49 protein-coding genes and 4 tRNA genes are annotated in these 55025 nt (G+C 49.7%); 12 read left to right on the forward strand and 41 right to left on the reverse strand.

The window, feature by feature from the left end; all coding sequences use genetic code 11:
* Position 1: 1 nt before the first annotated feature.
* The 19 genes from AC07OI_RS24350 to leuC form a co-directional block, all read right to left on the reverse strand.
* Positions 2-77: transfer RNA gene (locus tag AC07OI_RS24350), tRNA-Gly, on the reverse strand.
* A gap of 51 nt (positions 78-128) precedes the next feature.
* Positions 129-204 (reverse strand) — tRNA-Gly (locus AC07OI_RS24355).
* Positions 205-284: 80 nt separating this feature from the next.
* Positions 285-869, reverse strand: coding sequence for a CDP-diacylglycerol--glycerol-3-phosphate 3-phosphatidyltransferase (gene pgsA / locus AC07OI_RS24360; RefSeq protein ID WP_492709033.1), 585 nt, complete (start codon positions 867-869; stop codon positions 285-287).
* A 76-nt stretch (positions 870-945) separates the two neighbouring features.
* Positions 946-2826 (reverse strand): excinuclease ABC subunit UvrC, encoded by a 1881-nt coding sequence (gene uvrC, locus AC07OI_RS24365; protein WP_495259021.1) that lies wholly within the window; start codon positions 2824-2826, stop codon positions 946-948.
* A 38-nt stretch (positions 2827-2864) separates the two neighbouring features.
* Positions 2865-3266 (reverse strand): holo-ACP synthase, encoded by a 402-nt coding sequence (gene acpS, locus AC07OI_RS24370; RefSeq protein ID WP_495259022.1) that lies wholly within the window; start codon positions 3264-3266, stop codon positions 2865-2867.
* A 1-nt stretch (position 3267) separates the two neighbouring features.
* Positions 3268-4038, reverse strand: a complete 771-nt coding sequence (gene pdxJ / locus AC07OI_RS24375) for a pyridoxine 5'-phosphate synthase (protein ID WP_495259023.1) — start codon at positions 4036-4038, stop codon at positions 3268-3270.
* On the reverse strand, positions 4035-4904 hold the full coding sequence (gene recO, locus AC07OI_RS24380) for a DNA repair protein RecO (protein WP_495259024.1): 870 nt from the start codon (positions 4902-4904) through the stop codon (positions 4035-4037). The genes pdxJ and recO overlap by 4 nt, the downstream gene beginning before the upstream one ends.
* An 8-nt stretch (positions 4905-4912) precedes the next feature.
* Positions 4913-5815: a GTPase Era gene (gene era, locus AC07OI_RS24385; protein ID WP_492708938.1), complete on the reverse strand. Its 903-nt coding sequence runs from the start codon at positions 5813-5815 to the stop codon at positions 4913-4915.
* A gap of 7 nt (positions 5816-5822) precedes the next feature.
* A complete protein-coding gene (gene rnc / locus AC07OI_RS24390; RefSeq protein ID WP_492708940.1) occupies positions 5823-6746 on the reverse strand; it encodes a ribonuclease III in 924 nt (307 codons plus the stop codon).
* 9 nt (positions 6747-6755) lie between these two features.
* Positions 6756-7163, reverse strand: coding sequence for a DUF4845 domain-containing protein (locus AC07OI_RS24395; protein ID WP_492708942.1), 408 nt, complete (start codon positions 7161-7163; stop codon positions 6756-6758).
* A gap of 27 nt (positions 7164-7190) precedes the next feature.
* Complete coding sequence (gene lepB / locus AC07OI_RS24400) at positions 7191-8096, reverse strand: signal peptidase I (protein WP_492708944.1); 906 nt, start codon at positions 8094-8096, stop codon at positions 7191-7193.
* Positions 8093-9886: a translation elongation factor 4 gene (lepA, locus tag AC07OI_RS24405; RefSeq protein ID WP_492708946.1), complete on the reverse strand. Its 1794-nt coding sequence runs from the start codon at positions 9884-9886 to the stop codon at positions 8093-8095. Before lepA ends, lepB begins: the two co-directional genes overlap by 4 nt.
* Positions 9887-10056: 170 nt before the next feature.
* The gene (gene truA / locus AC07OI_RS24410; RefSeq protein WP_492709034.1) at positions 10057-10872 is read right to left on the reverse strand and encodes a tRNA pseudouridine(38-40) synthase TruA; all 816 of its coding nucleotides are present in this window, start codon (positions 10870-10872) and stop codon (positions 10057-10059) included.
* Positions 10873-10944: 72 nt separating this feature from the next.
* A complete protein-coding gene (locus tag AC07OI_RS24415; protein ID WP_495259025.1) occupies positions 10945-13800 on the reverse strand; it encodes a motility hub landmark protein FimV in 2856 nt (951 codons plus the stop codon).
* A 378-nt stretch (positions 13801-14178) separates the two neighbouring features.
* Positions 14179-15306 (reverse strand): aspartate-semialdehyde dehydrogenase, encoded by a 1128-nt coding sequence (asd, locus tag AC07OI_RS24420; RefSeq protein WP_492708949.1) that lies wholly within the window; start codon positions 15304-15306, stop codon positions 14179-14181.
* A 230-nt stretch (positions 15307-15536) separates the two neighbouring features.
* Positions 15537-16607: a 3-isopropylmalate dehydrogenase gene (leuB, locus tag AC07OI_RS24425; protein WP_495259026.1), complete on the reverse strand. Its 1071-nt coding sequence runs from the start codon at positions 16605-16607 to the stop codon at positions 15537-15539.
* Positions 16608-16659: 52 nt separating this feature from the next.
* Entirely contained in the window at positions 16660-17307 is a 648-nt protein-coding gene (gene leuD / locus AC07OI_RS24430) for a 3-isopropylmalate dehydratase small subunit (RefSeq protein ID WP_495259027.1), read from the reverse strand.
* Between the two features lie 8 nt (positions 17308-17315).
* Entirely contained in the window at positions 17316-17438 is a 123-nt protein-coding gene (locus tag AC07OI_RS24435) for an entericidin A/B family lipoprotein (RefSeq protein ID WP_110252970.1), read from the reverse strand.
* Between the two features lie 18 nt (positions 17439-17456).
* Positions 17457-18860 carry a 3-isopropylmalate dehydratase large subunit gene (gene leuC / locus AC07OI_RS24440; RefSeq protein WP_110252969.1) on the reverse strand — a complete coding sequence of 468 codons (1404 nt, stop codon included), beginning with the start codon at positions 18858-18860 and terminating at the stop codon, positions 17457-17459.
* A 137-nt stretch (positions 18861-18997) separates the two neighbouring features.
* Between leuC and AC07OI_RS24445 the strand changes: the two genes are divergently transcribed.
* On the forward strand, positions 18998-19180 hold the full coding sequence (locus AC07OI_RS24445; protein ID WP_495259028.1) for a hypothetical protein: 183 nt from the start codon (positions 18998-19000) through the stop codon (positions 19178-19180).
* Between the two features lie 62 nt (positions 19181-19242).
* Here the strand turns inward: AC07OI_RS24445 and aroC are convergent, their stop codons facing one another.
* Complete coding sequence (gene aroC, locus AC07OI_RS24450) at positions 19243-20325, reverse strand: chorismate synthase (RefSeq protein WP_495259029.1); 1083 nt, start codon at positions 20323-20325, stop codon at positions 19243-19245.
* A 288-nt stretch (positions 20326-20613) separates the two neighbouring features.
* Here aroC and AC07OI_RS24455 point away from each other — a divergent pair, with 288 nt between their 5' ends.
* The 3 genes from AC07OI_RS24455 to AC07OI_RS24465 all read left to right on the forward strand — a co-directional run bounded on the left by AC07OI_RS24455 (position 20614) and on the right by AC07OI_RS24465 (position 25219).
* Entirely contained in the window at positions 20614-22854 is a 2241-nt protein-coding gene (locus AC07OI_RS24455) for a GGDEF/EAL domain-containing response regulator (RefSeq protein WP_492708957.1), read from the forward strand.
* 259 nt (positions 22855-23113) lie between these two features.
* A complete protein-coding gene (locus AC07OI_RS24460) occupies positions 23114-24442 on the forward strand; it encodes a sensor histidine kinase (RefSeq protein WP_495259030.1) in 1329 nt (442 codons plus the stop codon).
* An 18-nt stretch (positions 24443-24460) separates the two neighbouring features.
* Positions 24461-25219 (forward strand): LytR/AlgR family response regulator transcription factor, encoded by a 759-nt coding sequence (locus AC07OI_RS24465; protein ID WP_495259031.1) that lies wholly within the window; start codon positions 24461-24463, stop codon positions 25217-25219.
* An 87-nt stretch (positions 25220-25306) separates the two neighbouring features.
* Here the strand turns inward: AC07OI_RS24465 and AC07OI_RS24470 are convergent, their stop codons facing one another.
* The 7 genes from AC07OI_RS24470 to rpsF all read right to left on the reverse strand — a co-directional run bounded on the left by AC07OI_RS24470 (position 25307) and on the right by rpsF (position 30186).
* Positions 25307-26317, reverse strand: a complete 1011-nt coding sequence (locus tag AC07OI_RS24470; protein WP_492708963.1) for an inorganic phosphate transporter — start codon at positions 26315-26317, stop codon at positions 25307-25309.
* A gap of 73 nt (positions 26318-26390) precedes the next feature.
* The gene (locus AC07OI_RS24475) at positions 26391-27017 is read right to left on the reverse strand and encodes a DUF47 domain-containing protein (RefSeq protein WP_110252962.1); all 627 of its coding nucleotides are present in this window, start codon (positions 27015-27017) and stop codon (positions 26391-26393) included.
* A gap of 144 nt (positions 27018-27161) precedes the next feature.
* Positions 27162-28550 (reverse strand): replicative DNA helicase, encoded by a 1389-nt coding sequence (locus AC07OI_RS24480; RefSeq protein ID WP_110254160.1) that lies wholly within the window; start codon positions 28548-28550, stop codon positions 27162-27164.
* A 166-nt stretch (positions 28551-28716) separates the two neighbouring features.
* A complete protein-coding gene (gene rplI, locus AC07OI_RS24485) occupies positions 28717-29169 on the reverse strand; it encodes a 50S ribosomal protein L9 (protein ID WP_492708965.1) in 453 nt (150 codons plus the stop codon).
* A gap of 26 nt (positions 29170-29195) precedes the next feature.
* A complete protein-coding gene (gene rpsR, locus AC07OI_RS24490) occupies positions 29196-29480 on the reverse strand; it encodes a 30S ribosomal protein S18 (RefSeq protein WP_110252960.1) in 285 nt (94 codons plus the stop codon).
* Between the two features lie 9 nt (positions 29481-29489).
* A complete protein-coding gene (gene priB, locus AC07OI_RS24495) occupies positions 29490-29789 on the reverse strand; it encodes a primosomal replication protein N (protein WP_495259032.1) in 300 nt (99 codons plus the stop codon).
* Positions 29790-29817: 28 nt separating this feature from the next.
* The gene (rpsF, locus tag AC07OI_RS24500) at positions 29818-30186 is read right to left on the reverse strand and encodes a 30S ribosomal protein S6 (protein WP_110252958.1); all 369 of its coding nucleotides are present in this window, start codon (positions 30184-30186) and stop codon (positions 29818-29820) included.
* A 265-nt stretch (positions 30187-30451) separates the two neighbouring features.
* Between rpsF and lexA the strand changes: the two genes are divergently transcribed.
* Positions 30452-31108 (forward strand): transcriptional repressor LexA, encoded by a 657-nt coding sequence (gene lexA / locus AC07OI_RS24505; RefSeq protein ID WP_492708970.1) that lies wholly within the window; start codon positions 30452-30454, stop codon positions 31106-31108.
* Positions 31109-31292: 184 nt separating this feature from the next.
* On the opposite strand, the gene lon is transcribed toward lexA, so the two are convergent.
* The 7 genes from lon to AC07OI_RS24540 form a co-directional block, all read right to left on the reverse strand.
* Positions 31293-33713: an endopeptidase La gene (gene lon / locus AC07OI_RS24510; protein ID WP_492708972.1), complete on the reverse strand. Its 2421-nt coding sequence runs from the start codon at positions 33711-33713 to the stop codon at positions 31293-31295.
* A gap of 238 nt (positions 33714-33951) precedes the next feature.
* On the reverse strand, positions 33952-35217 hold the full coding sequence (gene clpX / locus AC07OI_RS24515; RefSeq protein WP_422952148.1) for an ATP-dependent Clp protease ATP-binding subunit ClpX: 1266 nt from the start codon (positions 35215-35217) through the stop codon (positions 33952-33954).
* A gap of 267 nt (positions 35218-35484) precedes the next feature.
* Positions 35485-36111, reverse strand: coding sequence for an ATP-dependent Clp endopeptidase proteolytic subunit ClpP (gene clpP, locus AC07OI_RS24520; protein ID WP_423008492.1), 627 nt, complete (start codon positions 36109-36111; stop codon positions 35485-35487).
* 17 nt (positions 36112-36128) lie between these two features.
* Complete coding sequence (tig, locus tag AC07OI_RS24525; protein WP_492708975.1) at positions 36129-37478, reverse strand: trigger factor; 1350 nt, start codon at positions 37476-37478, stop codon at positions 36129-36131.
* A gap of 28 nt (positions 37479-37506) precedes the next feature.
* Positions 37507-37593, reverse strand: a tRNA-Leu gene (locus AC07OI_RS24530).
* A 288-nt stretch (positions 37594-37881) separates the two neighbouring features.
* Entirely contained in the window at positions 37882-40980 is a 3099-nt protein-coding gene (locus tag AC07OI_RS24535) for an efflux RND transporter permease subunit (protein WP_495259033.1), read from the reverse strand.
* The gene (locus AC07OI_RS24540) at positions 40977-42185 is read right to left on the reverse strand and encodes an efflux RND transporter periplasmic adaptor subunit (protein ID WP_495259034.1); all 1209 of its coding nucleotides are present in this window, start codon (positions 42183-42185) and stop codon (positions 40977-40979) included. The genes AC07OI_RS24535 and AC07OI_RS24540 overlap by 4 nt, the downstream gene beginning before the upstream one ends.
* A 200-nt stretch (positions 42186-42385) precedes the next feature.
* Here AC07OI_RS24540 and hpnC point away from each other — a divergent pair, with 200 nt between their 5' ends.
* The 3 genes from hpnC to AC07OI_RS24555 all read left to right on the forward strand — a co-directional run bounded on the left by hpnC (position 42386) and on the right by AC07OI_RS24555 (position 44457).
* Entirely contained in the window at positions 42386-43195 is an 810-nt protein-coding gene (gene hpnC / locus AC07OI_RS24545) for a squalene synthase HpnC (protein ID WP_495259035.1), read from the forward strand.
* A 305-nt stretch (positions 43196-43500) separates the two neighbouring features.
* Positions 43501-43719, forward strand: coding sequence for a hypothetical protein (locus AC07OI_RS24550; RefSeq protein WP_495259036.1), 219 nt, complete (start codon positions 43501-43503; stop codon positions 43717-43719).
* A 33-nt stretch (positions 43720-43752) separates the two neighbouring features.
* On the forward strand, positions 43753-44457 hold the full coding sequence (locus AC07OI_RS24555; RefSeq protein ID WP_492708984.1) for a M24 family metallopeptidase: 705 nt from the start codon (positions 43753-43755) through the stop codon (positions 44455-44457).
* Between the two features lie 100 nt (positions 44458-44557).
* On the opposite strand, the gene AC07OI_RS24560 is transcribed toward AC07OI_RS24555, so the two are convergent.
* Positions 44558-45406, reverse strand: a complete 849-nt coding sequence (locus AC07OI_RS24560; RefSeq protein ID WP_492708986.1) for a hypothetical protein — start codon at positions 45404-45406, stop codon at positions 44558-44560.
* Positions 45407-45799: 393 nt separating this feature from the next.
* Between AC07OI_RS24560 and hpnD the strand changes: the two genes are divergently transcribed.
* Positions 45800-46633, forward strand: coding sequence for a presqualene diphosphate synthase HpnD (gene hpnD / locus AC07OI_RS24565; RefSeq protein ID WP_492708988.1), 834 nt, complete (start codon positions 45800-45802; stop codon positions 46631-46633).
* Positions 46626-47996 carry a hydroxysqualene dehydroxylase HpnE gene (gene hpnE, locus AC07OI_RS24570; RefSeq protein ID WP_495259037.1) on the forward strand — a complete coding sequence of 457 codons (1371 nt, stop codon included), beginning with the start codon at positions 46626-46628 and terminating at the stop codon, positions 47994-47996. The genes hpnD and hpnE overlap by 8 nt, the downstream gene beginning before the upstream one ends.
* Here hpnE and radA read toward each other — a convergent pair.
* Positions 47993-49378 (reverse strand): DNA repair protein RadA, encoded by a 1386-nt coding sequence (gene radA, locus AC07OI_RS24575; protein WP_495259038.1) that lies wholly within the window; start codon positions 49376-49378, stop codon positions 47993-47995. The genes hpnE and radA overlap by 4 nt on opposite strands.
* A gap of 200 nt (positions 49379-49578) precedes the next feature.
* Here radA and lplT point away from each other — a divergent pair, with 200 nt between their 5' ends.
* Complete coding sequence (gene lplT, locus AC07OI_RS24580) at positions 49579-50841, forward strand: lysophospholipid transporter LplT (RefSeq protein ID WP_492708993.1); 1263 nt, start codon at positions 49579-49581, stop codon at positions 50839-50841.
* Positions 50842-50911: 70 nt separating this feature from the next.
* Here the strand turns inward: lplT and AC07OI_RS24585 are convergent, their stop codons facing one another.
* From AC07OI_RS24585 to tsaB, 4 genes are read right to left on the reverse strand one after another with little or no spacing between them, the layout of a single operon-like run.
* Positions 50912-51889, reverse strand: a complete 978-nt coding sequence (locus AC07OI_RS24585) for a DUF1853 family protein (protein WP_495259039.1) — start codon at positions 51887-51889, stop codon at positions 50912-50914.
* 5 nt (positions 51890-51894) lie between these two features.
* Positions 51895-52824, reverse strand: coding sequence for a uracil-DNA glycosylase (locus AC07OI_RS24590; RefSeq protein WP_492708997.1), 930 nt, complete (start codon positions 52822-52824; stop codon positions 51895-51897).
* Positions 52811-53287 (reverse strand): ribosomal protein S18-alanine N-acetyltransferase, encoded by a 477-nt coding sequence (gene rimI, locus AC07OI_RS24595; protein WP_495259040.1) that lies wholly within the window; start codon positions 53285-53287, stop codon positions 52811-52813. Before rimI ends, AC07OI_RS24590 begins: the two co-directional genes overlap by 14 nt.
* A gap of 11 nt (positions 53288-53298) precedes the next feature.
* The gene (gene tsaB, locus AC07OI_RS24600) at positions 53299-54006 is read right to left on the reverse strand and encodes a tRNA (adenosine(37)-N6)-threonylcarbamoyltransferase complex dimerization subunit type 1 TsaB (RefSeq protein WP_495259041.1); all 708 of its coding nucleotides are present in this window, start codon (positions 54004-54006) and stop codon (positions 53299-53301) included.
* Between the two features lie 112 nt (positions 54007-54118).
* On the opposite strand from tsaB, the gene AC07OI_RS24605 reads away from it, so the two are divergent.
* Complete coding sequence (locus tag AC07OI_RS24605) at positions 54119-54517, forward strand: thioredoxin family protein (protein WP_495259042.1); 399 nt, start codon at positions 54119-54121, stop codon at positions 54515-54517.
* Between the two features lie 113 nt (positions 54518-54630).
* Here the strand turns inward: AC07OI_RS24605 and AC07OI_RS24610 are convergent.
* Positions 54631-54707: transfer RNA gene (locus AC07OI_RS24610), tRNA-Arg, on the reverse strand.
* Positions 54708-55025 lie beyond the last annotated feature (318 nt).

A 55025-nucleotide genomic window follows, 5' to 3' on the forward strand; every position in this document is an offset into this window, starting at 1 on the left:
CTGGAGCGGGAGAAGAGTCTCGAACTCTCGACCTCAACCTTGGCAAGGTTGCGCTCTACCAACTGAGCTACTCCCGCATTTTACTACTAACTTGCTTTACTGCTCTTTCGCTGCCGTTCCAAAAACTTTGGAGCGGGAGAAGAGTCTCGAACTCTCGACCTCAACCTTGGCAAGGTTGCGCTCTACCAACTGAGCTACTCCCGCGTTGCGAAGACCAGAATTATATATCATCCAGCCATTGTGTCAACTACCCATTCAAAGATCATTCCACGATTACTCAACGGCTATTCCATTTTATCCGTGGTTTCCTTGATCAAAGGCCATGCTTTACGCAGGTAATAGAACATAGACCAGACTGTCAGGATGGCAGCAATCAACAGCAACCATGAGCCCAGCAGCTTGGTGTCTATCATGCCAAACAACATGTCGTAGTACAGCAGCATAGGAATGGCGATCATTTGCGCAGCAGTCTTGATCTTGCCTAAAGAGCTGACTGCCACTGATTTGGAGGCACCTATCAATGCCATCCATTCGCGCAAGGCAGAGATGGTAATTTCACGACCGATGATGACGAAGGCGATCACGGCGTTGACGCGGTCGAGCTGCACCAGCACCAGCAAGGCACCGGCGACCATGAGCTTGTCGGCCACAGGGTCAAGGAAGGCACCGAATGAGGATGTCTGGTTCCATCTGCGCGCCAGGAAGCCGTCAAACCAGTCGGTGACTGCGGCGACGATAAAAATCGTGGTGGATGCCAGACCTTTTTCAAAGGGGCTTAACCAGAGATCGGGCAGGTAAAAAACACCAACTACCAGCGGTATCAGCGCGACACGTAACCAGGTCAGCAGGATAGGAAAATTGAAGGGCATGTTGTTGTGGTTTTTATTCGGTTTATGCATCAGGCACGCTGACTACAATGCCAGCGCCTGACGCAATTATATTTCCCTATCGCAGCCGCTTGTAAATTTCTTCTGCCAATTGGCGGGAAATACCTTCGACACTGGCCAAATCGGCGACGCTGGCATCGCTGACGCCTTTTAAGCCACCAAAACGCACCAGCAAGCGCTGGCGGCGTTTGGGGCCTATGCCCTCGATCTCTTCCAGTTGTGAGGTCTGCCTGGCCTTGTCGCGCTTGGCACGCATGCCTGTGATGGCAAAGCGGTGAGCTTCATCGCGGATGTGGGCGATCAGCATGAGGGCGGCAGATTCCTTACCCAGTTCTTTTTCTGCCCGGCCATCAACAAACACCAGGGTTTCAAGACCTACCTTGCGCCCCTCGCCTTTGGCGACACCAACGATGAGGCTGATATCCAGGCCAAGCTCGACAAAAACTTGCCGCGCAATCTCAACCTGACCTTTGCCACCGTCGATCAGGACGATGTCTGGCATGCGGCGTTCATTGGCCCCGTCGCCACTCGCCTCACCACTCGCGACTTTTTCATAGCGGCGGAACAGCACCTGGCGCATGGCGGCATAATCATCGCCTCCTGTGATGTCCTTGATGTTGAAGCGGCGATATTCACTGTTCTGCATGGCGTGATGATGGAACACCACGCAGGATGCCTGTGTGGCTTCACCCTGGGTGTGACTGATGTCAAAACACTCGACGCGCAATTCTTCGAGATTTTCTACATCCAGCTCCAGCACGCTTGCCAGGGCTCGTGTACGCGCCTGTTGCGAGCCTTGCTCAGACAGCATGCGCGCCAGCGCCAGTTTGGCACCTTTGACGGCCATGTCCAGCCAGGCACGGCGCTGCTCTTGCGGCTGGAAGGATAGATGAATGCGATGGCCACATTGCTCGGCCAGAGCCAGCATGAGATCAGGCGCATCGAGTTCCACATTCATGACCAGTGTGGATGGGATGAATTGGTCAACATAGTGTTGCGCCAGAAAGGCAGAGATCACCTCGACTTCGATTTCATTTTCTGCGACGCCGACCGCATCATCAACATGGGTAGGGAAATAAGCCCGGTCACCCAGATGCCGTCCGCCCCTGACCATGGCCAGGTTAACACAGGCACGGCCACCCTCCACTACCACAGCCAAAATATCGATATCGACATCGCCTGCGGTTTCCATACTTTGCTGGTGCAAGACTTTGGACAAGGCCTGCATTTGATTGCGCACTGCGGCTGCCTGCTCGAATTTGAGCTCCATGGAAAAATCCAGCATCTTTTTTTCCAGGGTCTGCATGACTTCAAGCTGGCGGCCACGCAAAAAGTCGGCAGCATTGTTGACGTCTTGCTGGTAGTCTTCTGGCGCGATGATGCTGACGCAGGGTGCACTGCAGCGACCAATCTGGTACAACAGGCACGGCCGGGTGCGATTGGCAAACACGCTGTCTTCGCAACTGCGCAGCAAAAAGACTTTCTGCAAGATCTGCATCGATTCCTTGACTGCCCAGCCGGACGGGAATGGTCCAAAGTATTGATGCTTTTTATCGATCGCACCACGGTAATACATCATGCGCGGCGTTTTTTCTGCGGTGATTTTCAGATAAGGATAAGACTTGTCATCACGGAACAGGATGTTGTAGCGCGGTTTTAATGCCTTGATCAGGTTGTTTTCAAGGATCAGGGCTTCTGCTTCGCTACGAGTGACTGTGGTTTCGAGTTTTGCAATTTTCTCTACCATCATCGCGATGCGCGGGCTGGAAAGATTTTTGAGGAAATAGCTGGAGACACGTTTTTTCAAGTCACGTGCCTTGCCTACGTACAGCACCTGGTCATTGCTATCAAAATAGCGGTACACACCCGGCAGGTTGGGTAATTTGGCAACCAGATCGAGCACTTGCTGGCGTGCTTCTGAGATATTTGGTTCGTTCATGATGCAATCAATCTGCAGCGCTGGTAGAAGTCGCTACTTTAGCAGGGATTGTTCAATTCGATGATGACGAAGGCAATGGCGTAATCAGTTTCATCACTGACAGAGATACTCGCCTTCAGATTACGCTCCTGCATCCACGCCAACATATTACCGTTGGCCTGCACCTGAGGCTGACCCTGATCGTTATTCAGTGTTTGTATGGCATGCCAGTTCATGGGGTCACGCATGCCCATGCCCACGGCTTTTGAGAAAGCTTCTTTTGCAGCAAACCGGGTAGCCAGATAACGCAGGCCGCGTGTTTCGACCAGGGTTTTGCGCTCACGATAAGTCGCCAGCTCATCTGGCCCCAGGATTTTTTCAGCAAAACGTTCACCGTTGCGCGCAATGGCTTCTTGCATGCGCGAGATTTGTACGATGTCTGTGCCTATGCCGTAGATCATGTCAGGCTGCCTTATGCAAACTCGTCAGACGGGCCTTGACCATCAGGGCCTTCATGTCGCTGATGGCTTTTTGCCAGCCTACGAACAGTGCCTGGGCGACGATGGCGTGGCCTATATTCAATTCTGAAATTTCCGGGATGGCAGCAATGGCTGCAGTATTAGTCATGTGCAAGCCATGACCTGCATTCACTTTCAAGCCATGACGTACGCCTGCAATGGCAGCTTGCGCTATGCGTGCAAACTCCTGTGCCTGCAATTGCGGATCATGCGCATCAGCGTAACGGCCAGTGTGGATTTCTATGACACTTGCGCCTGCTTCTGAGCTTGCCTGTATCTGCTGCTCATCTGCATCGATAAATAGCGACACACGTATGCCTGCCGCCTGCAATTGCCGGACTGCGGCCTGTACTCTGGCAAAATCTCGGGCAACATCAAGACCACCTTCTGTCGTGACTTCTTCACGGCGTTCTGGCACCAGACAAACATCTTGCGGCAGGATGCGGCATGCCAGATCAAGCATTTCATTATTGACTGCGGTTTCCAGGTTCATGCGAGTCAAGATACGTGGGCGCAATTGTTCTACGTCTGCATCGCGGATGTGGCGACGGTCTTCACGCAGATGCAGGGTGATGCAATCCGCCCCCGCCTCCTCAGCCAACAAGGCAGCTTGCAAGGGGTCTGGATAAGTCGTGCCGCGCGCATTACGCAGAGTGGCGACGTGGTCAATATTGACTCCCAGTTCTATCAACTGGCTTTGTTGATGGATATTCATAGATTTTGCAAATCAATCAGTATTTGCCGGGTATTCAGCGCAGCGCCATGCAGGTGATGAGCAAGCAAAAAGCGCATCAGCAACTTGCTTTGCAGTTGCGTGCTCTGTTCAGTATAGTCGCCGCGCTGCATGGCCAGCAAAGTCTTGCCGCTGACTCTGGGCACGCTGTCGGCTGGCATGGCTGGCCTGGGGCCGCGTTCAGGGTCAAGCACATAGAATTGTTCAACCTGCACTCGCTCACGTTGTTGCGTACAGCGGGTCAGGTCACCCAGCAAGCCGGATTCGCGCAGCAACGCGAGTTCAAAGCGACGCAGGACGATGGTGGCTGGTTCATCATGGGCAAGCTGGTTCAGCGTAGAGACATACAGATCAAACAAATCCGGGTGCGCTTCATCGCGCATGAGGAACTTGACCAGCAATTCATTGAGGTAGAAGCCGCATAACAAGGCAGATTTTTCCAGCGGCAGCATGCCACCTACCCAGTCTGCAGTGGTCAGCGTGCGGATTTCGCCCTTGCCTGTCCAACCCAATTGCAAGGGCTGGAAGGTTTGCAAGACACTGCGCAATTGTGAATGCGGACGCTTTGCGCCCTTGGCAACCAAAGCTATACGGCCATGGTCACGCGTCAATACATCGATGATGAGGCTGGTTTCTTTGTAGGGCCAGGAATGCAGGACAAAGCCTGGCTGCTCCAGTATGCGCAAGTCTTTGGCGGGGGATTTGCTGGCAGCGCGTGGGCTTGTCGGGGTTGCTTTAGGTGCCCGTGTTCGGGCAGCAACTTTTTTGGCAGTAGGTGGCGCTGGCGGTACAGCGGCCGCATCTGCTACGGCACTGCCTTCCTGCACGGCGACTGCCTGCTCATCCATGGATGGTTTTACTCGTAACCGTAGGCACGCAAACCGGCTTCATTATCTGCCCAGCCAGATTTGACCTTGATCCAGATTTCCAGATACACGGGGCCACCAAACAGCTTCTCCATATCCTGGCGTGACTGGGTAGAGATATCTTTCAGACGCGCACCCTTGTTACCGATGACCATCGATTTATGGCCGTCCCTGTCCACCAGAATGGCGACGAAAACGCGGCGCAAATTGCCTTCTTGCTCAAATTTTTCTATCAGCACGGTGCTGGTGTAAGGCAATTCATCACCAACGAAGCGGAACAGTTTTTCGCGGACGATTTCTGCTGCAAGGAATTTCTCGCTGCGGTCGGTAATATCGTCTTCACCAAACATCGGTGGGTTCAGCGGCAGGTATTTGCGGATTTCGCCTTCGAGATTTTCGAGCTGGAAGCGCAAGGTGGCCGATACGGGCACGATCGCCGCAAAATTATGCAGGGCCGCCACTTTTTGGGCAAACGGCATCATCACAGCCTTGTCTTTGACGCGGTCTGACTTATTGATGACCAGCATGCATGGTACGTTCTTGGGCAGCAAATCGATGACTTGCTGATCTGCCGGGCCAAAAGTGCCTGCTTCTATGATGTACAAAATCACGTCTGCCGCTGTCAGCGTAGTGGTGACAGTGCGGTTCAGGGTGCGGTTCAATGCGTTCGAATGACGGGTCTGGAAACCCGGCGTATCAATATACACGAACTGTGTATTGTCTTTGGTCTGTATGCCAGTAATGCGGTGGCGTGTAGTTTGTGCCTTGCGCGAGGTAATGCTGACCTTGGCGCCTATCAGGGCGTTCATCAGGGTCGATTTACCGACGTTAGGTCGCCCGACGATGGCGATGTAACCACAGCGGAAATCAGGATTGTCTATTAATTCAGTCATGCGGTCGTCAGGCAGTCTTAGGGTGAGTCTCGGGGTGTACATCATGCGTCAGCAGTTCATCTGCTGCAGCCGTGCTGGTGGTGCTGGCAGTGCTTTGTGCCGCTTTGGGCTTGTCAGCCTTGGGTGTCTCTGCATCCAGCAAACTTTTTTGCTTGGCTGACTGCGGCTTGGTTTCTGCCTCACCTTGCACTGTCGCTATACCAGCCAGCTTTAACTGCGAAGCGCGTGGCTTGGCTTTCTTGGCTGCAGGTGAGCGTACCAGCATGGCCAGGGCAGTTTCCAGCGCCAGCTTGGCTGCGGCCTGCTCGCCGGCACGGCGACTACCGCCAGTACCAAATACCTGGATTTCAAGTTTTGGCACCAGGCATTCAATTTCAAATTCCTGATTATGTGCAGCACCATGGGTTGCCACTACATTGTATTGCGGCAAAGCGATTTTTTTACTTTGCAAAAACTCTTGCAACAAGGTCTTGGCGTCCTTGCCCAAGGTAGTTGGATCAACGCTGGCCAACACTGGCGCATACAAGGCACGGATAACTTCACGCGCAGCATCAAAACCGGCATCCAGGAAAATCGCGCCAAACAAGGCTTCCAGCGTGTCTGCCAAAATCGACGGGCGACGGAATCCACCGGACTTCAATTCACCCTCCCCCAGACGCAAGAATTGAGACAACTCTATTCTTTGGGCGATTTCATACAGCGATTGTTGCTTGACCAGATTGGCACGGACACGCGACAAATCACCTTCATCAATATTGGCAAAACTGTCGAATAACAAAGACGCGACGACACAATTCAGGACTGAGTCACCAAGAAATTCCAGACGTTCATTATGCAAAACACTATGACTACGATGTGTCAAAGCCTGCTGCAACAAAGCGGGGTTGCTAAACTGGTGCCCCAGCCTTTTCTGCAATAGTTGTTGATTCATACGAGTAACTTAATCTGCCTTGGCAGGTTTTGTAACGACGACACCATTCTTTGCGGTAGTGCCGGAATACTCCATCAATATACTGGCTGGACCAACCAGAGGGATTTTCTTGCTATAGGAAAAATTGAGGTCAAAACCACCATCATTATTTTTTACGATAACCAGATCCTTGCCAGTCACCGCATCAAAATAACCAACTTCCCTTTGTTTATCGAAAGCAATCTGAATTTCCCTTGGAGTAGATCCAGCATTTTTGGAGCTATTCATCGCCTTAGTGATGGAATTATATTCGATCGCTGTAGGCACCACTTTCATTGCAACCATTGCAATAACAATGATGACGGCAATTGCCATGATCAAACCAATCAAGGTAATGCCTTGTTGTTTTTTGAATGTGGAATATTGAATATTTGACATAGATTTTTTCCTGATTAAGACTGAAATTTAATGAAAACTACCAATACGTTCGATATCACCAAAATTCATCCAGATGAAAAATGCTTTTCCAACAATATTTTCATCGGGTACAAAACCCCAGTAGCGGCTGTCGAGACTATTATCCCTGTTGTCACCCATCATGAAATAACGGCCTTGCGGCACATTACAGGTAAAACCATCATTATCATAAGAGCATAAATCCCTGCCCTTGAAGTCATGCGGATTTTCGACATAAGCCGGCCTTTGCTCATTCACCAAAATACGGTGACTTACTCCGGTCAATTCTTCCTTGTATTGCTTTAAGTAATCAAGATTATCGCGGAAGTCAGGCATGTTCGTATATGAAACTTCTTTACCATTCACCGATAAACGTTTGTTTTTATACACAATTTTATCACCTGGCACGCCTACCACACGTTTAATATAGTCCACGCTAGGGTCTTCAGGGTATTTAAATACCATGACATCGCCTCTTTGCGGATCATTAATGGAGATGACTTTTTTATTAATCACAGGCAAACGTATGCCATAAGTAAATTTATTGACCAGTATCAAATCACCAACATATAAGGTTGGCAACATTGAGCTGGAAGGAATCTTAAATGGTTCAAACAAGAAAGAACGCAAGAAAAACACCAGGGCTATCACTGGGAAGAAGCTGCCAGAATATTCTATCCAGACTGGTTGCTTGAGCAAGCTGGCTTCCATGTCATGGCGGGTGCTTTCTTCGAGGCGTATGCCCTCTGCAGTCAGCTTGGCTCTGCGCGCATCATATTCGGCCAGTGCCTTGTCAGCGTTTTGACGGCGTTGTTTGGCAAATATAAAGACATCAAGAAACCAGATAACACCAGTAACAACGGTCAACACAAACAGGATCAGGGCAAAATTGCCCAAGATTGATTGAAAACTCATTTTTCATCCACTTGTAAAATCGCCAAAAACGCTTCTTGCGGGATCTCTACTGAACCCACCTGCTTCATGCGTTTCTTACCTGCTTTTTGTTTTTCCAGCAATTTGCGCTTACGGCTGATATCACCACCATAACATTTGGCCAAAACGTTTTTACGCAAGGCTTTAACGTTTTCACGCGAGATGATGTTGGAACCAATAGCGGCCTGAATTGCCACGTCAAACATCTGGCGCGGGATCAGTTCACGCATTTTGGCAGCCACTGCGCGGCCACGGAAATGACTGTTTGCCCTGTGGACGATAATCGCCAGCGCATCCACCTTTTCGCTATTGATCAGCATGTCAACCTTGACCACGTCTGCGGCACGATTTTCCTTGAACTCATAGTCCATGGAAGCGTAGCCACGTGAGGTGGATTTCAGACGATCAAAGAAATCCAGCACGATTTCAGCCATAGGCATTTCATACGTCAGCTTGACCTGGCGACCGTGATAATTCATATCCATCTGCACGCCGCGTTTCTGTGTACAAAGGGTGATGACCGAACCTACATACTCTTGCGGCATGTAGAGATTGACGGTAACGATAGGTTCACGGATTTCTTCAATTTTTGACGGCTCTGGCATCTTGGAAGGGTTATCCACCATCAGGATAGTGCCATCAGCCATGACCACTTCATACACCACGGTTGGGGCAGTCGTGATGAGGTCCATGTCGAATTCGCGCTCCAGACGTTCCTGGACGATTTCCATGTGCAGCAAACCAAGGAAACCGCAACGGAAACCAAAGCCCAGCGCTTGTGACACTTCAGGCTCATACATCAGCGCCGCATCATTAAGCTTGAGTTTTTCAAGGGAATCACGCAAGGCATCGTATTGATTGGCTTCAACCGGGAACAGGCCGGCAAACACTTGCGGCTGTACCTCTTTAAAACCAGGCAAGGGTTCGGCAGCAGGTTTGTTGGCCACAGTAATCGTGTCGCCGACTTTGGCTGATTTCAATTCTTTAATGCCAGCAATGACAAAGCCCACCTGACCGGCAGTCAATTCTGTACGGCTCAGTGATTTGGGCGTAAATACGCCAACACTTTCAACCAGATGTTGCGCTTCGGTTGCCATGAACAGTATTTTGTCTTTTGGACGCAAAGTACCATTCTTGATACGCACCAGCATGACGACGCCCACATAATTATCAAACCATGAGTCGACAATTAATGCCTGCAAAGGGGCTGTTGGATCACCTTCTGGCGGTGGCACTTTAACGATCAGGGATTCGAGTACATCTTCAACGCCCAAGCCGGTTTTAGCAGAGCAATGCACTGCATCGGAGGCGTCTATGCCTATCACTTCTTCGATTTCCTGGCAGGCATTGTCGGGGTCGGCAGATGGCAAATCAATTTTGTTCAAGACGGGTACAACCTCTACACCCAGTTCAATGGCAGTGTAGCAATTTGCGACTGTCTGCGCTTCCACACCTTGCGATGCGTCCACGACCAGCAAAGCACCTTCGCAGGCGGACAGGGAACGGCTGACTTCATAACTGAAATCAACGTGACCCGGTGTATCAATCAGGTTCAGGTTATAAATCTGGCCGTCGCGCGCTTTGTAATGCAATGCCGCTGTCTGAGCCTTGATCGTGATGCCACGCTCACGCTCAATATCCATGGAATCAAGTACTTGTGCTTCCATCTCGCGGTCGGAAAGGCCGCCACAAAGCTGGATAATGCGATCTGCCAGTGTGGATTTGCCATGATCAATATGGGCAATAATCGAAAAATTGCGGATGTTATTCATTGAAATTACGAAAGAAACAAAGGTGAAGCGAATACCAGCTATAAAAAAAGCGCTCTGAGCTGGGCAAGTTTCCCCAGGCGAGCGCCTTCAGTTTGGGTTTTGCAAAACGCCATTTTACCGGATTTCACCCCGGAAAGCCGAGAAATCGTAGGTTTGATGTCAGTTGATCACTACAAAAAAGACAAGAAAGCCAGTGTTTCCACCAATTCTCTTTGTGGCAGGCCCCATTTGTCTTCATAGTCGATTCTTGCCAGGTATAAACCGTCAGGCATGAAAGTAGGAGCAGCTATTTCGCGGTTCATGCTGATCAGCACTTCCCCCATCCATTCCGGCTCTCTTTTACCCGTACCAACAAAGATCAGTGAACCAACGATGTTCCTGACCATGTGATGCAGAAAGGCGCTGGCACGCAGAGTAAAAATAATCATCTCACCCCGGCGCTGTATCTGTATGTCGTACATGTGCTTGACCGGGGTTTTGGCCTGACAGCCAGAGGCACGGAAGGCAGAAAAATCATGTTCACCCAATAAATGGGCCGCGGCAGCGCGCATGCGCTCTACATCAAGAGGACGGAAAGTCCATCCCGCCCGCCCGCTCCACATTGGTGAGCGGATGGCAGCATTGTGCAAAATATAATGATAAGTGCGGGCCCGGGCACTAAAGCGCGCATGGAAATTGTCTTCTGAATCAGGGTCGAAAGACAATTCTTTAGCCCACTGGACTGCCACAGTGGCAGGTAAAAAAGCGTTCACGCCATTTACCCAGGAATAGGATTCACGCACCAGCTCAGTATCAAAATGCACGACCTGCTCGATGCCATGAACACCGGCATCAGTACGTCCGGCACAAGTGGTTTTGATGTCACTTTTAGTAAATTGTTGCAACGCCCGTTCCAACGCGTCTTGCACGGTATTACCAGAAGGCTGCGTTTGCCAGCCCTGCCAGGAATTACCGTCATACTGAACACCTAAAACTAATCGTTTCAACACAATGCAATTTCCCAAAAAACAAAACGGGCGCCAGCATACGCTGCGCCCGTCATGATTACCTCAAGAACATCAAGCCATCTGGGCTATCATGGACTTGGCTCTTTCTACCTGATCAGAAGTACCACCCTTGAGCACTTCGTCCAGCAATTCACGGGCACCTTCTTTATCACCGATTTCATGATAGGCAACTGCCAGATCAAGCTTGGTTGCCATTTCAGCATTATGTGCTGGCGCCTCTTCAATTGCTGGCGCTGCAGGAGTAGCTGCTGCTGGCTCCAGATCAAGATCAATGCCGGACAAATCAAATTCAAAAGCTGACATTGCATCTTCTTCAGCTTTTTTGGGAGCGGTCAATTCTGGCAATGGTGATTCTGCTGCCTCACCAGTCAAAGATGCTGCCAACAGATTTTCATCAAGCTTGTCGTCTGACGGCAAGATATCCAGAGACAAAGGGTCTGACTCAGGCTTTTCTGATGCAAAATCAATATGACCCAGATCGAGCTCAAATTTCTCAACATCAGGATCAGCCGCTTTTACAGGAGCTGCTTCAGCAACCACAGGTGCATGAACTGGTTCAGGATCTTTAGTACCAAAATCAAAGTCTATCGTACCAAAATCCACTTCAGGCGCAGCGGCTGACTCTGCAACAGGGGCAGCATGAGCTACAGGCTCAGGAATTTTTGGGACTTCAGGCTCAGGGATGGCAGAAATATCCAGGTCGAAATCCAGAGCATGCTCATCCATTGCAGCTTCTTCTGCATTGGCAGTGGCTTTTGCACCACCATCACGCTGAGCTGTATCGATAATGCTGATCGCTTCAAGCATGTCCTGAGACAGGGAATTCGCCAGCAAGGCCTCTGGATCAAGGTCTTCCAATGGTTGTGTACCTGAGCCCAGACCCGATGCTGCAGCCATGTCTGCCTTGGCTTTGCCGCCGGCATACAAAGGATTACCCGGCTCCAGCACGATACCCATGGACGCTGCTTGCGCCCAGTCATCACCCTCGCCGCTGGTCATGCCATACAACTCACTGGCAAGGCGCTCAAAGGTTTTGGCATCTTTACGGCCAAAATAAATTTCCAGTAATTTAACCCTGACTGCATGACGGTCTGGCTGGGTACGCAATGCTTCTTTCAGAATTTCTTCTGCTTGAGAATCACGACCATAGGCGATATACACGTCTGCTTCAGCGACGGGATCGACTTCATTGGCATCCAACTGACTGGCAGATGGCGCAAAATTGGAGTTGAAGACACTGTTATTGGTATCAACACTCTGACCACCCGTAGAGCCAAACATGGAGTTGGCTTTCATGCTGGAGCCGGTCAGTATGCTGTCTTCAAACTGCTGCAATTTTTTCTTGCGCTGGCTAGTCCAGATACCTACGCCGCCCAAGATGGCCAGCAGAGCTATGCCACCCGGCAACAGGTAGTCAGAAATACTATCGAGGAAACTAGGCTCTGGTGGAGGTGGCGGTGGCGGAGCTACAATCTTGCGCTTGACTGGCGGCTTTGCGGCAACCGAAGCTGTAGATGCGGCAACTGCTGGCGTGCTGGCAGTGGCAGGCGCACTGGCCTGGACCGGAGCAGCAGCCGAAGCTGGCGCTGGCACTGAGACCGGCGCTGGCGTAGACGCAACTACAGGTGCCGCTGCACTGGCAGCAACTGGCGCAGGCGTTGATGCAGGAACACTTGCCTTGACATCGGGTTTTGCCTTGGTCAGCTCTGCCTGCTTGGCAGCCATTTCTTTGTTTTTGATTTCTATCTTCTGGGCTTCCAGCAAGCCCTTCAGGTCACTGACGTTTTTCTCAAGTTCCTTGACGCGCGCATTGGCTTCCTGCGCAGCTCTTTCTTTGGCTAACTTGTCTTCTTCACCGCCTTTGCCAGAGGTGCGCGCAGAAGCCGGCCCCACTTTGGACAATTTCAGTTTATCAGGGGAATCGGTAGTGGCATTCGGTACTTCTTTTACCTTGGCACTGATCTTGCCACCACCACTTTGCTTGGTGGCAGGCGCTTTTTCTGCCGGTGCTTCGGCTACCTGCCCGGCAAGCTTATTGCGATATGCATTGAAATCAGCTGCATGAGCAACGACCACAGAATGTGCCTCATTTGTCGTACCCACATTGGCACGAGCAGAATCAGCATCTGGCACTGTCAGAATCTGCCCTGACTTCAGGCGATTCATATTATTACCAGCAAAGGCTTGCGGATTGGCGCGATAAATACTGACCAGCATCTGATCCAGTGAAACACCTTCAGCACGGTAACTACCGGCAATCTTGCTTAATGTATCGCCTGCCTTGACTTGATATTCGCCGGCGGATTTGATTTCTTTGCCGGCCTCAGCGTTTTTTGGCGTTGGCGACCTGTCATTTCTTAAATTGGGGTTTGTTGCTGCCGCATTTGGACGGGTATTTTTGGCCGCATTAGACGCAGCTGTGTTTTGTGGCTGGTTAGCAACAACAACCGGATTGCTGACTTGCGCAGATTGACTATTTCGCAATTCTGCAGGATCCAGCAAGAAGGTGTATTCTCTCAATAGCTTGCCATTTGCAGAGTTCAGCTCGAGCAACATGTCAACGAAAGGTTCGTTCATGGCTTGAGATGAGCTAATGCGGATTACATAGTTTGCACCACGCTGCTCAACTGCAAAACGCAGTGACAATAATGCGACATTGAAGTCTATGTTTGCTTGTTTGAAAGCCTCTTGAGATGCCAGTTTGGGCACCAGGGAATCAATTTCTTCCTTGGCAGGAGAGGTCAGCTCTACCTCTGCGCGCAAGGGCTGCCCCAGAGAGGAAAGCACCGTCAGCTTACCGAGACCGGTAGCATGCGCGCTCGACAACATGAACAAGGAAGACGCTACAGCTACACTTAACGCCTTGCGTCCCACGGTAATCACAGACGATTTTTTTTGATTATGCATTTTGTCAGACATATTGGGAATTTTTGGCGAACAAAGTCCGCTGGGTGACGCTTTACACATTGCCTAGCGACGCGTCCTAATGTTTCACATTAACATTACAAACATTGCCACGCAAGCTTAACGCGATTTATCACAGTGGTAAATACATTAAGAACCCCGAAGTGCAAGGATATCGCATAAATGTTGTTGCCAAATGACAAGTGAAAAAATAATCGCCAAAATCCTAATTATTTATTATTAAAATTAAAACTAAATGCTCGCCACTAAATAGACGAAGCTTTTTGAAGTTTCAAAAACGACAAGGGGGCGTTAAACGCCCCCCTATATTCTACAACAAGTTTTAACAATTACTTTAAAACATCAAGTTTTGCTGACTTTTTAATCAATCAAGATACGCAACATGCGACGCAGCGGCTCAGCGGCGCCCCACAATAATTGGTCGCCCACGGTGAAGGCGCCGACATATTCCGGACCCATCGCCAGCTTGCGGATACGGCCAACCGGAATTGTCATGGTGCCAGTAACGGCGACCGGCGTCAGATCACGAATGCTGGCTTCACGGGTATTTGGCACAACTTTTACCCATTCATTGTCAGCAGCGATCATGGCTTCGATATCTGCCAGCGGCACATCTTTTTTTAGCTTGAATGTCAAAGCCTGGCTGTGGCAACGCATGGCACCAATACGGACACAGAAACCATCGACCGGCACGGCTGCCGTACCAAAGCCTGCGCCCTGACCAAGTATCTTGTTGGTTTCTGCCATGCCTTTCCATTCTTCTTTCGACATGCCGTCGCCGAGATCCCTGTCGATCCAGGGTATCAGGGAGCCACCGAGTGGCACACCAAAATTGGCTGTTTCGTCAGCGGTCAGGGAGCGCTGTTTGGCTATCACTTTACGGTCAATTTCCAGAATCGCGCTTTTCGGATCATCCAGCAGAGAACGAACTTCTGCATTCAAGGTGCCGTATTGTGTCAACAGTTCACGCATGTGCTGGGCACCACCGCCAGATGCAGCCTGGTAAGTTTGCGTGCTCATCCATTCCACCAGACCAGCTTTATACAAAGCGCCAACACCCATCAACATGCAGCTGACTGTGCAGTTACCGCCTATCCAGTCTTTTTGTCCATTGACCAGCGCTTGCTTGATCACTGGCAGATTAACCGGATCAAGTACGATAACTGCGTTTTCATTCATGCGCAGGCTGGAGGCAGCATCAATCCAGTGACCATTCCAGCCGGTTGCGCGCAGTTTTGGGTAAATGTCATTGGTGTAGTCACCACCCTGGCAGGTAATAATAATTTCGCACTTCTTCAATGCATCAATATTATTTGCGTCTTGCAAGGTCTTTTCATTCTTTGCCATTGCAGGGGCGGTGCCACCTGTATTGGACGTTGAAAAGAACACGGGTTCAATATGATCGAAATCACCCTCTTCCTGCATGCGTTGCATCAGGACAGAACCCACCATACCGCGCCAACCTACCAGACCCACCAGTTTCATCATTTTTCCCTAAAATTTTGCAGGACGTCCCTGCCCTTCACGAACAAATAGGATTTATGCAAAATTGTCCCAGCAAGGCTATCACCAAGGAAACCTCTCTTGCAAGAGAGCTTCGTTATGCTGGCAGGCAACATGTTGCCTGAAACCCCAGCTACACCGTTAGCGACGAAGACAGTGCTTTAGTACGGCTAGTCGCTGCAACGCAGCTGGGGCGGTTTTGCGCAAAGACTAAATTAACTCAATGCCTGCAATACGGCCTGCCCCATCTCACCAGTACCCACCTTGGTAGTACCAGCTTCATAAATGTCAGGGGTACGCAAACCTTGCGCCAACACTTTTTTAACAGCGTTTTCAATACGGTCGGCTTGCTCAGCCTTATTCAAGGAATAACGCAACATCATGGCTGCAGACAGAATGGTTGCCAGAGGATTAGCCACGTCTTTGCCAGCGATATCCGGCGCAGAACCATGGGAAGGTTCATACAAGCCCTTGTTATTCGCATCGAGTGAAGCAGATGGCAACATGCCGATAGAACCAGTCAGCATGGACGCCTGGTCAGACAGAATGTCGCCAAACATATTGCCTGTGACGATGACGTCAAATTTCTTCGGTGCACGCACCAACTGCATGGCGGCATTGTCAACATACATATGGTCCAGTGCCACATCAGGATATTCCTTATGCACTTCAGTGACGATGTCTTTCCAGAACTGGAAAGTTTCCAGCACATTGGCTTTATCGACGCTCGTCAGTCGCTTGCCGCGTTTTTGCGCAGCCTGGAAAGCGACGTGAGCAATGCGACGGATTTCTGATTCAGCATAACGCATGGTATCGAAACCCTCGCGCTCACCTTTGAATGGACCATCAGGGCACTCACGCACACCACGTGGCTGACCAAAATATATATCACCCGTCAATTCACGGATGATCAGAATATCCAGACCCGAAACCACTTCCGGCTTCAGCGTTGAAGCTCCGGCCAGTTCGGGATACATGATTGCTGGACGCAAATTAGCGAACAATTTCAGGTTTTTACGCAAACCCAAAATGGCTTGTTCAGGACGCAATGGGCGATCCAGAGTGTCGTACTTCCAGTCACCAACTGCACCAAACAAGACAGCATCAGCTTCCAGCGCCAGCTTCAGTGTCGCTTCTGGCAAAGGATGGCCTGATGCTTCATAACCTGCACCACCAACTGGCGCTGTTTCCATTTCAAAAGATTCGCCCAGCGCGTTCAATACTTTGACAGCTTGCTCGACGATTTCCGGACCTATGCCGTCACCCGGCAAAATAGCAATTTTCATATTCTCAAGAAATTAATTTAGATAGCTTACTTAGTTGGCTTATTTAGGTAGCCTAGATGGTATTGGCGAGCCAGGGCTGCGCAGCGAGGTGGCGCTCTTCAAAAGCGCGTATCTTGTCAGCCTGACGCAGAGTCAGGCCAATATCATCAAGGCCATTAAGCATGCAGTATTTGCGGAAGGTATCAATATCGAAAGCATAGCTGGCGCTGCCATTGCTGGTGCGCACGACTTGCTGCTCCAGGTCAACGATCAGGCGATAGCCAGGAAAGGCTTTGACTTCATTGAACAGAGCATCAACTTGCGCTTCGCCCAGGACAATAGGCAAGACGCCGTTTTTATAGCAGTTATTAAAGAAGATATCGGCAAAACTGGGAGCGATAATGGCGCGAAAACCAAATTGCTCCAAGGCCCAGGGCGCATGCTCACGTGAAGAACCACAACCAAAATTTTTGCGCGCCAGCAAGATGGATGCCCCCTGGTAGCGAGCCTGATTCAATACGAAATCAGGATTGACAGGACGCTTGCTATTGTCCATTCCGGGTTCGCCGTGATCAAGGTAGCGCCATTCATCAAACAGGTTAGGGCCAAAGCCACTGCGTTTGATGGATTTCAAAAACTGCTTGGGGATGATGGCATCAGTATCCACATTGGCCCTGTCCATGGGCGCAACCAAACCATCGAGTAAAGTAAATTTTTCCATGTCGCTACTTATTTTTTGCCTGCATTTTCGACTGCTTCGCCAGCCTTTTTAACGTCTTTCCCCAAACCCTGAACGGTATTGCAGGCTGTCAGCACCAGTGCGCACATTGCCAGTAAAAATATCTTTTTCATGTCATCTCTCCGTCCAAATTAAGATAAGCCACGTACATCTACAAAATGCCCGGCAACACCGGCAGCAGCAGCCATCGCAGGCGACACCAGATGGGTACGACCGCCCTGCCCCTGACGGCCCTCAAAATTACGATTGGAAGTGGAAGCACAACGCTCACCTGGCTCCAGCCTGTCGGCATTCATGGCCAGGCACATGGAGCAACCCGGCTCACGCCATTCAAAACCAGCTGCCTTGAATATCTGATCCAGACCTTCGCGCTCGGCCTGTTCTTTCACCAGACCAGAACCTGGTACAACCATCGCCAGCTTGACATTCGATGCACGATATTTGCCGCGCACCACGGCAGCAGCTGCACGCAGATCTTCTATGCGTGAATTGGTGCAGGAACCGATAAAGACTTTATCAATACGAATATCAGAAATGGCAGTATTTGGCTGCAATGCCATGTAGATCAGGGCTTTTTCTATGGCGTCACGTTTGACAGCATCTTTTTCCTGCTCAGGATCAGGTACACGGCTATCTATTGCCACCACCATTTCAGGAGACGTGCCCCAGGTGACTTGCGGCTTGATTTCGGCGGCATTCAAAGTCACTACCATATCGAACTTGGCACCTGCATCAGTATGCAATGTACTCCAGTATTCGACGGCCCTGTCCCAGTGCGGACCAACTGGCGACAATGGCCGGCCTTTGACATAGTCGATGGTAGTTTGGTCAACTGCCACCATGCCAGCGCGCGCACCGGCTTCGATCGCCATATTGCAGACGGTCATGCGGCCTTCCATGGACAGGCTGCGAATAGTCGAACCGGCAAACTCAATCGCATAACCGGTACCGCCTGCTGTACCTATCTTGCCGATCACAGCCAGGACGATGTCTTTTGCCGTTACGCCCACAGGCATGGCGCCATCCACCTGCACCAGCATGGATTTGGATTTTTTTGCAATCAGGGTCTGGGTTGCCAGCACATGCTCGACTTCAGATGTACCAATACCATGCGCCAGACAGGCAAAAGCACCGTGAGTAGACGTGTGAGAATCACCACAGACAACAGTCATGCCTGGCAAGGTTGCACCTTGCTCAGGCCCGATGACGTGAACGATGCCCTGGCGCTTGTCGGCCATGCCAAAATAGGTCAAACCATATTCTTTGGCATTGGCATCCAGCGTCTCTACCTGCAGACGGGAAATCGGGTCATCAATACCATTGATACGGTTCGTCGTTGGCACATTGTGATCAGCCACCACCAGATTGGCAGATAGTCGCCAAGGCTGACGTCCAGCCAGTTTCAAGCCATCAAAGGCCTGCGGGCTGGTAACTTCGTGCAACAAATGGCGGTCTATATAGAGAATTGCAGTGCCATCATCTTCGGAATGGACTACGTGGGATTCCCATAATTTATCGTAAAGCGTTTTAAGCATGATCTGAAGCCTGGAAATAAGTCATTGGTTCTTACTACATCCTGTACTGCATCTTTTTTTCGCATTTGATTATGCCACAATTGTGCAACGCAAAACCAACCCGCACGCCAAATTGGTGCATGAAAGTTTCAGTATAAATGCATGAGTTTGATGAAAATCGCCAAATTTTCATCTGGATTTTGATGATAATCTGGAAAATTGCCAGTGAATATTTTGAAGCAGATCAGCTGACATGGCGCATAGAGTACCGCCAACAAGAGATGAGGAAAGGGGAAAAAAGTCAGGAGCAGCAACGCACGCAAGCTGCAGGGAACTTATAAAGTCAGTGTAACATGTTCCCGCTCCACTCTTGAAAGGAATAGAGCCGGAACAATGACGAGTATCAATTACCCGGCTTGACATCACCACATTGCGCCCTGTGACGCAGGGCATGGTCCATCAAGACCAGGGCCAGCATGGCTTCAGCAATCGGAGTAGCACGTATGCCAACACAGGGGTCATGACGGCCAAAAGTCTCAACCATGACAGGATTCCCATCTTTATCTACCGATCTTCTCGGCGTACGTATCGAAGATGTGGGCTTGATAGCAATGGAAACCGTAATATCCTGGCCAGTCGAGATGCCACCAAGTATGCCGCCAGCATTATTGCCGACAAAGCCCTCAGGCGTCAGTTCATCACCATGCTCAGAACCGCGCTGTGCGACTGAGCGAAAACCGGCACCGATCTCCACGCCCTTGACGGCGTTAATCCCCATCATGGCATAGGCAATTTCTGCATCAAGCTTGTCATAAATAGGCTCACCCAGACCGACCGGGACATTGGATGCGACCACATCGATCTTGGCCCCGATGGAATCGCCATCTTTACGCAAGGCATCCATATAATCTTCAAGCTGCTGTATTAACGCAACATCAGTCGTAGGCGCAAAGAATGGGTTGCTTGCCGCATGTTCCCAGGCTTGAAAAGGGATGGCAATTCCACCCAATTGGCTCATGCCACCATGGAACACCGTCCCATATTGCTGATTCAGCCATTTCTTGGCTATCGCCGCTGCGCCAACTACTGGCGCAGTCAATCGCGCAGACGAGCGGCCACCGCCACGTGGGTCGCGGATGCCATATTTATTCCAGTAAGTGAAGTCAGCATGACCTGGACGGAAGGTTTCCGTGATATTGCCGTAATCCTTACTACGCTGATCCTGATTACGGATCAGCAAGCCTATGGGTGTGCCCGTGGTTTTACCCTGATACACACCAGACAGGATTTCCACCGTATCTGGCTCCTGACGCTGGGTCACATGACGCGAAGTGCCAGGGCGACGACGGTCAAGCTCTGGCTGTATGTCTGCCTCAGACAATTCCATGCCCGGCGGGCAGCCATCAATCACGCAACCTATGGCCGGACCATGTGATTCGCCAAAGGTTGTAACAGTAAACAAGGTGCCAAAAGTATTACCGGACATAATATTTCGAAAATGAGAGGTTAGACAGAATAAACCCCATTTTACCAGTGAAGCGCCCTGTACAGAATTTAGCCGTTGTCTGGAGTGACAAAAGATTTCACTATTTTTCGCACTTTACAGCCAAATTCAGGGCATTTTTCTCCCCGTTCAGACGAATCTTGTTTTATTCTTACCAATGAAAAATATATGAAGCTTGGCTACTGATACATTTAGTGTCATAGTTCCGCAAGGAACCAATTTTGCAGTGCCCTTACCATACGATATGCCAAGCATGGAGCCGCATTACAGATGAATTCAACGATCCACTCTTCTGAAGATGATCTGGTTTTCCTAGATGAACCAGACAGCGATGAAACTGCGGCGGCCTCGCGGCCTGCGCAGACTTGGCGGATCATGATTATTGATGATGATCCAGATGTCCACTCGGCCACAACTTTTGCGTTGGGCAGCCTGGAAATCCAGCATCGCGCCCTGAGTTTTCTGCATGCGTATTCAGCGGCAGAAGCACGCGACATTCTGAAAAATGAAACCGACATCGCCATCATCCTCCTTGATGTGGTCATGGAACAGGAAGACGCCGGACTGCAACTGGTCAGCCATATACGCAAAACCCTGGGCCTGACCGATGTGCGCATTATCCTGCGCACCGGACAACCAGGCTATGCCCCAGAAATTGATGCGATACGCGATTACGACATCAATGACTATAAAACCAAATCAGAACTGACACGCACCAAACTGTACACCGCAGTCACGTCAGCCATACGTTCCTACGAGCAGATTTGCGCTATCAGTGCCAGCCGTCGCGGCCTGGAAATGATTATCCATGCCAGTACAGAATTGATGGCCTTGCAGGGCCTGCAGAATTTCGCGGCTGGTGTACTGGTGCAGATAGCAGGTTTATTGGGACTCAATACTGAAGGATTTGTATGCGCCAGGCAAGTGCCTGTGGAACTGCAGGATGACAGTGATGACCTGTACATTATCGCCACCACCAATATGTACTTGGGAAGCCTGAACAGGCCACTGGAACAGTTAAGCAACCATGCAACTGGCGATATTGTCAAACGCTCGCTGGAAGCCCATCAAAGCATATTTGAGGCTGAATCAACTGCACTTTACTTCAATAACGTCGCGCAAAAAGATTTCACGCTCTACCTCAATACCGGCCTGCATTTGAATGAGATGGACAAGCGCCTGCTGGGCGTATTCTGCGGCAACGTATCGGTAGGTTTGGATAACGTCATGCTGACTTCGCGTCTGCACAATTACGCCTTCTATGACCCGCTGACAGGCTTGGCAAATCGTCTCAAATTATTGCAAACGTTAAATGAGACCCTGCTCACTTCGTTGAAAAACCACAGCTCCCTGTCGCTGATAGACATAGACCATTTTGCCGAAACCAATGATGCGCTTGGTCATCAGTTCGGCGACCAGTTATTATCCTCAGTCGCACAAAGACTGGTCGCAAATTTTGGCGAACATTGCCAATTAGCAAGAGTAGGCAGTGACACTTTTGCCTTGCTGGGTGATGAAACCCTGGTCTGCCCGGATAAAATTCTGTCTTTATTCACCTCACCTTTCGATGTTGATCAACAAGATGTGCAACTGTCAGCAACCATAGGCCTGATCAAGCTTGATGATTATGACAGTGATGGCTCAGAAGCTCTGAAAGATACCAATATCGCACTGAAGCGCGCCAAGATGAACCGTCGTGGCGGCTACGAATACTTTACCCGCAATATGGGCGTAGAGATACGTGAGCGCGTCTTGCTCATGCATGCCCTGCGTGCAGCGTTTGAGCAAAAAAAATTGTTCCTGGTTTTCCAGCCCCAGATTGATATGCGCGATGGCCGCGTACTTGGTGCCGAGGCTTTGCTGCGCTGGAAAACTGATGAAGGCAAATTCATTCCGCCAGATCAGTTTATTCCTATCGCCGAATATTCTGGCCTGATTGTCGATATCGGTGAATGGGTCTTGCGAACCGCCTGCCTCGAACTCGTGCATTTGCGCAGCCTTGGCTATACCAATTTCCAGATGGCCATCAATGTCTCGCAGGCACAGTTTTCACACCCCCTGTTCATGCAGTCACTGAACAAGGCGCTGGCCGATACACAGGTACCACCAAAGTATGTGGAACTGGAAATTACCGAATCCATGGCCATGAAAGATCCGGAGTTACTGATCAAGACCCTGCACCAGATCAAGCAACTGGGCATGAGTATTTCTATCGATGACTTTGGCACCGGCTTCTCTTCACTGAGTCACCTGCAAAAACTCGATGTAGACAAATTGAAAATTGACCGTGCCTTTGTCAATGAAATCCAGAAAAATCCGAGTGAAGGCAGCATTGCCAAAATGATTGTTCAACTCGGTAAAAATCTCGGGCTATCCATCATTGCCGAAGGTGTGGAAAGTGAAATGCAGGCAAATACCCTGCTTTCTTATGATTGTCATATCGCGCAGGGCTACCTGTACTCCAAGCCTTTGACACGCGATGATTTGCATACTTGGCTGGCAAGCAGATAAGTCCATGGCACGCAGCAGGCTGCATCTCGAGACCTGATGCGTGCACAGCCCCTCCCCTTCCGACGCTGCTGCGCCAACAACCATGCATATTAAATGAGGCATTTTTCATTCTGTCCTGCATTTTTTGCAGACTGTCGCAAGTCGCTGTCCAAGCAAGGACGATTTCCCTACAGTATCAACATGGACTGAAAAGTCGCAAGCAGCCAGTGCATGGCACTCCGGCTGATATGTCAGGGATAACCGTTAAAAGAGAAGCATCATGAATAATACCAATGCAGATACGATCAAGCAGCTCATGGCAGACCTCATGGCCTGGCTTAGCAAAAGCTTTGACACAACGGCAGCCTGGGTTACCAAATTATCCTGGTGGAAGTTTTTCTTATTTGCCATTATCACCATCACTGCAGGCAGCATGCTGCAAGACATGTTATTTACGTCTGAAGAAAATGTGGTGGTGACCAAAAGCAAAACACCCGGCAAATCAAAGAAAGCCAGCAAAATCACTGATGGCGACACCAGTATAGAAATAGACAATACTGGTCTGCATATCCGTAAAAACAATATCGATGGCAAGGGCAAGCAGATAGAGATTGATGAGAACGGCGTCCACATTCGTAGAGATGACGGTGTTGCTCCACCGGCTCCGCCAGTACCACCTGTGCCGAACTCTTCTGGTGCAAGCACGCCACCAGCACCGCCTGCGCCACCGAGTCCGCCATCTATCTCAGAAAGAGATGATATACACATCAAACTGCCTGCAGAAATAGCCAAGGAAATTAGCGAAGAAATCAATAATGCTGTTGCCGATGCCGCTGATGAAGAGGTACGCAGCTACAAGCGCACATCTTCCAAATGGTTCGCCAATTTCGTGGTCTTGCTGGTATTTGGTTTGTTTGGCATGAAAGCCTTGATGAGTGGCAAAGTACGCGCCGAAGAAAAAGCCAAGGAAGCAGGTATGGCAGCTGAGCGTGAATCCCTGTTACGCCAGGTCAGCGAAGCACAGATGCAAATGATGCAGGCACAGGTGGAACCACACTTCCTGTTCAACACCCTGGCTTCAGTTGAGTATTTGATAGAAACCGACCCACCACGTGCTGCTGCCATGCAGCGCAGTCTGATCGCTTATTTGCGTGCGGTGTTGCCGCAAATGCGTGAAAATGCCAGCATCACCAATCTGGGACGCGAAGCGGATATGATCAAGTCTTATCTGGAATTGTTGAAAATGCGCATGGAAGAAAGATTGAATGTCGACTTCATCATGCCGGAAGGCTTGCGCAGTGCCTCTTTCCCGCCGATGATGTTGCAGTCCCTGGTCGAGAATGCGATCAAGCATGGACTGGAATGCAAGGCAGAAGGCGGCACCATACACTTCCGTGCAGAGGTGGCGCATAACAAGTTGCGCGTCTCTGTCAGCGATGATGGCCTGGGATTTGGTGCCATGCCCAGCAACGGTACTGGACTGGGTTTACAAAATATACGCGAACGTCTGAAATTGATTTATAAAGAAAAGGGACAAATGATCATTACCCCTAATCAACCTAGCGGAGTTTGCGTTACTATAGAAATCCCTTACGAATTAGCCAACTAGATTTCAATTACGCTGACCATGCCTACTGCCATAATTGCCGATGATGAAAGACTGATGCGCGACCAGTTAAAGTCGCGCCTGGAACAAGTCTGGCCCGAGCTGGAAATCCTGGATGAAGCAAAGAATGGTGAAGAAGCCGTCGCCCTGGTAGAAACACATAAACCAGATTTGGCCTTCCTCGACATACGCATGCCGGTCAAAACGGGTCTGGAAGCGGCCAAGGATATAGGCAACAAGGCACATATCGTCTTCATCACTGCCTATGATCAATATGCCATACAGGCTTTTGATCATGGCGCAGTTGATTATGTCCTCAAGCCTGCCGATGTAGAGAGGCTCACGCGTACGGTCGAAAGGCTCAAGGCCAGGTTAACAGCCCAGAGCCAGCCCAACGACATGAGTACCATGCTCTCGCAACTGGCCAAGCAAATGGGTATAGCCCCCAAGCCCGACTACTTGCAATGGATACAGGCTTCCATAGGGCAGGAGTTACGCCTTATACCGGTGGAAGAAATTCTATTCTTCCAGTCTGACGAGAAATATACGAGGGTGCAAACCGCCACTTATGAAGCCTTGATACGCAAACCTGTGCGTGATCTGGCAGAGGAACTGGACCCTGCTCTGTTCTGGCAAATTCACAGATCCACTCTGGTGAACGCCAAGGCTATCTCAGGCGTGGTGCGCGACCTGCGCGGTCGCCATCTGGTGCAAATCAAGGGACTGACAGAAAAACTCGAAGTCAGTCGCAGTTTTGTACATTTGTTCAAACAAATGTAAGCTCCATCTCAGCAGCCTACCCCAATAAAAAAGCGCCTCAGTTTGTTCAACTGAGGCGCTTTTTCTTAAAGCGATGGCTGACTGGAATTACAAAATATGCTTGCCTATCCACCAGGCTATAGCGGCCACAAAAGCAGAAGCTGGTATGGTCAAAATCCAGGCCCATACAATATTGCCAGCAACACCCCAACGCACCGCAGACATTTTTTGCGCTGAGCCCACGCCAACAATTGCACCTGTAATAGTGTGCGTTGTCGATACAGGAATGCCCAATACTGTCGCCATGATCAAGGTGATAGCACCACCAGTTTCAGCACAAAACCCGCCGACAGGCTTGAGTTTGGTAATTTTTTGACCCATGGTTTTAACAATACGCCAGCCACCAAACAAAGTACCCAGACCAATCGCAGCATAACAGGAATACACCACCCATCCTGGTGGGCCTTTATCAGCCTCACTGGAATAACCAGCGGCGATCAACAGCATCCAGATAATACCCATGGTCTTTTGCGCATCATTACCACCGTGACCCAGACTGAATACCGAAGCTGACACCAATTGCAAACGGCGGAACCATTTATCCACTTTCCTTGGCGTCGATTTAACAAACAACCAGGATACGATCAGCATCATTACAGAACCAAGGAAAAACCCCAGCAATGGCGACAAGACGATAAACAATATGATCTTGTAAAGACCGGCAGCAATCAGGGCACCAGTACCTTCTTTAGCTACAGCAGCACCAATCAAACCACCGATCAAGGCGTGTGAAGATGAAGACGGAATACCGAAATACCAGGTCACCAGATTCCAGAATATCGCTCCGACCAGGGCACCGAAGATGACATAGTGATCAACGATAACAGGATCAATGGTGCCCTTGCCTATGGTTTTGGCGACAGACAGGTTAAAAACAAAAAAAGCAAATACATTGAATAAAGCCGCCATGGCTACCGCCTGGCTGGGTTTCAAAACCCCTGTTGAAACAACGGTTGCGATCGCATTCGCGGCATCATGGAAGCCGTTCATGAAATCGAATAACAATGCCAGTACCACCAATAAGATGATGACGTACAGGCTCATATGAAAGGATTGCATAAAAGTGAATTCCCTTGTTCGCTCTCTGCATTGACAGAGAACTGTTAGGCGTCAAAATAAAAGAGTCAGACGCTTAAGCGTTCTCAACAATAATGCCTTCTATGATATTGGCAACATCTTCACAACGATCCGTTACTGTTTCCAGTATTTCGTAAATCGCTTTGAGTTTGATGAGATTGCGGACATCAGGTTCATCGCGGAACAGTTTGGACATAGCAGCGCGCATGACGTGATCCGCATCCGATTCCAGGCGATCGATTTCTTCGCACAGCGCCAGGATTTCACGGGAATTATCCATGTTGTGCAACAAGGCGACGGCTGCTTTCACTTTTTCAGCACAACCCAGGCAGAGTTCTGCCAGGCGTTTGGCTTCTGGCGTAATTTCGCGGATATCGTACAGGGAAATAGTCTGACCGGCATCTTCGAGCAGATCCAGAATATCATCCATACGCGTAATCAGTTTATGGATGTCATCTCGGTCCAGAGGTGTGATGAAAGTTTTGTGCAACAACTCTATCGTATTGTAGGTAACAGTATCTGCCTGCTTTTCTATGCTCTCTATCGCGTGAACACGGATCTCCAGATCATCAAAGTTCGTCATCAAGGCAACCATTTCCTTGGAACCTTTGACACATAACTCTGCATGTTGATTGAAGAGTTCAAAAAATTTGCCCTCGGTGGGCATCAAGCGTCCAAACATTTTATTCTCACTGAAAATATAAGATTTCTAGAATTGTCCAGGCAAGCGCATGCAATCAAGCATGCCTGGCAACACTGTTCTACTTTTTAAGTCTTGATTTACTACTTTGCGTCTACCCACCAACACCAGCATTTTGCTTTGAAATTATTCACTATCACCGTAAATCGACAGGGAACCAACATAGTTGTCAAACTTGGTATATTCGCCCAGGAAAGTCAGACGGACACTGCCAATAGGACCATTACGCTGCTTACCAATAATGATTTCTGCCGTGCCCTTGTCGGGAGAATCCGGGTTATACACCTGATCACGATAAATAAACATGATGACGTCGGCATCCTGTTCAATCGCACCAGATTCGCGCAAGTCAGACATGACGGGACGTTTATTCGGTCTTTGCTCCAGAGAGCGGTTCAACTGGGACAAGGCAATCACAGGACAATGCAGTTCTTTTGCCAGGCCCTTCAGATTTCGGGAAATCTCGGAAATCTCGGTCGCACGGTTTTCACCGGCAGAGTTGGCTGACATCAATTGCAAGTAATCGACAATCACCAGGCCCAGCTTGCCGCATTGACGTGCCAGACGACGGGAGCGCGCGCGCAATTCTATCGAACTCAACGCTGGCGTTTCATCAATATACAGTTGCGCTTCATTCATCTTTTGAATGGCATGTGTCAGGCGCGGCCAGTCTTCATCGGTCAGCTTACCAACGCGCAGACGGCTTTGATCCAGACGCCCTACCGAACCCAGCATACGCATCGCCAGTTGGGCGCCACCCATCTCCATGGAGAACACGGCAACTGGCAAGCCGCTGTCTATGGCGACGTTCTCACCGATGTTCAGTGAGAAGGCTGTCTTACCCATGGATGGACGACCTGCAACAATGACCAGATCACCAGGCTGCAAGCCCGAAGTCATTTTGTCCAGATCAGCAAAACCGGTAGGCACGCCGGTAATATCATTTTGATTATCGCGGTTATACAGCTCATCAATGCGCTCAACCACTTGCGTCAGCAAGGGCTGAATAGCCTGGAAACCCTGGGCACCACGGGCACCCTCTTCGGCAATCGCAAAAATCTTGGATTCAGCCTCGTCCAGCATTTGCTTGACTTCTTTACCCTGGGGGTTAAAGGCATTTCCGGAGATTTCATCTGCAACGGTAATCAGTTTGCGCAATACGCCACGGTCACGGACGATTTCTGCGTAGCGACGGATGTTGGCAGCTGAAGGAGTATTTTGTGCGAGGGCATTCAGATATGTCAGGCCACCGGCATCTTCTGCCTTACCCGTACTGGTCAGCGCCTCAAAAACGGTGATAACGTCGGCTGGACGAGAGCTATTGATCAGTTTGACCATGCACTGGAAAATAATCCTGTGGTCATAACGATAGAAATCTTCTTCACCAATAAAATCGGCAATACGGTCCCAGGCTGCGTTATCCAGCAATAGGCCACCCAGAACAGATTGCTCTGCTTCTATGGAATGAGGGGGAACGCGTAAAGCGTCAATTTGAGGATCAGAACCAGCTTTCATGGCGCGCATTATAACCGTTAAATCAAATGACCAGAGCGTTCAAAGTACGAGAAGTTGGCGAGTTTGTGACAAGTTTGTGACAAACGGATAAATAGTGAAAAATTTCTCTCAAACATGAAAAAAGCCGGGTCTCCCCGGCTTTTTCCAGCAATTTGCAAAAAGCAAATTAAGCGTGTTCACCTACCACTGCAACATTAACGTCAACAACAACGTCAGTGTGCAAAGCAACAGAAACACTGTGCTCGCCAGCGATCTTCAACGGACCTTGTGGCAAACGTACTTGTGCTTTTTCTACTGCGAAACCTTGTTTAGTCAGGGCTTCAGAAATATCAGCATTAGTGACGGAACCAAACAAACGACCATCAACACCAGATTTTTGTGTGATTTGTACGGTCAGACCGGACAGTTTTTCGCCTTGAGCTTGAGCTGCTGCCAATTTGGCTGCTGCTGCTTTTTCCAGTTCAGCGCGTTTTGCTTCGAATTCAGCAACTGCAGCTGTCGTAGCACGACGAGCCATACGTTGTGGAATCAAAAAGTTACGTGCATAGCCGTCTTTAACGCGAACTACATCACCCAGATTGCCGAGATTAACGACTTTATCCAACAGAATAACTTGCATATTTTTCTCCTTTACCTTGTCGTCAATTACGCTGTGTGCAAATCAGTGTATGGCAGCAACGCGAGGTAACGTGCACGTTTGATTGCAGTGTCAACTTGACGTTGATACAGCGCTTTTGTACCGGTCAAACGTGCTGGCATGATTTTGCCGTTTTCTTGCACGAAATCTTTCAGTGTGTCGATGTCTTTGTAGTCAACTTTTTCTACATGTGCTGCTGTGAAGCGGCAGAATTTTTTGCGCTTGAACAAAGGGTTTTGTTGTTGGCGCTTTTGCTTCAATTTGCTTTTGTCGAATTTTTTACCGAATGCCATTTTTGGCTCCTAATCTAGTAAATGTGTCCCGAATTCAGTGATATGAAAAACGAGACTTTTGCTATTGCGATTTTTGCGCGCTAAAAAACCGGTGAATTCCATGGTCTGTTCCAGGGCAATTTCTGCAAAACGCTGGGATATTTCACCAGCAGCCATCGCAGAAATCTCAAACTCGACCTGCCGAACCGTGTTCGCCTCACGAGTTTCTGAACTATGCATCAAGGTAGCAGAAGCTATCGGGATACCGGCCGGGGTGTAACGCAATGCGCTTTTTTCCACAATCCGGGCTACGAGCTTCAGCTGATTCACTATTTTTTTACGCGACCTTTGTCAATTATTAAGCAGCAGGCGCTTCAACACGTTGCGCTTTTGCAGCATCTTCTTTCTGAACAGCTTTCATCATAGGAGAAGGTGTTGTTTCTGCTTTTTTCAATTTGACTGTCAGGTGACGCAAGACAGCATCATTGAATTTGAATGCTGTTTCCAACTCGAGCAGAGTTTCAGCATCGCATTCGATGTTCAAGCAAACATAGTGTGCTTTTGCCAGTTTTTGAATCATGTAAGCCAATTGACGACGGCCCCAGTCTTCAACGCGGTGGATTTGACCACCACGGGCTACAACACTTGCCTTGTAGCGCTCGATCATTGCAGGAACTTGCTCGCTCTGATCTGGATGTACGATAAATACGATTTCATAATGACGCATATATTCTCCTTGTGGACAATAAAAATAGCCCGCCTCGGCGTCAAGACGAGTGCGGGAAGAGGAAAGCCGACAATAATAACCCAGTTTTTCATATTGATCAATTGGATCAGTGACTTAGGCAATTTTTCAGTCCGTTCTTTTGAGTAAGTGCGGTATTTTTTTCACATTTATGCTTAATCGAAGGCATTTTGACTTGCATATTCAGCTCTACTGTATAAAAATACAGACTGCTTGTATATACAGCACCTTAACACTAGAAAACGCCATGCTTAAACTCACCGCTCGCCAGGAGCAAATCCTGAACCTGATTAAAGACGCCATCCAAAACACGGGCTTTCCCCCTACCCGTGCCGAGATTGCGACAGAATTGGGATTCCGTTCAACCAATGCTGCAGAAGAACATCTGCAAGCCCTGGCACGCAAAGGCGTCATAGAAATTGCCGCGGGCACTTCACGTGGCATACGACTGCTGGAATCTGAGTTGTCCAGCCATATCACAGGCAAGCAACTGGCACTGCCTCACCCCGCCCTATTGCAACTGGCCCTGCCACTGGTTGGGCGCGTTGCCGCCGGCTCGCCGATACTAGCCAGTGAACATATAGAATCCACTTACAACGTAGATCCGGCCCTGTTCTCTGCCAAGCCAGACTTTTTGCTGAAGGTGCGGGGCATGTCCATGCGCGATGCTGGCATACTTGATGGAGACTTGCTGGCAGTCAAAAAAGCCGACAGTGCACGCAATGGCCAGATCGTTGTCGCCCGCCTCGGTGATGATGTGACCGTCAAGCGCTATAAGAAAACTGGCAATCTGATAGAACTGATGCCTGAAAACCCGGACTACCCCGTCATCAAGATTGGCGATACTGAAGAAGATTTCGCGCTGGAAGGTCTGGCTGTTGGCCTCATGCGCAACTGGGTTTGAGATCAGCCCGGGTGTGATTCAGCCCTCTCATTTGCATCATGCCCGGGCAGCATCTCAAACTTATTAATACCTGCCCACTGGCAAGTTCTGATAAGCAACTACCATAAAAAAAACGTCCGGATATCCGGACGTTTTTTATTTCAGAGCAACAGATTTAGCGCTCGACAACTTATTGCCCAACAATTTAGTGCTTGACCACGGTAGTATCCGCAGGCGTTTCAGTTGGTGCCGTGGCAGGTGTCGCTGCAGCCACTGGTACCGGCTCATCTACCAAAGGAACAGGTTGTGTTTCCAGCGCGATTTCCAGGACTTTGTCTATCCACCTGACCGGGATGATTTCCAGTTTGTTTTTGACATTATCCGGGATCTCAGCCAGATCCTTGGCATTTTCCTCAGGTATCAAGACTGTCTTGATGCCACCACGGTGAGCAGCCAGCAATTTCTCTTTCAAGCCACCGATAGGCAATACTTCACCACGCAAGGTGATCTCACCTGTCATGGCAACATCAGCACGGACTGGAATGCCAGTAAACACTGACACCAAAGCAGTCGTCATGGCGATACCGGCAGATGGACCATCTTTCGGTGTTGCACCTTCCGGTACGTGGATATGGATGTCGCTCTTCTCGAACACATCCGCCTTGATACCCAGACGCTTGGCGCGACTGCGTACAACTGTGCGAGCTGCTTCGATGGATTCTTTCATGACATCGCCCAATGTACCTGTGCGGATGACACCACCTTTACCTGGCATGGCTACGGCTTCTATGGTCAGCAAATCGCCACCCACTTCAGTCCAGGCCAGACCGACTACCTGACCAATCTGGTTATCTTTAACGGCAACGCCAAAGTCATAGCGACGTACACCCAGGTATTTATCCAGATTTTTTGAATTGACCGTGGCTTTTTTCTCGGTCTTTTTCAACAAGAGCATTTTCACGACCTTGCGGCAAATCTTGGAGATTTCCCTTTCCAGCGAACGCACACCGGCTTCACGGGTGTAATAGCGAATAATGTCGCGTATTGCACTTTCAGCCACGGTGATTTCGCCTTCTTTCAAACCATTGTTCTTGATTTGTTTAGGCAGCAGATAACGTTGCGCAATGCTGGTTTTTTCATCTTCGGTGTAACCCGACAGACGTATAACCTCCATCCTGTCCAGCAAAGCTGGCGGGATATTGTAGGAATTGGATGTCGCTACAAACATCACGTCGGACAAATCGAAATCGACTTCGATATAGTGATCTGAGAAAGTGTGATTTTGTTCAGGGTCCAATACCTCCAGCAAGGCAGATGAAGGGTCGCCACGGAAGTCAGCTCCCATCTTGTCCACTTCATCCAGCAGGAACAAAGGATTACGCACACCAACCTTGGACAAGCTTTGCAAAATCTTGCCTGGCATGGAGCCTATGTAAGTACGGCGATGACCGCGAATTTCTGCCTCATCACGCACACCACCCAGGGCCATACGCACAAACTTGCGGTTTGTTGCGCGGGCGATGGATTGCCCCAGCGAGGTTTTACCCACGCCCGGAGGACCTACCAGACAGAGGATAGGTGCTTTGAGCTTGTCGACGCGCTGTTGCACTGCAAGATATTCCAGGATGCGTTCCTTGACCTTATCGAGGCCAAAGTGTTCGTCTTCCAGCACTTTTTCAGCATTCGTCAAATCATTGTTGACCTTGGATTTTTTCTTCCATGGCAAATTGACGATAGTGTCGATGTAGTTACGCACGACAGTAGCTTCTGCCGACATAGGCGACATCATTTTGAGTTTTTTCAACTCATTCTGTGCTTTGTCGCGGGCTTCTTTAGGCATCTTGGCGGCCAGGATTTTTTTCTCCAGCTCGTCAATATCAGCGCCTTCTTCACCCTCGCCCAACTCTTTTTGTATCGCCTTGACTTGTTCGTTCAGGTAATACTCGCGCTGGGATTTTTCCATCTGGCGCTTGACGCGGCCACGAATACGTTTTTCAACTTGCAGGATATCAAGTTCACCTTCGAGCTGACCCAACAAATGTTCAAGACGTTTGGCCACACTGAAAATTTCCAGGATGACTTGTTTTTGCTCCAGTTTCAAAGGCAGGTGCGCGGCGATGGTATCAGCCAGGCGACCAGCATCATCAATGCCGGACAGGGATGCCAGGATTTCAGGAGGGATTTTTTTGTTCAGTTTGACGTATTGGTCAAATTGCTGAACGATAGTACGGCGCATTGCCTCTACTTCCGACTCATCACCTTCGTCAACGGCGATAGGTGTCAGATCAGCAAAGAAATGCGATTCAGAATCATGTATCTTGCTGATGCGCGCACGCTGCGCACCTTCGACCAGCACCTTGACGGTACCGTCGGGCAATTTCAGCATTTGCAGAATATTGGCAATACAGCCAATTTCGTAAATGTCATCTGCTGAAGGTTCATCCTTGGCAGCAGCTTTCTGGGCAGCAAGCATGATGCTCTTGCCCTGGTCCATGGCGGCCTCGAGAGCCTTAATGGATTTGGGGCGGCCCACAAACAGGGGGATTACCATGTGCGGGAATACAACGACATCACGCAGTGGCAACAACGGCAATTGGGTTTGTTCGGTAATCAGAGTAGTCGTCATGGCGCACCTTTCATAAATACTGGTTAACAATGTTGGCGCACTGGGCGGAAACACAAGCCCATTCTGGAAAAAAACAATAAAAAAAGCCACTCAGAGAGCTTCTCCGGGTAGCTTTACGATTGAAGCCAGAATCGTTTTGTTAATCCATTGTACTTCGAATCAAATTAAAACAAGGCAAAATAAATAAAAAATGGGGAGTTAGCTCCCCATTTTTCTTACTTCGTGGCAAACAATGCCATCAGGCACCTGAAACTTTTGGCTGCTCATGGTAAATCAACAAGGGTTTTGCGCCATTGGTGATCGTACTTTCATCAATAACGACCTTTTCCACATTCTGGTGGCTAGGCAAGTCATACATGACATCCAGCAAAGCATGCTCAAGGATGGAACGCAAACCACGGGCACCAGTTTTACGCATAATCGCTTTTTTGGCAATTGCCTGCAAGGCAGCCGGGCGAATTTCCAGTTCAGTACCTTCCATCTCAAGCAGTTTTGCATATTGCTTGATCAGGGCATTTTTTGGCTCAACCAGAATCTGGATCAGGGCAGCCTCGTCCAGTTCATTCAAAGTGGCAATCACAGGCAGACGGCCAACCAATTCTGGAATGAGACCAAACTTGATCAAATCTTGCGGCTCAGCATCTTGCATGACTTCGCTGGCGCTCTTTTCTGCCTGGCTCTTGACGCTGGCAGAAAAACCTATGCCGCTGCGCTCTGAACGGTCGGAAATGATCTTGGCCAGGCCATCAAACGCGCCACCGCAGATGAACATGATGTTTGTGGTATCAATCTGGATGAAATCCTGGTTAGGATGCTTGCGGCCACCCTGAGGCGGCACAGATGCCATCGTACCTTCAACCAGCTTCAGCAATGCTTGCTGTACGCCTTCACCGGAAACGTCACGGGTGATCGAAGGATTATCAGATTTACGGGAAATCTTGTCGATTTCATCAATATAAACGATACCTTTTTGCGCGCGCTCGACTTCATAGTTGCAATTTTGCAGCAATTTTTGAATGATGTTTTCTACGTCCTCACCGACATAACCTGCTTCTGTCAGTGTAGTCGCATCAGCGATCACGAAAGGCACATTCAACATGCGTGCCAGGGTTTGTGCCAGCAAGGTCTTGCCGGAGCCGGTTGGCCCTACCAGCAAGATATTGCTCTTTGCCAGTTCAACATCGTCTTTTTTACCCAGATGCTTGAGGCGCTTGTAATGGTTGTACACCGCTACCGCCAGAATACGCTTGGCACCCAACTGACCAATGACGTACTGGTCCAGCAAATCAGTGATTTCTTGCGGCGTAGGCAATTCAGTTTTCGCGCTGGCAATATTATCAATTTCGGACACTTCGTCACGAATGATGTCATTGCACAAATCGATACACTCGTCGCAGATGAATACGGATGGCCCTGCTATTAATTTTTTAACCTCATGCTGACTCTTGCCGCAAAACGAGCAATAGAGCAACTTTTCTCCGCTGGAGGATTTTTTATCGGGCATGATACGTATATGAAATAAACAAAATTAATCTATGAAACTGGTGATTAAGCTGCGGCTTGACAGGATTTTACTCAGGCTTCGCCCACGCAAATTAAGCACAAATTTCCTCAGCTTCTTGGACTTGCATATTACCTGCAAAAACGGCTTTCGTCATGACATCAATATGCAACTATGGGGAGCAATGAGACATTATAGAACAGAATAAAAAAACGCCCGGACCATCAAGGAACAGGCGTTCTTTTTTGACAAGCTACGTGGTTAAGTGACTTAAGCGCGATGTGCCAGCACTTTGTCGATCAGACCATATTCCGCAGCAGCATCTGCTGACATGAAATTATCACGATCTGTATCTTTAGCAATTTGCTCCAGGCTACGGCCGGTTTTTTCAGCCAGTATGCCATTCAGGCGCTCACGCAAATACAGAATCTCACGCGCCTGAATTTCAATATCAGATGCCTGACCTTGAGCGCCGCCCAGAGGTTGATGAATCATGATACGGGAATTGGGCAAAGAAAAACGCTTGCCTTTGGCACCTGCAGCCAGCAAGAAGGCGCCCATGGATGCCGCCAGGCCTGTACATAAAGTCGACACATCAGGCTTGATGAACTGCATGGTATCAAAAATCGCCATACCTGCAGAAACTGAACCACCCGGGGAGTTGATGTAAAGTGAAATATCCTTATCAGGATTTTCACTTTCCAAAAACAGCAATTGTGCAACGATAAGATTAGCAGCCTGGTCATTGACTGGACCAACCAGGAAAATCACACGCTCCTTGAGCAAACGGGAATAGATGTCGTATGCACGCTCACCTCTACCACTTTGCTCAATCACCATAGGCACCATGCCCAGCATGTTTGTGTCCAGTGCCGAATTACGGATGATGCCTGTCATGTGTTTTCCTTTATTTGTTACGCTTGTGCGTTGTTACCCATCAATTCGTCGAAAGGCAGAACTTTGTCTGTTACTTTCGCTTTACCCAACACATAGTTAACGACGTTTTCTTCTAATACAAGGGCTTCAACTTCAGCCAGACGGTTGCGGTCGCTGAAATAATATTTAACGACTTGCTGTGGGTCTTCATAGCTTTGAGCGAAATCTTCAACTTGCGCTTTGATTTGTTCAGTAGTTGCTTGCAAGCTGTTAGCTTTGACCAGTTCAGCCAGGATCAAACCCAGACGAACGCGACGCTCGGCTTGTGCATTGAACAGATCAGCAGGGAATGGTACGTCATTGACGTTCATGCCGCGTTGCGCCATGTCTTGACGTGTCATTTCCGCCAGGCGCTCGCTGTCTTGGGCAACCAGAGTTTTAGGCACATCGAATTCAACCGTTTTAACCAGTGCATCCATGACGCTTTCTTTGGTCTTGGATTTAACACGGCCACGTACTTCACGCTCCAGATTTTCCTTGATGTCTGTACGCATCTTGACCAGATCACCATCTTCTACGCCCAGCATTTTGGCAAATTCGGAATCTACTTCAGGCAGGTGTGCCCATTCCAGCTTTGTCAAAGTGATGGTGAATTCTGCAGTCTTACCGGCTACATCCTTGCCATGGTAGTCTTCAGGGAAAGCCAATGGGAAAGTCTTGGATTCGCCAACTTTCAAACCGATAGTTGCTGTTTCAAACTCAGGCAACATGCGGCCTTCGCCCAGCACAAATGCAAAACCATCAGCTTTGCCACCAGCAAATTCGACGCCGTCGATCTTGCCTACGAAATCTACTGTAGCGCGGTCGCCATTTTGTGCGGACTGGTCTGCACCACCGTCACCATGCGCGCCCTGCTCGCCTTTAACGTGGAAATGTACGCGTTGCTTGCGCAGGATATCGATAGTTTTATCGATTTCAGCGTCAGTCACATCAGATTTGACTTGCTCTACTTCAGCAACAGACAAATCACCGACTGTGATTTCTGGATACACTTCAAAAGTTGCATCGAATGCCAGGCTGCCTTCGGCCACGTCTGATCCAGACTTTGGCTCTATGCTTGGGTAACCAGCAACACGCAATTTGTTTTCATTTGCAGCAGCAGCAAAAGCCTGGCCGACTTTGTCGTTCAGTACTTCTGTTTCTACTTGATAGCCGTATTGTGCAGCTACCATTTTCATAGGTACTTTACCAGGACGGAAACCAGGCGCTTTTGCTGTACGTGCACGCTGCTTCAAACGTTTTTCAACTTCCGATTGCACATCAGCGACCGGGAAAGAAATCGTCAAACGGCGTTCCAATTTATCTAAAGTTTCGACTGCAGTTGCCATGAAAATCGTCCAAATAGTAAAAATTCTGTGGTGCGAGGAGGGGGACTCGAACCCCCACACCATTGCTGGCGTCAGGACCTAAACCTGGTGCGTCTACCAATTTCGCCATCCTCGCGGGATGTATGTTTTATGTTCACCGGCGCAATGCCGCCACACGTTGAGCACGGCCGTTACAAAAGCAAAGGGCGACCCGAAATTCAAGCGTCGCCCAAAACTGATGTATGTGGCATTACAACTCCAGCCCGATATTCTACTGGATTTTACCAGCATGTGCCTTATTTTTTTAAATACGGGCCCAATACAGGCACGCTAAACACTTAATACCGGCACCAACACCCTATTTATCCCACTTTTCGCCCCTGCCAGCACTCATGTACTGGCAGGAACAAGGCCACAAACTGACTCAGATACTGGTTTTCTTGACCCTGAACCAGGCAGCATACAAAGCTGGCAAGAACAGCAAGGTTAAGGCTGTAGCAATAATCAAGCCGCCCATGATGGCAACCGCCATCGGTCCCCAGAACACAGAACGCGACAAAGGTATCATCGCCAGCACGGCTGCGGCCGCTGTCAGGATGATGGGGCGGAAGCGGCGCACTGCCGATTCCACAATCGCATCCCAGGGTGCAACACCCTCGCCTATATCATGCTCGATCTGGTCAATCAGGATCACCGAGTTACGGATAATCATGCCGAACAAGGCAATCACACCAAGCTGGGCCACGAAGCCAAATGGACGTTGCAGTATCAACAAGGCCATTGCCGCCCCTGCCACGCCCAAAGGTCCGGTCAGGAATACCAGCAAGGATCTGGAGAAACTATGCAATTGCAACATCAGCAATGTGAAGATGATAAAGATCACCAAAGGCACATTCGCTGCAATCGATTCCTGCGCCTTACCACTATCCGCTGCTGCACCTGCCAGTTCTATCTTGTAACCTGGCAAGAGGCTGGCCCTGATCTGATCCAGCTTGGGTGATACCTGGCTAGATACTGTCGGCCCCTGTATGCCATCCACCACGTCAGATTGCACGGTCACAGCCCATTCACGGCCTTCACGCCAGACTACACCGGGCTCCCAGACCAGATTGATACGCGCCACTTGTGACAATGGTACATATTTACCACTGCCTGTCGGCACATTGGCATTACCCAAAGCATCAATGGTAGAACGTTCATCCACAGGTTGACGTACCACGATGTCGATGAGTTTGTTACCGTCGCGGAACTGCCCAACAGTAGAACCTGTAAGGATAGTATTCGCCGCACGCATGACAGATTGCGAAGTAATGCCCAGGGCACGCAACTTATCCTGGTCCAGATCGATACGCACTACTTTGACCGATTCATTCCAGTTATCGTTCACACCAACCGTATTTGGATTGGCGCGCATGACTTCTTTAACGCGGTCAGCAATTTCCCTGACCTTGGTTACTTCCAGACCAGTCACACGGAATTGCACCGGATAAGGAACTGGCGGGCCATTCGGCAGCAGTTTCACACGACCACGCACTTCAGGAAAATCCTTCTTGAAGGCTTCAATAATCTTCAGACGCAATGCCGCACGCGCCTTCAAATCCTTAGGCAAGACCACAATCTGCGACACGTTGGTCTGCGGGAAAATCTGATCCAGCGGCAGATAGAAACGAGGACTACCCGTACCTACATAGCTGGTGACGCTTTCCACACCTTCCTGTTTTTGTATGAAAGCTTCAAATTTCTTGGCTTGCGCCTCTGTCGCCTTGAAGGAAGAACCCTCAGGCAGCCACAATTCCACCATCAATTCAGGACGGCTGGAATCAGGGAAGAATTGCTGCTCAATAAATTTGAACCCGAACACACCCAGCATGAACACACCAAGCGTGATGACGATGGTAGTCTTGCGCCAGGTCACACACCAGTTCACCAGCGCACGGAAACGCGAGTAAAACGGCGTATCGAAAATCTCATGTTCACTGCCACCACCACCTGCATGCGGTTTGACCTTCAGCAGCAGATAGCCAAGATACGGTGTAAAGATAACTGCGGCCAGCCATGAAATCAGCAAAGCAAGGGCATTCACCGAGAACATGGAGAAGGTATATTCACCCGCTGCTGATTTTGCCAGCCCAATGGGCAAGAAACCAGCCGCAGTAATCAAGGTACCAGTCAGCATAGGCATGGCAGTAGAGGTGTAGGCAAAGGTCGCTGCATCAAAGCGCGAGAAGCCTTCTTCCATTTTCCTGACCATCATTTCTACAGCGATAATCGCATCATCGACCAGCAAACCCAGGGCGATAATCAAGGCGCCTAGCGATATCTTGTGTAAATCAATATCCAGTATGCGCATGAACAAGAAGGTAATTGCCAGCACCAAAGGTATCGTCAAACCGACCACCAGACCTGGCCAGATATCCAGACGGAAGGGTTTGGTATGCAAACCCAGGGCCAGGAAGCTGACGGCCAGCACGATGATCACCGCCTCTATCAAGGTGCGGATAAATTCACCCACCGAGGACTTGACCGCATCCGGCTGATTGGTTACCTGCTCAAGAGTGATACCGACTGGCAGCTTGGCCTTGATTTCAGCAACATCTACTTGCAGATGCTTGCCCAATTCAATGATATTGCCGCCCTTTTCCATGGAAATCCCCAGGCCGACAACCTCTTTGCCATTGAAGCGCATTTTGTCCTGCGGCGGGTTTTTATATTCGCGCTTGACTGTGGCGAAATCGCCGAGACGGAAAGTCGTGCCGTTGGCGCGCAACTGCAAGTTCTCCAGCTCTTTCACTGTCATCAAAGCGCCAGAAATACGCACCTGCAAATTGTCGGTCGATGTCGTCAATACACCTGTGGCTTCAACACCATTTTGTGAGTTGATTTGCCCTACGATGGCATCAAAAGGCACGCCCAGTTGCGAGAATTTCTTTTGCGAGAATTCAATATTGATTTTCTCGTCCTGCACACCAAACAATTCAACCTTGGATACAGAAGGGATGCGCAAGAATTGCTGACGTACAAAGTCTGCATATTCCTTGACTTCTTCATACTTGAAGCCATCACCGGACAAGGCGAAGATAGAACCGTAGGTATCACCAAATTCGTCATTAAAGAATGGGCCGAGCACACCAGGCGGCAAAGTGCCACGGATATCCCCTATCTTCTTGCGTACCTGATACCAGGATTGCGCAGTATCTTTGGGTGGCGTCGACTCACGCAATTGCAGGATGATTAAAGTTTCACCCGGCTTGGAATAGCTGCGTATCTTGTCTATGTACGGCGTCTCTTGCAGTTTTTTTTCCAGCTTGTCAGTCACCTGATCAGCCATTTGCAAGGCCGTAGCACCTGGCCAGATAGCCCGTACCACCATGGCGCGGAAAGTAAACGGCGGATCTTCATCCTGTCCCAGCCTGCTGTAGCTGAGTATGCCACCCAGCAAGAGCACAACCATCAGATAGCGCGTCAGCGGAATATGCTCCAGCGCCCATCTGGATAAATTGAAACCACGTGAAGAATCACTCATTTGGTCGCTCCTGCGGCCGCTGCCGCCGGAGCCACATCACTGGCAGCAACCACGGCCTTGGCAGGCGCTGCTGCGGCAGCTGGCACTGTCTCTACACCAAGAATAGTTACTTTTTGACCGTTCTTGAGCAAGTTGGCGCCCGCTGTCACCACCACCTGACCAGGTTTGACACCACCAGCCAGCAAAGCTTCTTCACCAGAAGAGCCGGCAACCTGCACAGGCACCAGCCTGACTACACCAGACTCAACCACCCAGACTGAAGTTGAATTTTTTTCCTGAAACAAGGCAGTCAAAGGTACTTTGATCGCATTATTAGGATTTTTTGCATTAAAACTGACATAAGCCGTCATGCCGAGCTGCACATCCTTATTATCACCACTCAGACTGACCTTGGCAGTGTAAGTGCGCGTCACAGCATCTGCTATCGGCGACAACTCACGCAATTTACCAGGGATGGACTGGCCAGGATTAGCCCATAAACGCACGTTCACGTCCGTCATCTGACGAATGGAATTGACTTTATCTTCAGGGATGCCAACCACTACATCCATGGCCCCCATTTGCGCTACACGCACTACTGGTGTACCTGCAGCAACAACCTGACCAACCTCTGCATCAATGCCGGTGACTACACCATCCACATCTGCCACCAGACTGGTGTAAGAAGACTGATTGGACTGGTTTTTATAAGCTGCCAGCGCCTGTTCGTAAGTTGATTGTGCTGACTTGGCCGCGACCTCTTTACCATCCAGCACGGCTGCCGCGACGAAATTCTTGGCGCGCAACTCTTGATAGCGCTTGAGTTCTGCTTTGGCCAGATCACGGTTACTCTCTGCTGCCGACAAGCCAGCCTTGGCCTGGACTTGTGCCAGCGCCAGATCTTGAGGATCGAGCTGCATCAATACCTGGCCACGCTTGACCAAAGTACCAGTATCAACCTTGCGGGCGACGATTTTGCCAGGAACCCGGAAACCCAGACGTGACTCTATGCGTGGGCGCACTTCGCCAGGCAATTCAGCATTGATATCTATATTGCTACTTGCCAGGGTAATAGTTCTGACTGGACGTATATCTTCAGTTTTCTCGGCAGGCTTGGAGCAAGCCAGCAATAGTGTCGCAGAAGCAAGGATGAAGGCGAATGGGGCAGCGCGCCTTCCAGCAAACTGCCTCGCTTGAGGATGGATGGTAGTTTCTGGTGTTAACACAGGAGTTTTCCTTTACTATGCAGGCTTTCTGGGCCGGAACAAAACGGGTAATAATGACGATGCGATTTTATTAATATTTTATATTGACTGCATGCTACTATCAAATAACTGACTTTGCGGTTAGTAATTATAGTTAAGCATCTTGTTTTTGCCAATGACTTTTCGGTCATTAAGACTTTTCATGGAATTTAGTTCAACAAATGTCGGTCAACCACTACGAAAACTTCCCCGTTGCCTCCCTTTTGCTTCCTGCCAGACTCAGGCCCGCAGTAAAAATCATTTATGCATTTGCCCGTAGTGCTGACGATATTGCCGATGAAGGTGATGCCAGTCCCGCGCAAAGACTGGCAGAATTGGCAGAATATGAGCAGGAACTCAATAACATAGAGAAAAATAGTAGCAGCGAATCACAACTATTCAAGGCGCTGGCGAAGGTGATCCAAGAATATGATCTGCCCCTGCAATGCTTTCGGGATTTGCTATCGGCTTTCAAGCAAGACGTGGTGACCACTAGATATGCAGATTTCCCAAGTCTGCTGGACTATTGCGCCCGCTCTGCCAACCCCGTTGGTACATTGATGCTGCATCTGTATGGCGAAGCCAGTCCAGAAAATTTGCGCGACTCAGACGCAATTTGCAGCGCACTGCAATTAATCAATTTTTGGCAAGACGTTGCCATAGACTGGCAAAAGCAAAGGATCTACCTCCCCCTTGATGACCTGAGCAGATTTGGCATAAGTGAACAACAAATCGCCAGCGGCATGCAAAATGATGACTGGCGCAACATGATGCGTTTTCAGGTGGCACGTGCCAGGAATATGATGCTGTCAGGTAGCGGCCTGGCCACGCGCCTGCCCGGCAGATTAGGGTGGGAATTGCGCCTGGTGGTACAGGGCGGACTACGGATACTGGAAAAAATCGAGGCTGTCGATTGTAATGTGTTTCAGCACAGACCCAAGCTGGGCAAGACCGACTGGCTCAAGTTGGCCTGGTGTGCAAAGAATATGTAAAGAGCATGTGATTACAAACCGGTACAAATCAGCATATGTAAATTGCAAACCCATAGCAAACGATTGCTAACATCTCGCTGTATCAAAAAATAGCTGGAACATATAAATCATTCCTGTTTTTGTCCAATAGCAATAGGAGATATACAGGATTGAACTTAAAATCAAACTATCAATCACACCAAACAGCAAGCCCCTTGCATCCATTCAATGAGCCTGGGTCTGCACCGAATTCTGGAATCTGAATGCGAACTTGTATATATCGATGCGCTTTCCTACTATCTCTATTGTCACTGAACGGCTGTACCGTGATTGCGATCGCTGATGCTGCCGTCTCAACAACAGTGAAAGTCGGCAGCGCCGTAGTCGGAACCGCAGTGGATGTCACACGCGCTGGCGTGCGCGCCGTCACCAGCAGCGATAGTGACGATGATGGCGATGGCAGTAATGACCTTAATAATCACAGCGATAAGCAAGACGACGGCAGCGATTCAAATAGCAATTCCAGCAGCAATCACAACAAATAAGCCCCGATTTTGTACGATAGCCTACTCAATATCATGCCCACAGCATTGCAAATTGCCAAGCACAGGGAAATACAGGCCGCTGCCAAAACGGTACTGGCGCGCCTGGCTGGCATGATCACTGCGGAAGATACTGAACAAACCATCGCCGACAAAGCATATGCCATGCTGTGCGAGTCTGGCTATTCAGAAACCTGGTACCACCAATGCCCTGCACTGGTCTTGCTCGGCTCACGCAGTTGTGTTTCGATTTCTGGCAGCGATTATCAGCCCGGCAAGGAAGTCGTAGGCAAAGCCAATTTGATTACCGTGGATTTGAGCCCCGTTCATGATGAGTATTGGGGAGATTGTGCCCGCTCCTTCCCGGTAGAAAATGGCAGGGTCACGCAAACCCCACAGTTGCTGGAGTTCCGCAACGGTCTTTGCTTCCAGCAGCATTTGCATGCACAAATGCTGGAAACCGTGACACCAAAAACCACCTTTGGCCAGTTATTTGACTGGGCCAATTTGCGCATACGGCAAAATGGTTTTGTGAATCTGGATTACCGCAATAATGTCGGGCACAGCATAGTCACAGACCGCGACCAGCGCCAGTACATCCACTCAGACAATAAGCAGGAATTAGGCGAAGTCGCCTTTTTCAGTTTTGAACCCTTCATACGCCTGAAAGGTGGTAAATGGGGCTTCAAACATGAAGGCATTTTTTACTTCAATGACCAAGGCAAACTCGAAGAGTTATAAACCTGACAGACACAGTCAAGCTGTTTTTTTGCGGACTAATATAAAAAAGCTGGGCAGATTTTATCTGCCCAGCTTTTTTGTTTACTCCTGCACTATAACGTCAGGTCTTGGCGCAATCCACCACCGCATTTCTTGAGGCACCAGGATTGGCTGCATCAACAAAACCAGTACCAGCGGTGACCTTACAAGTCTGACCTGTGGGCTGGGTATCAACAGTGATGTTGAATGGCTTGCCAGTCAACCAGCTCCAGTTGAACTGATAATTACCCGGCGCACTGACTGCGAATTTATCTGCGAAGCCATCCACAGTATTGACCATTGTCAGCACGGTACCTGCTGTCAGACCATTAACAGTAAATTGTACTGGCACAGCTGGCACACAAGAAACCAATGCCGTCAATGAAGCAGCAGGATTGGCATTGTTCACCGTACCGGTACCGTTTGCTACCGTACAGTATTGGGATGTTGGCGGGATACCTACGGTAATCGCAAAAGGCTGACCACTCACGCCATAAGCAGGGAATTGGAAAGCGCCATTGGTAGTGACTGTTGCAGTAGTCAATGCATTATTGACGAGTACGATAGAGCCTGTATCAGCCATGCCTGACAATGTGCCGCCAACAGGGACATTAGGCACACATGTTACGGCAATATTCTTGACTGCTGACTCGCTGGACATTTTTCCTGTGCCATTGGCAACCGTACAGTTCACAGAATTTGGCTGCGTCAGCACGCTGATGGAGTAAGTGCCATTACTGGCCACATTGAATGAGAAAGAACCATCCGCGGTCAAAGTCTGGGTGTAATTGGCTTCGTTACGCAAGACCAGAACATCACCGGTACCCAAACCGGTGACAGTGCCGCCAACTGTTGTATATACAAAGCCACCACATCCGGCGAGGACTATGCCCACACCAGCTACTAATGCTGCAAATTTCGATTTATTCAAGATATTCGTCCGAATGAGTAATTATTTCAAAAGCCGCACCGATTTTTCATGGTGCTCTATCGCTCTATAATGCGCCGCCTATTATACGTTTAGTCCTGCTGAAGAAGGCAGTTCTTCGTTTTCATTACAATATGTTACGATAAAACGGCGCTATCCCGACATCAAAATACACTTCTTATACAAAGCTGGTGAGCTTGCCAAGCCATTAGAAAATTGACTGCAGACCGAATACTCCCTACTTCATTAATAATAAATTCACATTTCTACTGTAAACTAAGGAAAAGTCCTCAGTCACAGCCACAATGTGGCGCAAGAGATTTGTGAGCTTTGCCACAGTTTGTTAACATAGCTACTTTTTTGGCTTTAGCAGCCGCCACTTATTACTCATTCAGCATGTCTCCAGACGAATATTGCCAGCAAAAAGCTGCACAAAGTGGCTCCAGTTTTTACTATAGTTTCTTGTTCTTGCCCCAGGCCAGAAGGCGGGCAATTACCGCCCTGTATGCATTTTGCCGTGAAGTTGATGATGTCGTCGATGAAAGCACCGACGATATGGTGGCGCGCAGCAAGCTGGGCTGGTGGCGCAAGGAAGTCCAGGCCATGCTGGCAAATCAACCCACGCACCCGGTAACCAAGGCTCTGCTGCCCCATATGGCGGAATACCAGCTTGATGGCGCACACCTGCTGGCGATTATCGATGGCATGGAAATGGACTTGAACCAGACCCGCTATCTCGACTTCAACGCGCTGCAAAAATATTGCTGGCATGTCGCTGGCGTCGTCGGCATTTTGTCGGCCAGTATTTTTGGCATCACCAATCCGCAAACCCGCGAGTTTGCGGAAAAGCTGGGCTTGGCTTTCCAGATGACCAATATCATCCGCGACGTGGGTGAAGATGCACGCAAAGGCAGGATCTACCTGCCCGTCAATGAATTGCAGCAGTTTAATGTCACTGCAGCAGATATTCTGAATGCGCGCCATAGCACGCAATTTGAAACCCTGATGCAATTCCAGTATGAGCGCGCGCAAAAACTGTATGAAGAAGCCTTTGCCCTGCTGCCACGGGAAGACCGCAAATCACAAAGAACCGGCCTCATCATGGCAGCAATTTATCGCGCCCTGCTGGTGGAAATCCAGCGTGACGGCTTCCATGTACTGAATCAGCGCATTTCGCTGACACCAATACGCAAACTCTGGCTGGCCTGGAAAACCTACGTCCGTGGCTAAAAAAGATACGCTGAAAAACAAGTCTGTCGCCATCATTGGCGCTGGCTGGGCTGGTTGCGCGGCTGCCTGTGAACTGGCACAACAAGGCGCCACTGTCACATTATTCGAGTCCAGCCGCAATCTGGGTGGGCGTGCGCGTGGCGTCACCGTGCATGGGCAAGAACTGGACAATGGCCAGCATATTCTGCTGGGTGCCTACACCCAGAGTCTGCGTCTTATGCGACTGGTTGGTGTAGATACCGGGACGGCACTTTTGAACTTGCCACTGCAAATGGTCTATCCGGCGCTGGAAGACGGCATGTCATTCATTGCCCCACGCTTGCCTGCCCCGCTGCACTTATTGCTGGCGCTGATCAAATCCAGTGGTCTCAGCTTCGCTGACAAAATGGCGCTGGCCAGGTTCTCGTCCACCGCACGCTGGATGGACTGGCGCTTGAATGAGGATTGCAGCGTCATAGAATTACTGGATCGCTTTGATCAGACACCCCGGTTATGCCGTTTGATGTGGATACCGCTTTGCATTGCTGCCCTGAATACGCCGCCAGAACGTGCCTCGGCCCAGGTATTTTTAAATGTGCTGCGGGATAGCCTTGGGGCGAAACGTGCCGCTTCTGACATGCTGATACCGCGGCTGGATCTGAGTAGTATCCTCCCCAAAAAAGCGGCAGACTACGTACGCGCTCACCGCGGGCAAGTTTTGCCTGCACATACCGCAACAGGCCTTTTGCAAAACGAAGATGGCAAATGGCAAATCGAACTGAAGCAAGCTGAAGCACAATTGCTGCCCTATGATGCAGTCATACTTGCCTGCGATTTCGCCAATGCAGACAGGTTACTGTCAACCTTGCCAGCCAAAGACCAGGCAATCCCCTTGCCTGCAATGAGTTACGAGCCCATCACTACCTGTTATCTGCAATATGCACCGAACGTGAAGCTGCCACGCCCCATGCTGGCCCTGCTTGACGATGCGGGTCAGAAAAAATGGGGGCAATATGTATTTGACCGTGGTCAGTTGCAACCAGACCAGGCTGGCTTGCTGGCAGTGGTTGTGAGTGTCTCGCAAGCTGCCACGGAAATCGACCGGCATGAGCTGGCGATGGATATTGCCGCACAACTGGCACAAAGCCTGGGCATGCCAGAATTGGCACAGCCGATATGGCATCAATGCATATCAGAAAAGCGCGCCACCTTCAGTTGCACACCCGGCCTGGACAGGCCAGATAATCATACTGCTTACGCTGGTCTGTACCTGGCAGGCGACTATACCAAAGGCGATTACCCTGCCACACTGGAAGGCGCAGTACGCAGCGGCATCGCGGCCAGCCAGGCTATCGTCAAAGACTTGAAGACAGCAAAAATCTAATCCTGAATTTCGCTATCCACATCGCGGATTCTGGATAAGGCTTCTTCTATCCTGTCCACACCGATGATGGTCAGGCCTTCGATTTTTTGTTTGGGTGCATTTGATTTCGGGATCATGGCAATGGAAAAGCCCAGCTTGGCGGCTTCACGCAAGCGCTCCTGCCCACGTGGTGCCGGACGTATCTCACCCGCCAATCCCACTTCCCCAAACACCACCAGACCGCGCGGCAGCGGCTTATTGCGCATCGAAGAGTTAATCGCCAGCAGCACGGCCAGATCGGCTGCAGGCTCGGCAATCTTGACGCCACCCACGGCATTGATAAACACATCCTGATCGAACGCCGCCACGCCTGCATGTCTGTGCAATACTGCCAGCAACATAGCCAGGCGGTTTTGCTCCAAACCGACGGACAGGCGGCGCGCATTAGGGGCATGCGAACTATCAACCAGCGCCTGTATCTCAACCAGCAAGGGCCGCGTCCCCTCTTGCGTAACCATCACGCAAGAGCCAGCCACCTGGGTATCGTGCTGGGACAGGAACAAAGCCGAAGGATTGGAGACACCTTTCAAACCTTTTTCAGTCATCGCAAACACACCCAGTTCATTGACTGCACCAAAACGGTTTTTAATCGCCCGCACCAGACGGAAACTGGAATGGGTATCGCCCTCAAAATACAAGACCGTATCGACGATATGCTCAAGTACGCGCGGACCGGCCAGTGCACCTTCTTTGGTGACATGACCAACCAGTATCATGGTGATATCCATGGTCTTGGCGACGCGGGTTAACTGGGCGGCGCACTCACGCACCTGAGCGACTGAACCTGGTGCTGAACTCAGTGCGTCAGAATACATGGTCTGAATAGAATCAATGACCACAACCTGGGGCTTATGCTCAGCCAGAGTATTGAGGATTTTTTCCAGTTGTATCTCGGCCTGCAATTGCAAGTCTTTGGCATCCAGTGATAAACGCTTGGCACGCAAGGCGATTTGTGCTCCGGATTCTTCACCACTGACATACAAGACTTTTTTTATGCGTGCCAGGTTGGCCAATGCCTGCAACAACAAGGTCGACTTACCAATACCTGGGTCACCACCTATCAGCACTACGCCGCCGGCTACCAGCCCGCCACCCAGCACGCGGTCAAATTCATCGATGCCAGTACCAAAACGCGGCACATCCAGCGCCTCAATTTCAGCCAGATTCAACACAGGCGCGGATTGTGCCAAGCCCTGGGGTTTGGCGCTAAAACGGTTGCCGACTGATTCGACGATGGTTTCGACGAGAGTATTCCATTGCCCGCAAGCCGGGCACTGCCCAGCCCATTTATTAACAATACCACCACATTCAGTGCAGGTAAAATTGGTTTTCGCTTTTGCCATCTTCAGACCTGAGGAAATTTTAAGAGGCATGCGCAGTATAAAAATAGCGCAAACTGCAAGCATACCAGCCAGAAAAACACTGATATTTTAACCAGTATTCAGCAATTAGCTTGCCTTATTTCACTAATTCCGCACAATTTTCATGGTATAAAGCTGCCAGAGACATTTTGTAGCAGGTATACATAGAGCATGAATAAAGCATGAAGAGCGGTTTTTATACGATCATGGCGGCGCAGTTTTTTTCTTCGCTGGCCGACAATGCCTTACTGATAGCCGCGATGGCACTGTTGACGTCCATGCAATCTCCCGATTGGATGCCACCGCTATTGAAGTTGTTTTTTGTATTGTCCTATGTCTTGCTGGCCCCTTTTGTTGGTGCCTTTGCTGACTCCCTGCCCAAGGGCAAAGTCATGCTCATCACGAATATGATTAAAGTCGGTGGCTGTGCCCTGATGTTTTTTCATGTGCACCCCTTGATCGCCTATGCTGTTGTCGGCTTTGGTGCTGCTGCATACTCACCTGCCAAATATGGCATCCTTACGGAATTACTACCTCCAGAAAAACTGGTCGCAGCAAATGGCTGGATAGAAGGCCTGACTGTCTCTTCCATTATCTTTGGCACGGTACTTGGTGGCGCACTGGTGAATACCAAAGTATCTACAGCTTTGATCAATTTTGATTTCCCGCTGATCGACTTCAATATCACTACCCCATCTGAAGCAGCACTTTGTGTGGTCACAGCCTGTTATGCGGCGGCGGCGCTATTCAATATGCGCATTCCGGATACTGGTGCACGTTACAAGCATCAGCAACGCAATCCAGCCAAACTGGTAACAGAATTTGCTGAGTGCGTGACCATCCTGTGGAAAGATAAACTGGGTCAAATTACCCTCGGTGTGACCACCCTGCTATGGGGCACTGCGGCAACCCTGCAATTTATCGTCTTGAAATGGGCTGAAAAATCCCTGCATATGACGCTGGACAAGGCCGCCATCCTGCAAGGTGTAGTTGCCATAGGGGTGGCACTGGGTGCAGTAGCTGCAGCCCGCTTCGTGCCATTGAAAAAATCCCTGAATGTCATGCCCATGGGCGTTGCCATGGGCCTGGTAGTCATCACCATGATTTTTGTGCACTCCATCTGGATCGCCTACCCATTGCTAATACTGGTTGGTGCACTGGCTGGCTTTTTTGTGGTTCCCATGAATGCCTTGTTACAGCATCGTGGTCACGTATTGATGAGTGCCGGGCATTCCATTTCTGTTCAGAATTTCAATGAAAACCTGTCAGTCCTGACCATGCTTGCGCTTTACACTCTGCTCAACTCCATGAAGATAGATATCATGGTCATCATCGTATTGTTTGGTTTGTTTGTGTCCAGCACCATCTATGGCGTGATGCGCAAACATGCGGCCAATCAGCGTGAACACGACTCACTGGCACTGATAGGCGAGCACAAGCATTAATCCAATAGAGTGCGAAGAGAGTGCGCCTGATGAGGCGCATATCAAGAAGCCAAGAGGCGCGTGCCAGCGATTATAGTGCGCGCTTCAGTTTGACGGCGTCAGCCTCTTCAAACCAGTCATCGGGCACCACCATGCCCCTGCGATATTCCTGCATCACTTCCAGGCCATCCTGACCTTCCTGCATCAGTGCCAGCATGAGCGGTGTATGGGCATTGGTAAAATAGGTGTGCATGCTATTCAGGACAGTATCCTTATCCAGCGCCATCCCCTTGCCGACCTGAGCTGGTGCCAGCCAGTCCAGCCTGTCCAATAGCAAAGCACATTCGAAATCCAGTGCCTGCACTTCTGCTTGCGTCCATATCGCACCGCGGTAATGATCTGTTGCCAGACCAGCCATATGGCCATAATCAGCAATGAAGGAATCAACTATTTTTTCATCGCGATAAAACAACCAGCCCAAAACCAGTGCCTGCGCACTGTGCACAGCTTGCGGTAAAACTTGTTGTGCCAACGGATGCCGTGCTAATAGCAATTGCTGGCCTAATATCTTGTGCAGTTTGGCACCAAGACTATCAGCCAGATTGGGGCCTAGATATGCATATAAATCCGGAGAGCTAGTCGCATCTGCATGATATAAATAGAATTTTGTCGCCAGTTCCAGATGCTGCAATCCGGTATTGGTCTGCAACAGGAAATCAAACTCGCCTATGGTGCCCGCGCCTTTGTCATGCACTTGCAGACCATGCGCATGCAACAAGCCATGGGCATTCAAATAGAATTCATAAAGCCGTTCAGCATACAGACCCAAGCGGCGCGACGGATGGCGCCGCAAAAGATCAAGCAAGGGTTCAGGATTGCTGTCAAGTTCAGCCAGCCATTGCGGCAAAGCTTGCATATCTGTGTATGCTGCGGTCGCCAGTGTACCTTGCCAGAGAGCGTCGTGCCCATCCAGCAAACCCGGCGCAGTCAGCATCCAGGCCAATGCCCGTACATGAGGATGATGGAGATGCTGCCACTGGTGATGAAATGCAGCTTGTGCGCTCCCCATATGCTTCAACTTGCCGGAAGCGCTTTAATGGCCAGACACAAATCTGCCCAGGCTTTGGCTTTGTCTGCAGGCTTGCGCAAAAGATAGGCCGGATGATAAGTTGCCACTACAGGTATGCCCTTGAATTGCTGCACCTTGCCGCGCAATTGCCCGACAGGTGTTTCCAGATCCAGGCCCAATAAGGATACTGCAGCAGTTTTTCCCAGAGCGACAATAATTTGCGGTTTGATCAAGTCTATCTGTCTGTGCAGATATGGCAGGCAAGCAGCAATTTCATCCGCGGTCGGCGGCCTGTCTTTGCCTTGCGCATCTGTTGGACGGCACTTGACGATATTGGCGATATAGCTTTGCTCACCACGCGGCACTCCAAGTGACTTGAGCATATTGTCAAGCAACTGCCCGGCAGCTCCCACAAAGGGCAAGCCTTGCAGGTTCTCGTTATAGCCTGGCCCCTCACCAACAAACAGCCATTTAGCCTGTTTGTCGCCTGTGCCAAATACAGCTTTTTTCCTGCCATGACATAAACCGCACTGACGGCAACTTTCTACCACGGGTTGCAATTCATCCCAGGACATGGAGGCAATTGCAGGTTCACGGCTGATTTGCTGCACTTCGTTTGCAGGCATATCAACTGGGATTTCGTTCGCCAACCAGGCATCTGGCTCAGGCACACGTTCAACAACTGGCGCTACTGGCTGCACTTGCGGCAAGTTTTTTGTTTGCTCAATTTCAGGCTCTGACCAGGCTGAATTCACCGGAGAGACTGCACTTGTCATCGTCTGCGGTGGAACAGGGACAGGTTCAGGAGTGGGCTCAGCCTGTGCTTCTGCTACTGCCACAGGCATAGCAGGTTCTGCGGCCCGCAATAACCACATCGGGCCCAAACCCAGTTCATGCAAGGCTCTTTGCCGGTTGTGAGTATCAAACGTCTGCATCAACATATCTCCGCATCACTATTGCATCTTCGCGCTGGTTATCATGCGCCGGATAATACCCTTTACGCACACCGATCGCTGCAAATCCCGCTCCTTCATACACAGAAATGGCACGTGTATTGCTGCGTCTTACCTCCAGCAAAATCGAGGCATGAGCATGTTCAGTGGTGTAGGCGAATAATTTGTCCATCAATAATTTTGCGTAGCCCTGTCCCTGACATGGCAGGTCCACTGCGAAATTAAGCAGATGCAATTCATCCAGTATCGGCATGACGACAAAGTAGGCAAACAAATCCAGTTCTGTATTTCTGAAACCAAAAGCTTCATAGCCACTGGAAAGAGAATCAGTAAAGTTCCCACGTGACCAGGGATGGGTATACACCCGCTCTTCTATGCTGAGCATGCGGTCTACATCTGCAAATCCCAGCTTGCAATAATGCGGTGTGATCAATTTTAAATCCATAGCCAATTCCATTACGTTGGCGCTTTGGCAGTCTGGAGTTTGACTTGCTCGCGCTCAGCAGTAGTGAGGGCAATCTTATTGCGCAGATACAAAGGCTGCGCCTGATCTGCCGGCAGGCTATGACCAGCAACAAAATCCAGTCGCCCCAGTATGCCAACTTGTTTTGCATGGGGCATGCATAGCAGACTTGGATATCGCGCCTGCTCCGACTCTGGCAAGAACACACCATTACCCAGTACCAGATGTGGATTTTCCAACGTAATGGCAGCCAATGCTGACGCCAATCCTGTCAAGGCAGGTGCACTTACCTCTACCCAGCCCGCATCATCAAAACGATATTGCGCCCAATACACTTCATTCATGCGTGCATCAAGTATGCAGACAAATTCATTTGCTGCAACTTGCTCACGCGCGGCTTCAGCCATGGCTAGCAAGCTCACCACTGGCACGACTGGCAGGTCAGCACCATAGGCCAGTCCCTGTACGATGCCGCAAGCTGTACGTATGCCGGTAAAAGCACCGGGGCCACAGCCAAAGGCAATCGCATCACAATCCTGCAAGCGCACACCGGCCTCTACAAGAAGTGCTTGTATGGCAGGCAAAATACCCTGGGAATGTGTTTGTACGCCGCTGAGTTCGCGGATGAATATGCCGCTATCAGTCAATATGGCTGCGGTAGCGAGTTCAGTTGAGGTTTCAATTGCTAAAATTCTGGTCATGCGCGTATTTTACCGTGTTCCATCGATTTCACGGCCGGCTCTTTGCAATACCTCGCACCTTAGTCACGCCTTAAATCATCACTTCGTTTAAAATTGCATGATGAACTCGACAATGAATACCGAAGACATTTCCTCAGTAAAGGCTGAACTGGCAAATAAAGACTGGCTAGTTGCCTGCCTGTGTGCTGCCTGGTGCGACACCTGCAATTTCTACAAACCATCCTTTGATGAACTGATGAGCAAGCATCCGGACAAATGTTTTGCCTGGATAGACATAGAAGATCAGGCGCATCTGGTGGATGAAGTGGATATAGAAAACTTCCCCACCATTCTGATCCAGCATCGCGATCAGGTGATTTTCCTGGGCACGGTCTTGCCGGATGCAGCACAACTGCAGCGCCTGATTCAGTCCATGACAGAAGAAATACCAGACCAGCAAGTCAAGCGCAGCGCCCTCAACCAGGCAGCCCCTGAGGGCTGGAATATACGCGAACTGATACTCGCGAGCTAACAAAGCATCAATCATCTGCAGCAATGCTGCAGATCAAGACTAAATATTTCTATCGTTAGTTTCGCTCACCAAAAAGACAAAAGGGACTAGATTTGCATCTAGTCCCTTGAATCTGGTGCGGCTGGCAGGAATCGAACCCACGACCCCTTGGTTCGTAGCCAAGTACTCTATCCAGCTGAGCTACAGCCGCGAAAAACAAGATTATAGCGAGATTCAGGCAAAATGAAAAGCCCCAGGGCTTAGATTATTTTAAATTTGAATAAAATCAACCCTCTTAACCCAGTTTTCCCTCTAAATTTGAATCCAATGGCAAAAACTGAAAAAGGTATTTCACAGAACTATTCAGCAAGATGCTGCGAGAAGACCGCACTTCTGTCTGAGTCTGCATTAAATCGGGCACTAAAACGCTGTTAAAACAGTTTTACCCAAACCCAAAAAGACAAAAGGGACTAGATTTGCATCTAGTCCCTTGAATCTGGTGCGGCTGGCAGGAATCGAACCCACGACC

The organism is Undibacterium sp. GW821-FHT07F11 (assembly GCF_059418665.1).

Excerpts from the sequence above, each read along its gene's own strand:
- pgsA (WP_492709033.1), bottom strand. The coding sequence starts at position 869 with ATGCCCTTCAATTTTCCTATCCTGCTGACCTGGTTACGTGTCGCGCTG.
- uvrC (WP_495259021.1), bottom strand. The coding sequence starts at position 2,826 with ATGAACGAACCAAATATCTCAGAAGCACGCCAGCAAGTGCTCGATCTG.
- acpS (WP_495259022.1), bottom strand. The coding sequence starts at position 3,266 with ATGATCTACGGCATAGGCACAGACATCGTACAAATCTCGCGCATGCAA.
- pdxJ (WP_495259023.1), bottom strand. The coding sequence starts at position 4,038 with ATGAATATCCATCAACAAAGCCAGTTGATAGAACTGGGAGTCAATATT.
- recO (WP_495259024.1), bottom strand. The coding sequence starts at position 4,904 with ATGGATGAGCAGGCAGTCGCCGTGCAGGAAGGCAGTGCCGTAGCAGAT.
- era (WP_492708938.1), bottom strand. The coding sequence starts at position 5,815 with ATGACTGAATTAATAGACAATCCTGATTTCCGCTGTGGTTACATCGCC.
- rnc (WP_492708940.1), bottom strand. The coding sequence starts at position 6,746 with ATGAATCAACAACTATTGCAGAAAAGGCTGGGGCACCAGTTTAGCAAC.
- AC07OI_RS24395 (WP_492708942.1), bottom strand. The coding sequence starts at position 7,163 with ATGTCAAATATTCAATATTCCACATTCAAAAAACAACAAGGCATTACC.
- lepB (WP_492708944.1), bottom strand. The coding sequence starts at position 8,096 with ATGAGTTTTCAATCAATCTTGGGCAATTTTGCCCTGATCCTGTTTGTG.
- lepA (WP_492708946.1), bottom strand. The coding sequence starts at position 9,886 with ATGAATAACATCCGCAATTTTTCGATTATTGCCCATATTGATCATGGC.
- AC07OI_RS24415 (WP_495259025.1), bottom strand. The coding sequence starts at position 13,800 with ATGCATAATCAAAAAAAATCGTCTGTGATTACCGTGGGACGCAAGGCG.
- asd (WP_492708949.1), bottom strand. The coding sequence starts at position 15,306 with ATGATGAAACTGGTGGGTCTGGTAGGTTGGCGCGGTATGGTGGGTTCT.
- leuB (WP_495259026.1), bottom strand. The coding sequence starts at position 16,607 with ATGAAAATTGCTATTTTGCCGGGTGACGGCATAGGTCCGGAAATCGTC.
- leuD (WP_495259027.1), bottom strand. The coding sequence starts at position 17,307 with ATGGAAAAATTTACTTTACTCGATGGTTTGGTTGCGCCCATGGACAGG.
- AC07OI_RS24435 (WP_110252970.1), bottom strand. The coding sequence starts at position 17,438 with ATGAAAAAGATATTTTTACTGGCAATGTGCGCACTGGTGCTGACAGCC.
- leuC (WP_110252969.1), bottom strand. The coding sequence starts at position 18,860 with ATGCTTAAAACGCTTTACGATAAATTATGGGAATCCCACGTAGTCCAT.
- AC07OI_RS24445 (WP_495259028.1), top strand. The coding sequence starts at position 18,998 with ATGCATGAGTTTGATGAAAATCGCCAAATTTTCATCTGGATTTTGATG.
- aroC (WP_495259029.1), bottom strand. The coding sequence starts at position 20,325 with ATGTCCGGTAATACTTTTGGCACCTTGTTTACTGTTACAACCTTTGGC.
- AC07OI_RS24455 (WP_492708957.1), top strand. The coding sequence starts at position 20,614 with ATGAATTCAACGATCCACTCTTCTGAAGATGATCTGGTTTTCCTAGAT.
- AC07OI_RS24460 (WP_495259030.1), top strand. The coding sequence starts at position 23,114 with ATGAATAATACCAATGCAGATACGATCAAGCAGCTCATGGCAGACCTC.
- AC07OI_RS24465 (WP_495259031.1), top strand. The coding sequence starts at position 24,461 with ATGCCTACTGCCATAATTGCCGATGATGAAAGACTGATGCGCGACCAG.
- AC07OI_RS24470 (WP_492708963.1), bottom strand. The coding sequence starts at position 26,317 with ATGCAATCCTTTCATATGAGCCTGTACGTCATCATCTTATTGGTGGTA.
- AC07OI_RS24475 (WP_110252962.1), bottom strand. The coding sequence starts at position 27,017 with ATGTTTGGACGCTTGATGCCCACCGAGGGCAAATTTTTTGAACTCTTC.
- AC07OI_RS24480 (WP_110254160.1), bottom strand. The coding sequence starts at position 28,550 with ATGAAAGCTGGTTCTGATCCTCAAATTGACGCTTTACGCGTTCCCCCT.
- rplI (WP_492708965.1), bottom strand. The coding sequence starts at position 29,169 with ATGCAAGTTATTCTGTTGGATAAAGTCGTTAATCTCGGCAATCTGGGT.
- rpsR (WP_110252960.1), bottom strand. The coding sequence starts at position 29,480 with ATGGCATTCGGTAAAAAATTCGACAAAAGCAAATTGAAGCAAAAGCGC.
- rpsF (WP_110252958.1), bottom strand. The coding sequence starts at position 30,186 with ATGCGTCATTATGAAATCGTATTTATCGTACATCCAGATCAGAGCGAG.
- lexA (WP_492708970.1), top strand. The coding sequence starts at position 30,452 with ATGCTTAAACTCACCGCTCGCCAGGAGCAAATCCTGAACCTGATTAAA.
- lon (WP_492708972.1), bottom strand. The coding sequence starts at position 33,713 with ATGACGACTACTCTGATTACCGAACAAACCCAATTGCCGTTGTTGCCA.
- clpX (WP_422952148.1), bottom strand. The coding sequence starts at position 35,217 with ATGCCCGATAAAAAATCCTCCAGCGGAGAAAAGTTGCTCTATTGCTCG.
- clpP (WP_423008492.1), bottom strand. The coding sequence starts at position 36,111 with ATGACAGGCATCATCCGTAATTCGGCACTGGACACAAACATGCTGGGC.
- tig (WP_492708975.1), bottom strand. The coding sequence starts at position 37,478 with ATGGCAACTGCAGTCGAAACTTTAGATAAATTGGAACGCCGTTTGACG.
- AC07OI_RS24535 (WP_495259033.1), bottom strand. The coding sequence starts at position 40,980 with ATGAGTGATTCTTCACGTGGTTTCAATTTATCCAGATGGGCGCTGGAG.
- hpnC (WP_495259035.1), top strand. The coding sequence starts at position 42,386 with ATGTCGGTCAACCACTACGAAAACTTCCCCGTTGCCTCCCTTTTGCTT.
- AC07OI_RS24555 (WP_492708984.1), top strand. The coding sequence starts at position 43,753 with ATGCCCACAGCATTGCAAATTGCCAAGCACAGGGAAATACAGGCCGCT.
- hpnD (WP_492708988.1), top strand. The coding sequence starts at position 45,800 with ATGTCTCCAGACGAATATTGCCAGCAAAAAGCTGCACAAAGTGGCTCC.
- radA (WP_495259038.1), bottom strand. The coding sequence starts at position 49,378 with ATGGCAAAAGCGAAAACCAATTTTACCTGCACTGAATGTGGTGGTATT.
- lplT (WP_492708993.1), top strand. The coding sequence starts at position 49,579 with ATGAAGAGCGGTTTTTATACGATCATGGCGGCGCAGTTTTTTTCTTCG.
- AC07OI_RS24585 (WP_495259039.1), bottom strand. The coding sequence starts at position 51,889 with ATGGGGAGCGCACAAGCTGCATTTCATCACCAGTGGCAGCATCTCCAT.
- AC07OI_RS24590 (WP_492708997.1), bottom strand. The coding sequence starts at position 52,824 with ATGCAGACGTTTGATACTCACAACCGGCAAAGAGCCTTGCATGAACTG.
- rimI (WP_495259040.1), bottom strand. The coding sequence starts at position 53,287 with ATGGATTTAAAATTGATCACACCGCATTATTGCAAGCTGGGATTTGCA.
- tsaB (WP_495259041.1), bottom strand. The coding sequence starts at position 54,006 with ATGACCAGAATTTTAGCAATTGAAACCTCAACTGAACTCGCTACCGCA.
- AC07OI_RS24605 (WP_495259042.1), top strand. The coding sequence starts at position 54,119 with ATGAATACCGAAGACATTTCCTCAGTAAAGGCTGAACTGGCAAATAAA.